Below are 56159 nucleotides of genomic sequence, written 5' to 3' on the forward strand. Positions count from 1 at the left end.
ACGGGGGCCATGCAAACCGCATTTGGCGGCTCGTTGGGGGTGGGCTGGCTGTGGGGTGTTACTCGGGGTCGGTGGCTCCGGCCTTGCGTAGCAAGTCGGCCACCTCGGGGACGTCTATACGGTGTTCGCAAACGGCGATGACCATGTCGTATGCGGCATCGTTTGTCATCTGCGGCACGTGACCTAGATTGATGGCGCAGAATGTCAGGCCGGCCGTGAGGGCCAGGCGCTTGTTGCCGTCGAGTAGAGCATGGTTGAGCGCGAGCGAGACCAACAGCGATGCCGCCTTCTCGGCGACCGTGGGGTAAGGCTCGAACCCGAACGCCAACGTCCGAGGACGAGCAGCGGACGCGGAGAGCAGACCCCAGTCGCGCACAGTTGGCGGGGCGCCCAGGACCTGCTCCGCGATGGCGTACAGATCAGCCTCATCGAGGTAGATCATTCGCCCAATCTCCGCAGAGCCTCGGCGTACTGCGTCTTGATCCGGTCCACGGCCTCGGTGACGGCCCGCTGCTTCGAGTACCGCTCCACATACTCACGCGTAGCCTTCACGATGAGGGCCTGCTGAGACACGCCCTCATACTCCGCCTGCTTCTTGAGGTCGGCGTCAAGGTCATCGGGTAGCCGCAGTGTCATCGCCATGAGCCAACCATAACACTCTGATACCAGAGTGATACCACCATCGGCCCGCGGCCGGCGCCTATGTTTGCAAGGCCAAGTCGCCGCCCTGCGGGCCCACCGTAAGTGATCTTTTATCAACTCTCCACGTAGTTTCGCCAGAATTGTGGTGGAGTGGGTGGTTTTTGGAACTCGTGGCGGATGTAGTCGTTCAAGTCCTGGCCGTAGATGACCATGTCGGTCAAGTGGTGGATCGACAGGATCGGAGCGGCCGGGGTCTCGCGGCCTGCTGGTACATAGCGGTGGGAGTACAGCGGGATCAGCGGTGGGACGGTGGCCAGCTTTCGGTGAGCCTTGGCCATTGACGACTCCTGGGTGTAAGGGTGCTTTCCCCAGCCTGATGGCCAGTTGCCGTTGGCCACGTACTCGAGGATGCAGGTCCTTGGCCAATTCACCTGGGCGTGTAGCGACTCGCTGTCGAGGTCTCGCCAATTTGGCCAGGACCAGGCGCCGTCGTCCGGATCGCTGTTGGTTGTCGTTCGGAGCGGGAGGCCGGCGGCCAGGAAGGCGCGGTGGCCGGCGGTGAACTCGAAACCGAAGCGGTGCTCGACTTGAGTCAACTCCACCTCGGTCAGGCCCGAGTGGATCTCGATCGTTCCCAGCTCGGCCAGGCGCTGCGCTGCCCTACGGCCGGTGTCGGCGTCGTCCGCTGTTGTCACGGCGTCACATGGTAAGTGCTTTGTGGACTCACCTGAAGATTGTCCACTATGGGCGGATTGTGCCGCTCGCCTTTGCTATTTGTCGTGCGTCCAGGGTTACAGGGGTGCTGTTTCGGATTGCCCTGGCCACTCCGTCTATTGCCTGTGCCACCAGGTCGGGGGCGTCCAAGGGGACGTAGTGGCCGGAATTCTCGGCCACTATCAGCGGTGCGTGCCAGTCCCTGGCCAGGATCTGCTGGCTTACGTGCCACAGGTCGTCCAAGGCGGGGTGTGGGATGGCCTCGAAGTTGGGGATCCACCAGTGGCGGCGGCGGGTCAGGACCACTGCGGGGACGTTCAGTGGGGTTGTTTGCAGTAGCTCCACGTGGCCGGTTATCACGTCTACCGTTGTTGCGCCGGGGCCGTCGCCGTCTACGAAGAAGTCCGTCTGGGGCCAGGTCAGGCTCTGGGACAGGGACGCGTCCACGAAGACCAGGCCGGCCACCCGGTGTGGGTGGCGGTCGGCGAAAGCTCGGGCTATCGAGCCGCCGATCGAATGGCCTACCAGCACGAACGGCTCCGCCACGCCGCGCTCGTCCAGCAGGGTGGCCAGTTCGTCGGCGAATGCGCTGAACGGCAACGGCGGGTTGGGGGCCGGTCTTGCGGGAGCGTCGCCGCAACCCGGGCGGTCGTACGTGAACACGGCGGCGCCGGGCAGCTGGCTGATCACGGGCTTCCACACGTCGCCGCCGTCGCCCAGCGCGGCGATGAACACGATCAAGGGCGGAGCGCCGGGCCGCATACTGATCGTCACGAATGCGATGCTAACCGTAACCCTGCGATCTAGGCCAGGGGCGATAAAGCTAGGCAACCGGGTCGCCGAGAGGGCACCCTGTCTGGTGTGACTGGGAGAGACGAGGCGCGGCTTCGGGACCTGAGGCTGTTGCGCCGGGTGCGGGACCGGATCGACCGGGAGTACGCGCAGCCGCTCGATGTCGAGGCGCTCGCCCGTGGCGTTCACATGTCGGCCGGTCATCTCAGCCGGGAGTTCCGGGCCGCTTACGGTGAGTCGCCGTACAGCTATCTCATGACCCGCCGGATCGAGCGGGCGATGGCCCTGCTCCGGCGGGGTGACCTTTCGGTCACCGACGTCTGCTTCACGGTCGGTTGTTCTTCGCTCGGCACGTTCAGTACGCGATTTTCCGAGCTCGTCGGCATGTCGCCCAGCGTCTACCGGCGGCGGGCCGCCGAGGACACCGCGGGCATCCCGGCCTGCATCGCCAAGCAGATCACCAGGCCGATCAGGATTCGAGAAGCGGCCCGTGACCGCGCCACCTAACGTGACCGGCATGAGCCTCTTCATCCACCAGACGTTCCTGCCCACCGATGACCCGGAGAAGTCCCTCGTCTTCTATCGGGACGCGCTCGGCTTCGAGGTCCGCAACGATGTCGGCTACGGCGACATGCGCTGGATCACGATCGGCCCGAAGGACCAGCCGCAGACCTCGATCGTGCTGAACCCGCCGGCCGCCGACCCGGGCATCACCGACGAGGAGCGCCGCACGATCGCCGAGATGATGGCCAAGGGCAGCTACGCCGGGATCGTGCTGGCGACCGAAGACCTGTCCGGCACGTTCGACCGGATCCAGGAGAGCGGCGCCGAGGTGGTGCAGGAGCCGATGGACCAGCCGTACGGCGTACGCGACTGCGCCTTCCGCGACCCCGCCGGCAACATGGTCCGGATCAGCCAGATCTGACGTGCCCGGAGGGCAGAGCCCTCCGGGCACAGGGGAGGCGCTTAAGGTCAGCGCAGCCAGCCCGGCCAGAAGACGCCGCCACCGAAGCCGGTGGACCACTGGTGGTCGGTGCAGGTGAGCCTGGTGGCGAAACGCTGGTCATCCATGATGGCGATGACGCCGGCGTTGTAGGTGCCGAGGCCCCAGCCTGATTGGGCGATCCGGATAAGCAGGTCCCGCAACGTGCTCGGGTACAGCACGCTGGCATCGCAACAGACTAAACCTACCCGTCGACGCCGCCGATGCTGATGAAGACGTTGTCGATCTCGCCGGCAAACTGGTCGTTTCCCCGCGCCGGGCCCTTTCCGCCGACCCGCAGGGGCTCCGCGTTCGCGATCGACAGCCTCGGCGGAACCCGCACCCACGCCCGCTCCGCGCCGTCCACGTGCAGCGTCAGGCGGTCGCCGACCCGCACGCATTTCAGGTCGTGCCAGCGGCCGTCGGCCACGCTCAGCCACGGCTCGGCCCGGTAGATGCCGCCCAGCCGGCCGACCAGCACGCAGCTCGGGTGGCCCAGCCGGTGGTCCACCTGCAGTTTGTACTGGCTGACCCCGCCGACCGAGTACCCCTTCTGCAGCACGTTCGCCCCGTCGGCCACGTCACCGCGGGTCATCAGCACCGAGGCGCCGTACTCCATTGGCCGCGTACCCGGATTGAGGCTGTCGTCCCGAAGTCCCTCGAGGATTGCCCTGGGGCAATCGCTTTCTCGTTCCAGGGTGCATCGGTCCGGGTAGGCGACCGCCAACCCCACCCCTTGGGGTACGAGTCGGAGCGCTCCCCCGTTCTGGCCGAGCGGGCGCAACTCGTGCTCACCGCTCACGTCGGTGATCGGCTGGTGGATGCCGCCGTCGAAGGTGTAGCGGAGGCTGACCGGCCCGTCGGCCACGCCGACCCGGCGCGAGGTGGCCTGATCCGCGAGATCCGAAGGATCGGCGAGGTCAGGGAGCTCGGTGACCGACGGGAGCACTCCGGCGGCCGGCGGCGGGACGCGGAGAGCGGCCGACCGGGCGGCCGTCGCGTCGCGATGGGCGAGAACCAGACCGACGACCATGAGCAGCACGCCCGGCAGAGCCAGCCACCACCTGATGCGAGACATGCGTTTATTGTCCGGATTGTCGACGCAGACGCCGAATCCGCACCCCCAGGGAGGCACAAAACACCCGGACGGGTGGTCCTCGGCGGATCTGGACCCGCCGGGGACCCGAGATCAGCTGCGTCGCCGTGGGTCGAAGATCAACCGATCCGGCGTGCACACCAGCTTCCCGTTCACGACCTTGCAGGTCGCCTGATAGCCGTGCGTGTAGAGCGGCGCCCCGACCCACCGGTAGCCGACCGGCGACGAGGTCCGCGGCGTGTACGGCCCGAAGTTCGCCGCGTCGTCCGTGCTCCCCGACCCGTCGTAGCGAGCCACCACCGGGTACGGATAGACCGGCCGGGTTCGGGTAACCACTCCGGCATCCACCTTGGACGCCACGATCTTGAACGGGGCGACACCGTGCTCGACCCAGTTCATCACCGGCGTGAGCACGTCGAACGTGCTGGGCCCGAGCCCGCCACCGCAGTGCGCCATGCCGGGGAAGAGATAGAGCCGGGCGAACGAGTCGACCGACCCCATGGTGTCCCGCATCGCCGCGTAGTAATTGAGCGTGGCCTGCGGCGAGATGTGCTGGTCGGACCACCCGTGCCAGAGGATCAACTTGCCGCCCGAGCGCCGGAACCGACTGAGATCCGGATCGGTGGCCGACAGGTAGGACGACGTCTGCACGGTCTTCCAGAACGACGAGACCGTGAACGTCAGGTCGGTCAATTGATACGACGGAGCCGCGACGTTGAAATACGCCAGGTAGCGCAGGAACGACAGCGCGATGTTCTCGCTGAACGTCACCTGCCCCTGCGCCGCCGGCACGAAGAGCGTCCAGTCCAACTCGGACCCCCACTCGTGCGAGATCGGCTGCTCGAGCCGGTTCCCGTCGACGTCGGTGGCCCCGTCGTGCAGCTTGCGCACCACCGCGGCCTGCGCCGTGGTCAAACACTTCGAAAGATCAGAACACACCAGGGTGTACGGGTCGAAGTGGCAATTACGCGGGTCGTCGAGGACGCCGTCGACCACCCCGTCCCACCGATCACAGGCGGCGAGCACGGCGTTGTGGATCAACGGCAGCCTGTCGGCGAGCAGGATGTAGTGGCCCTGCGCGTCCTTGTTGGCCAGCACGTTCCAGGCGTGGTGGAAGGTGTTCTGCACGACGATATTGCTGGCCGGCGCCCCGGCCGCGATCCCGTCGAAGTCGTCCGGGTAGCGCTGCGCCTCCATCACCGCCTCGCGCCCGCCGTCCGAGCAGCCGTCGAAGTAGCTGTACTTCGGCGACTTCCCGTAGAAGCGCTTGATGATCTCTTTCGCGGTGACCGCGGTGACGTGCACGCCGCGGTAGGCGAAGTCGATCTGGGCCTGCGGGTTCCCGGCGGCCCACGAGCCGTCGTTCAGCCCCTGGTGGCCCATGTCGGTGGTGGCGCTCGCGATGGTGCCGTCGACGATCGGCCGGCAGGTCGCGGCCTGGGTGTAGTTGATGGTGGAGCTGCCGCAGAGCCCACCGCAGCCGGTCTGCAGGTAGCGCTGGGTCCAGCCGTTGATCGGCAGCCGCATGACGATGGTGTCGTTGGGGGCGATGGTGCCGACCACCGCGCAGTACGGGGCCGGTGCGCCCGCGCTGCTGACGGTGGCCGACTTGAGGACGACACCGTCGAGGTGGATCGAGGTGACGTCGGCGCAGTCCATGACCGGGGTGATGACTCGCGAGGGCGACGCGGATGCGGGGACGGGTTGGAGCGTGAGGGCGGCGACCGCCGCCACGGCGAGAACTCTCAGCATGTGGCTACTCCCTGCCATCGGCCGAGGTGGATGGCGCCACCCTAGGTTGCGACACATCTTGGAAACAAGATGGCCGCCAAGATTGTCAACAATCAGCAAGTCAACGCCCCGGCCAAATGGAACGACTCCAGAATCCTGTCGCCTCGATTGTTGACAATCTGCTGCACCGCCATAGGCTGAGGACCGCGGGCTGAAGCCAAGGGGAGGCCGACATGAGGACCGTCGTAGTCACCGATCCACCGCGAGCGGACATCGAGGCCGCCGCCACCCTGGGCGAACACGGCGTGGCCACGGTGCACGAGGCCCTCGGCCGGGTCGGCTATCTCGGCCCCGAGTTCCGCCCGGCGTGGCCCGGCGCCAAGATGGGCGGCACCGCGGTGACCGTGGTCTGCTGGCCCGGCGACAACCTGATGATCCACGTGGCGGTCGAGCAGTGCCGGCCCGGCGACGTGCTGGTGGTGGCGACCAACTCGCCGTCCACCGACGGCCTCTTCGGCGAGCTCTTCGCCGGCGCGCTGCGGCAACGCGGCGTCCGGGGCGCGGTGCTGGCCAGTGGCGTACGCGATGTGGCTGATCTTCGGGAAATGCAGTTCCCGGTCTGGTCCCGGGCGATCAGCGCGCAGGGTTCGGTCAAGGCGACCGCCGGCGCGGTGAACGTGCCGATCGCGCTGGGCGGCCAGACCATTCACCCCGGCGACGTGATCCTCGGCGACGACGACGGCGTCACCCTCGTGCCCCGCGGTGACGTGCCGCGCGCGCTGACCACGGCGAAGGCCCGCCTCGACAAGGAGGCCGCCACCCGCGCCGCGTTCGCCGCCGGCGAGCTCGGTCTCGACCGCTACGGCCTGCGTAAGCGCCTGCCCGAGCTGGGCATCGAGTACGTCTCCTACGAGGAGTACGTCAAAGGTGACTGATTACGACAGCATCGGCGTTCGATGCATGATGCTGCGCGGCGGCACCTCCCGCGGTCTCTACTTCGAAGCCGCCGATCTGCCCGCCGACCCGGCCGAGCGCGACGACCTGCTGCTGCGTCTGATGGGCACACCCGACCCGCGGCAGATCGACGGTTTGGGCGGTTCGACGTCGCTGACCAGCAAAGTCGCGGTGATCTCCCGCTCGGCTGCGGAAAAAGCCGACATCGATTACCTCTTCCTGCAGCTCGGCGTGGACGAGGCAACGGTCAGCGACCGGCAGAACTGCGGAAACATCCTGGCCGGGGTCGGTCCGTTCGCGGTGGAGCGCGGCCTGGTGCCGCCCGGCGGGGAGGAGACGAGCGTACGCATCCGAATGGTCAATTCGGACAGTGTCGCCGTCGCCACCTTCGCCACCCCCGGCGGCCGCGTGGAGTACCGCGGCGATGTCGCCATCTCCGGCGTGCCCGGCACCGCATCCCCGGTCGTTCTCGGCTTCACCGAGACCGAAGGGTCGGCCACCGGCCGCCTGCTGCCGACCGGCCAGGTCCGCGACTCGATCGACGGCATCGACGTGACCTGCGTCGACAACGGCATGCCGGTGGTCCTCGCGACGGCCGAGTCGTTCGGCCTGACCGGCTACGAGTCGCACTCGGCATTGCAGAAGGATCAGGCGCTGCTGGATCGGGTCGACGCGTTCCGCCGCAAGGCCGGCCGGTTGATGGGGCTCGGCGACCCGGCCGGCACCTCGGTGCCCAAGACCGTCCTGCTCGCCCCGCCGCGCGACGGCGGTCAGCTGTCCACCCGGTCGTTCATCCCGGTGCAGCCACACACGTCGATCGGCGTGCTGGCCGCGATCAGCGTGGTCACCGGGATGCTGCTGCCCGGCGCGGTCGGGCACGAGCTCACCGCCGGCTGGCCGGCCTCCCGGATCGACGTCGAGCATCCGACCGGTCACCTGCTGGTGGATGTCATGGTCAGCGACGGCGCGGTGGTCCGCTCCGGCGTGGTGCGCACCGCTCGCAAGCTCTTCGACGGCACCGCGTTCCCCCGCGCCTGAATGGAGAAATCGTGCTGCATGAGATCGCGCACCTCGCGCACATCGAGATCCGCACGCCCGTCCTCGACGAGAGCGTCGCGTTCTTCACGAACTATCTCGGCCTGACCCCGAACGGCGAGGACGGCGACTCGGTCTTTCTGCGCGCGTGGGACGACTACGAGAACATCACGATCAAGCTGACCGCCCACGCGACCTCGGGCGTGGGCCGCACCTACCTGCGTGCGGCCGGCCCGGACGCGCTGGACAAGCGGGTCAAGGAGATCGAGGCGACCGGCCGGGGGATCGGCTGGCAGGACGGCGATCCCGGCTACGGCCCGACCTACGTCTTCACCGACCCGGACGGTCACGAGTTCGGCCTCTACTACGAGAGCGCGTGGTTCAAGCCGTCCGCCGAGTTGAAGCCGGCCCTGAAGAACCAGGCCCAGGCCTATCCGGCGCGGGGCGTCAGCGTGCGCCGGCTCGACCACATCAACTACCTGGGTGTCGACGTCGAGGCCAACCGCGACTACCTGCGCGACACCCTCGGCGCGCTGGTCACCGAGCAGATCGTGCTCGACGACGGCAGCATCGCGGGCAGCTGGACCACCTTCACCAACAAGGGTTACGACGCCGTCTACACCCGCGACCGCACCGGCACCAACGGCCGGCTCCATCACATCGCGTTCGCCACGGACACCCGCGAGGACATCCTCAAGGCCGCCGACATCGCCCTCGAACAGGGCGTCTTCATCGAGACCGGCCCGCACAAACACGCCATTCAACAAACCTTCTTCCTGTACGTCTACGAGCCCGGCGGCAACCGCATCGAGTTGTGCAACGCCGGTGCCCGCCTGGTGATCGCCCCCGACTGGCAGCCGGTCAACTGGACCGAGGCCGAGCGGGCTCGCGGTCAGGCGTGGGGCCTCAAAACCATCGACTCGTTCCACACCCATGGCACTCCACCCGTCGAAGGGGCGCACCTGTGATCATCGACTGCCACGGGCACTACACGACCGTGCCGCAGGCGCACACGGACTGGCGCAAGGCGCAGCTGTCCAGCGAGTCCACCCCGGCTTATCCGAATATTTCGGACGACGAGATCCGCGAGTCGATCGAGGGCAGCCAGCTTCGCCTGATGCGCGAGCGCGGCGTCGACCTGACGATCTTCTCGCCGCGCGCCTCGGCGATGGCCCACCACGAGGGCACCGAGGAGATCAGCCGGCAGTGGGCCGAGGCCTGCAACGACCTGATCCATCGGGTCACCCGGCTCTACCCGGACAACTTCGCCGGGGTGTGCCAGCTGCCGCAGTCGCCCGGGGTGCCGATCGCCAACTCGATCGGCGAGCTGCGCCGCTGCGTCGAGGAGCTCGGCTTCGTCGGCTGCAACCTCAACCCGGACCCGAGCGGCGGGCACTGGACGTCGGCGCCACTGACCGACCGCAGCTGGTACCCGTTCTACGAGGCGATGGTCGAGCTGGACGTGCCGGCCATGGTGCACGTGTCGGCGGTGACCAACCCGAACTTCCACGCCACCGGCTCGGCCTACCTGAACGCCGACACCACCGCGTTCATGCAGTTCATGCAGTCCGACCTGTTCAAGGACTTCCCCGACCTGCGGATGATCATCCCGCACGGCGGCGGCGCGGTGCCCTATCACTGGGGTCGCTTCCGCGGGCTGGCCGACATGCTGGACCGGCCACCCCTGGCCGAAAGCGTCATGCGCAACGTCTTCTTCGACACCTGCGTCTACCACCAGCCCGGGATCAACCTGCTGTTCGAGGTGATCGACCTGGACAACCTGATGTTCGGCTCGGAGATGGTCGGCGCGGTGCGCGGCATCGACCCGACCACCGGCCACTACTTCGACGACACCCGCCGCTATGTCGAGGCGTTGGGCCTGACGGATCCCGATCGCGCCCGGGTCTTCGAGGGAAACGCCCGCCGGGTCTACCCGCGCCTGGGAAATTAGGGGAGACATGTCTGCCGACGCCGCGCTCGACAAAGCCCGCGAGGGGTTGCGCACCGCGATCCTGCGCGGTGAATACCTGCCGGGCGAGCGCCTGGTCGAGGCCCAGCTGTGCGAGCGGCTCGGGGTGAGCCGCTTCAACGTGCGGGCGGCCATCCAGGAGCTCGCCGCCGACGGCCTGGTGAAGGTCGAGCGCAACAAGGGCGCCCACGTCCGGAAGGTGTCGATCGACGAGGCCGTCGAGATCACCGAGGTCCGCATGGTGCTCGAGGGCCTGGTCGCGGCGCGGGCCGCGGCCAAGGTGACCGACGCGCAGGCCAGCGAGCTCGACGAGATCGGGCTGCTGATGCGCCGCGCGGTCAGTGCCGGCGAGTTCCGCCGCTACAGCGACCTGAACCAGCGGCTGCACAGCCTGATCCGGGACGTCGCCGGGCACAGCACCGCCGACGGGATCATCGAGACGCTGCGCGGCCAGCTGGTCCGGCACCAGTTCATGCTGTCGCTGCACCCCGGGCGCCCGGCGATCTCGCTACCCCAGCACGAGCGGATCATCGAGGCCATCCGGGAGCGCGATCCGAAGGCGGCCGAGGACGCGATGCGCGCCCACATCGCCAGCGTGATCGAGGCGCTCCGGGACATGGACGCGGGAGAGGTGCGATGAGGATCGCGGTGCTCGGCCTCGGCGAGGCCGGCGGCCTGATCTCCGCCGATCTGGCGGCGGCCGGTGCGGACGTGCACGGCTACGACCCCCGGGTCGGCCCGCCGGCGGGAGTGCACGACACCGGGAGTGCGGCCGAGGCCTGCACCGGTGCCGACCTGGTGCTCAGCCTCAACAGTGCGGCCGATGCCCCGGATGCGCTGGCCGAGGGCCTGCCCGGCTGTGCGCCCGGGATCCTCTGGGCCGATCTGAACACCGCGTCGCCCGGCGAGAAGCAGGCGCTCGAGCAGGCCGCGGCGGGCCGGGTCCGGCTCGTCGACGTGGCGATGATGTCGCCGGTGCCGGGTCACGGCCTGCGTGTCCCGATGACCGCGAGCGGCCCGGCCGCCACGGCGTACGCCGAAGCGATCTCGCCGTTCGGTGCGACGGTGACCGTGCTGGACGGGCCGGTCGGCTCGGCCGCCACCCACAAGCTGCTGCGCAGTGTGTTCTACAAGGGACTCGCGGCCGCCGTGCTGGAGGCGACCGCCGCGGCCGAGGCCGCCGGCCTGGCCGACTGGCTCCGCGGAAACATCACCGAAGAGCTGGTCAAGGCGGATGCGGCGACGCTGGAACGTCTGCTCACCGGCTCGAAGACGCATGCCGTGCGGCGGATCCACGAGATGGCGGCGGCCGAGCGCCTCCTCGACGATCTCGGCGTCCCGCCCCGGGTCACGAGGGCCAGCCGAGACTGGCTCACCGACCTCGCGTAGACCTGCCTCGAAGCAGTGTTGTCATGATTGTTAACAATCATTTTATGGGTCGCTGCCGCCTGCCATCTGGCGCTTAGCATCAGCTCGGTCAACGCCAGGCAAAATCGTTGACAATCCTGTAACCGAGGCTCTAGCGTTCCTGCAAGTGGCTCGGGACACACTGCGCCTTCGGGACGGGACATTGGTCTACGTAACTGTAGATCCTTCGCCCTCGCGTGCAGTACCAGTCAATTCCGACCAACGGAAACATCCGGTCCGGTTCCAATGACGTAGAGGTTGCTGAGAACCATGCTGAGAACACGACTCATCGCGTTGTTTGCCGTCACTGCCCTGGTCGCGAGCGCGGCCGGCTGCGGCGGCTCCGACGATTCTTCCGACAACGGCACCGCGGCAAGCGGTCCGGACAAGGTCAAGGTCGGAGTCATCCCGATCGTTGACGTGGCACCGATCTACCTCGGTAAAGCCAAGGGCTTCTTCACGAAGCAGAACATCGACCTCTCCCTGGAGCAGGCTCAGGGTGGCGCCGCGATCGTGCCCGCCGTGGTCAGCGGGCAATACCAGTTCGGCTTCAGCAACGTGGTGTCGCTGATGCTCGGCCAGTCCAAGAACGTGCCGATCAAGGCCGTCGCCAACGGCAACAACGCCACCGCCGACCCGGCCAAGGACTTCAGCGGCCTGGTCGTAAAGGACCCGGCGATCACCCGCCCGAAGGACCTCGAGGGCAAGACGGTCGCCAGCAACACCCTGAAGAACATCGTGGACACCTCGGTGAAGGACCTCGTCCGCAAGGACGGCGGCGACCCGTCGAAGGTCAAGTTCGTGGAGATCCCCTTCCCTGACATGGCGGCGGCTCTCGACGCCAACCGGGTGCAGGCGATCTTCGTGGTCGAGCCGTTCCTGGCCGCGGCCAAGGCCAAGGGCTGGAAGACGATCGGCTCGTTCGCCGGCGTCAGCCCGAACCTGCAGGTCTCGGCGTACTTCACCTCGACCCAGCTGCTGGGCGAGAAGGCCGACCTGGCCAAGCGGTTCACCGCCGCGATGAAGGAGTCGCTGACCTACGCCGCCGCCCACCCCGACGAGGTGCGGCAGATCGTCACGACCTACACGACGATCAAGGCGGAGGCCGCCGCGGCGATGACCCTCCCGGGGTACGCCAGCGAGATCGACAAGGCGTCGCTCGACACGCTGAGCACCATCCTGGTCCAGGAAGGCCTGCTCACGGCCCCGGCCGATACGGCAAAGCTGGTCCAGTGACGACGTCACCAAACACTCTGCGCAGGGCCGGAGACAATCCGGCCCTGCTCGGGCTCGCCGGGATCCTCGCCTTCGGCGCACTGCTGGAGGTCCTCCCGCGGGTGGGCGTTCTCCCATCGGAGTACTTTCCGCCCACCAGCAAGATCATTGCCGCGCTGATCGACGAGTTCGGCCGCGGCGACTTCTGGCAGGCAGTGGTCGGTACGGTCTCGACCTGGCTGATCGGTCTCGCGATCGCGGTCCTGGCCGGCATCGTGCTCGGCATCCTCATCGGATCGGTGCCGGTGCTGCGGCTCGCCACCGCGTCCACCATCGAGTTCCTCCGCCCGATCCCGTCGGTGGCACTGCTCCCGCTCGCGGTCGTGCTGTTCAGTGCCCCGATCCGATCGATCCTGCTGCTGGTCGTCTACGCGTCCTTCTGGCAGGTGCTGATCCAGGTTCTGCACGGCGTCACCGACGTCGACCCGGTGGCCCGGGAGACCGCGGCCTCCTACCGGCTCAACCGCTGGCGCCAGGCGCGCTACCTGGTCTGGCCGACCACCCTGCCCTATGCGATGACCGGCATCCGCCTCGCCGCCTCGGTCGCCCTGGTCCTCACCATCACCGGTGAGCTCCTGATCGGCGGCACCAAGGGGATCGGCGAGCAGATCGCGGTGGCGCAGAGCAGCATCGCGGTGCCGTCGATGTATGCCCTGATCGTCGTCTCCGGTCTGATCGGCCTGGTCGCCAACCTGGCCACCCGCCGAGCCGAGCGCATGGTGCTCGCGTGGCACCCCTCGGTGCGAAGGGAGCTACCACTATGACCCGCGTTCTCGGCCGTGCCGGCCTGCTGCTCGGCCTGCCCGTCGTCCTGCTGGTCACCTGGTGGTTCGCGAGCGCCGGCAGCAAGAGCTTCTACCAGCCGCCGCTGGAGACCATCGTCAAGGTCTTCCCGGACACCTGGACCGGCGCGCGCTTCAAGAGCGACGTGTTCCCCAGCCTGATCCGGCTCTTCATCGGGTACGGCCTGGCCGTTGCCCTGGGCATCGCCCTCGGCGTGCTGATCGGCGCGAACCGCCGGCTGCGCGCCCTGGTCGAGCCGCTCCTCGAGTTCCTCCGGGCGATCCCGCCACCGGTCCTGGTGCCGATCCTGATTCTCATCGCCGGCATCGGCAACCCGACCAAGGTGCTGGTCATCGTGATCGGCGGCATCTGGCCGGTCCTGCTGAACACGGTGGAGGGGGTGCGCGGCGTCGACGAGGTCCTCGCCGACACCTGCCGCAGCTACCGCATCGGCGGCTGGCTCCGGCTGCGCACGTTCATCCTGCGGGCGGCAAGTCCGCAGATCGTGGTCGGCGCTCGCCAGGCGCTCTCGATCAGCATCATCATGATGGTGATCGGCGAGTTGCTCGGGGCCACCAACGGCCTCGGCTACACCGTCGTCGAGTTCCAGCGCGGCTTCCAGATCCCCGAGATGTGGAGCGGCGTGTTCGTCCTGGGCCTGCTCGGCGTCCTGCTGTCCCTGGCCTTCACCCTCGTCGAGCGACGAGTCCTGAGTTGGTACCACGGCGCACGCGCCGCCGAGCGCAGCGGTCACTAAGGGGTTTGCGATGCTGGAGATCAATGCACTCCGCAAGGTCTACGGCGGTCACGGCCGCCAGGTCGAGGCGCTCGGCGACATCACGCTGACGGTCGAGGACGGCCAGTTCGTCTGCGTCGTCGGACCGTCCGGCTGCGGCAAGACCACGCTGCTGCGCTGCCTCGGCGGCCTGCTCGCGCCGACCTCGGGCGAGGTCAAGGTCGCCGGGCAGACGGTCACCGGGCCGCCGGACGGCCTGGCGATCGTCTTCCAGGAGTACGGGCGGAGCCTGTTCCCCTGGCTGCGGGTCGCCGAGAACATCGAGCTCCCGCTGAAGTCGAAGGGGGTCGGCAGGGCCGAACGCCGGAAGCTCGTCAGCGAGTCGCTGAGCGCGGTCGGTCTCGGCGACGCCGGCAAGGCCTACCCGTGGCAGCTCTCCGGCGGCATGCAGCAGCGCGTCGCGATCGCCCGGGCGATCGCCTTCCAGCCCAAGGTCATGCTCATGGACGAGCCGTTCGCGGCCGTCGACGCGCAGACCCGGGCCGACCTGGAAGACCTGGTCCGTACGGTGTGGCAGCGGTTCGGGATGACCATGCTGTTCGTCACGCACGACATCGACGAGGCGGTCTACCTGGGCGAACGGGTGGTGATGCTCTCCTCGTCACCGACCCACGTGCTGGAAAGCCTGGACATCGACCTGTCCGCCGAGCGCGACCAGCTCAAGACCCGGTCCGAGGCCCGCTTCGTCGAGCTGCGCTCGCACGTCTACGCCCGCATCCAGGAGGCCAAAGGCGCCGCCGCCCGCTAGGACGCGGCGGCCGGCAGCGGGTGGGCCGGCTCGCCGACCACGGCGTGGATCACATCGTCCAATGTGATCACGCCGAGCGGCCGCCGGCCGTCGCTCACCAGCACGATGTGCAGGCGGTCGCGGCGCATGGTGAGCAGCAGGTCGGCGAGCGTGCGGTCCGGCGGGACGGTGGCCAACGGCCGGATGATCTCGGCCGGGATGGGCAGGCTGCGCTGCCCCGCCGCGTACCCAAGAATGTCCTTGACGTGCACGAAGCCCAGCACCCGCCGGGTTTCCCGCTGCAGCACCGGGAAGCGGGACCGGCCGGTGCGGGTGGCCACCGCCTCGATCGTCGCCGGCGATACGTCGTCGGCCACCGTCGTCACCCCCGACCAGGGGCGCAGCGTGTCGGCGGCGGAGCGTTCGCTGAGGCCGAGGGCCGCGTGGATCCGGGCGTACTGCTCGGAGCCGAGCAGGCCCTCGCTGCGCGCCTGGGTGACCATGCCGGCCAGCTCCTCGGCGGTGAAGACCGTCTTCACCGCGTCGGTCGCCTCGATCTTCCACAGCTTCAGCACCGTGCGGGACGCCCAGCGCATCGCATTGAGGACCGGCTTGGTGGCGATGCAGAAGGCCAGCATGAACGGGCCGAGGATCAGCGCCGAGCGTTCCGGGCCGGCCAGCGTGATGTTTTTCGGCACCATCTCGCCGACGACCGTGTGCAGGAAGACCACCACGACCAGGGCCAGCACGAAGGCGACCGGGTGGATCATGTTTTCCGGCAGGCCGACCGACTCGAACGGACCCTCCAGCAGGTGCGCGAGGGCCGGCTCGGCGAGGGCGCCGAGGCCGAGCGAGCAGATGGTGATGCCGAGCTGAGCGCCGGCGATCATCAGCGGGATCTGGTTCATCGCCGAGAGCGCCCACTGGGCCCGCCGGGAGGTGGCGGCGAGCGGCTCCAACGCCGTCCGCCGCGAGGCGATCAGCGAGAACTCGCCACCCACGAAAAGGCCGTTGCCGAGCAGCAGCAGGATCGTGACCAGGATCTTAATCATCGGCGGGCTCCGGCGGCGAGACGACCCGGACCTGCTCGACCCGGTGCCGGTCGACCTCCATCACGGTGAACTCCCAGCCGTTGTCCAGCAGCGATTCGCCGACCACCGGGATGTGGCCGAGCCGGGCGAGCAGAAAACCGGCAAGCGTCTCGTACGGCCCCTCGGGCAGCGCGAACCCGGTCTGCTCCATCAGCTCGTCCTCGCGCAGCAGCCCGTCGACCAGGAAGGTCCGGCCCCCGCCCGGCGCCGTCAGGTCCTGCATGGCGGCCTCGGCGACCTCGGTGTCGTACTCGTCGGTGATCTCGCCGACCAGTTCCTCGATCAGGTCCTCGACGGTCACCACGCCGTCGGTGCCGCCGTACTCGTCGACCACGATCGCGAGGTCGGCGTCGGCGGCGCGCAGGGCGGACAGCACCTTGTCGAGGCTCAGGCTCTCCGGCACGTACACCGGCTCCTTGGAAATCGTCGCGACCGGGGTCGCGGCACGCCGCTCGAGTGGCACCCCGAGTGCGTCCGGCACCCCGGCCACCCCGGTGACCACGTCGATGGTGTTCTCGTAGACCGGGAAGCGGGTGTGCCCGGACTCCCGCGCCACCGCGATGAGGTCGGCCACGCTCGCGGTGGTCTTGAGCCCGACCACGTCGACCCGGGGGGTCATCGCCTTGGCGGCGCGTTTCTCGCCGAAGCGGATCGTGCGGCGCATCAGGGTGGCCGTCTCGGTCGGCAGCGCCCCGGCCCGGGCACTGATCGCGGCGAGCAGCCCCAGTTCCTCGGGCGAGCGGGCGCTGGCCAGCTCCTCCTGCGGCTCGATGCCGATCCGGCGGACGAGCCAGTTGGCCGAGCCGTTCAGGCCGGCGATCAGCCAGCGGAAGACCTTGGAGAACGTGCGCAGCGGTGCGGCGGTGGCCAGCGCGACCCGCATCGGCCGGGCCAGCGCCGCGTTCTTCGGCACCAGCTCGCCGAAGAGCATCGAGAGCAGGGTCGCCACGATCAGGGCGAGCGCGTGCGTGATCCCCTCGGTGGCGTCGCCGGCGATCGGCTCGACCAGCGGGTCGAAGAGCTTGGAGAGGGCCGGCTCGGCCAGATAGCCGGTGAGAATCGTGGCCAAGGTGATGCCGAGCTGGGTGCCGGACAGCTGGAACGAGAGCCCGTGCAGCACCTTCTGGACCGTCCGGGCCCGCCGGTCACCCTCGCGGGCACGCTTGTCGATCTCGGCCCGGTCGACCGTGACAAGCCCGAACTCGGCTGCCACGAAGAACGCGTTAGCCGCCGTGAGCAGCGCGAACGCCGCCAACGGGAGCACCGCGGTCAGGAGCACGCCGTCCATGATCGGTTTCACCTCGGTCCTTATTGTGCCGGACCGCTCATGCACATGCGTTAACACGGTCCCGCTCGACTCCCCGAATCGCCTGCGGTGGGCCCTCGGCGGCCCCGGGCGGCTACCGTCGTGGCATGAGCCTTGCGGAAGAGTTCCTGCTTCTGGCGTACGACGAGAGCGGCGCACCGCTGACCGACGGCACGCACCTGGACAACGGGCTCGGTGGTGCTCTCCTGCTCGAGCTGGCGCTCGCCGGGCGGGTCGACGTCGAGGACAAGCGGGTCGTGGTGCTTTCCACCGCGCCGACCGGCGATCCGCTGACCGACCAGGCGCTGGCCGCGATCGAGGCGGAGAAACCCCGCAAAGCCGGGCACTGGATCTCGAAGCTCGCCAAGCAGGCCCGCCCCCGGGTGCTCGAGAAGCTGGTCACCGAGGGTGTGCTCACCGTGGAGAAGGACAAGGTGCTGTGGGTGTTCCCGCGCACCCTCTACCCGCCGGCCACCGGCGAGCTGCCGGCCGTCGAGGCCGCGGCCCGCGAGCGGATCCGCGCCGCCGTCCTCGGCACCGGCCCGGTCGAGCCGCGCACGGCCGCGCTCTGTGCCCTGGTCGCCGCGACCGAGCTCGACCGCAAGGTGCTCCGCGACCTGGACCGTAAGCGGGTGACCGCCCGGCTCAAGGAGATCGGCGAGGGCTCCTGGGCGGCCGAGGCGGTCCGCAAGACGATCGAGGAGATCCAGGCCGCCGTGATGGTCGCGATCATCGCCTCGACCACCGCGGCAACCGCCGGCTCGAGCGCCTAGACCTCCTGCTTCAGCGAGCGGAGCAGCACGGTGGCCACGTCGACGACCTCGACGTTCTCCTGCTCGCCCTTGGCGGTCACGCCATCGCCGACCATCGTGTAGCAGAACGGGCAGCCGACCGCGATCGTCTTGGCACCGGTGGAGAGGGCCTCCTCGGTGCGCTCGATGTTGATCCGCTTGCCGATCCGCTCCTCCATCCACATGCGGGCACCGCCGGCGCCGCAGCAGAAGGAGCGTTCCTGGTTGCGCGGCATCTCTTTGATGTCGCCCGCGATCGCTGTCGTCAGGACCTCGCGGGGTGCGTCGAACACCCGGTTGTGCCGGCCCAGGTAGCAGGGGTCGTGGTAGGTGACGCCCCCCTCGATCGGTTGCACCGGCGTCAGCTTGCCGGTGGCGACCAGGTGGGCGAGCAGCTGGGTGTGGTGCACCACCTCGACCTTGAGGCCGAGCTGCTCGTACTCGTTGCCGAGCGTGTTGAAGCAGTGCGGGCAGGTCGCCACGATCTTCTTGACGTTCGCTTCCTGCAGCGTCTCGACGTTCTGCTGGGCGAGCATCTGGAAGACGAACTCGTTGCCGATCCGCCGGGCCGGGTCACCGGTGCAGGTCTCGCCCTCGCCGAGGATCGCGTAGTCGACGCCGGCTTCGTGCAGCAGCTTCGCCACCGCGCGGGTGGTCTTCTTGGCCCGGTCCTCGAACGCACCGGCGCAGCCGACCCAGAACAGGTACTCGAAGTCTTCCTTCTCGCCGACCCGCGGCACCTCGAAGTCCAGACCCTTGGTCCAGTCCTCCCGGGTGTTCTGCGGCGCGCCCCACGGGTTGCCCTTGTTCTCCAGGTTGCGGAGCATGACGCCGGCCTCGGACGGGAAGCTCGACTCGATCAGCACCTGATAGCGCCGCATGTCGACGATGTGGTCGATGTGCTCGATGTCGACCGGGCACTGCTCGACGCAGGCGCCGCAGGTGGTGCACGACCACAGCACGTCCGGGTCGATGACGCCCTGCTCCTCTTCGGTACCGATGAGCGGCCGGTTGCCCTCGGCGAGGGCGAGGACGTCCATGTGCGCGAGCTGCGCCTCGGTCGCCTTCTCCTCGCCGGTCAGGTCTTTACCGCCACCACCGAGAAGATAAGGAGCTTTTGCGTACGCGTGGTCGCGCAACGACAGCACCAGAAGCTTCGGCGACAGCGGCTTGGCCGTGTTCCACGCCGGGCACTGCGACTGGCAGCGGCCGCACTCGGTGCAGGTGGAGAAGTCGAGCAGGCCCTTCCAGGCGAACTGCTCGACCTGGGCGACCCCGAACTGGTCCTTCTCCGGGTCGGCCTCCTCGAAGTCGAGCGGCTTGCCCCCACTCATCATCGGCTTGAGCGCGCCCAGGCCGGAACCGGCCGGCTTCTCCGGGCTGCGCTTGAAGAAGATGTTGAAGAACGCCAGGAAGCGGTGCCAGGCCACGCCCATCGTCGGGTTGAGGCCGATCGTGATCAGCCAGCCCATCGAGATGAACAGCTTGGTCAGCGCCACCCAGGTCGGCCCGTCGTGCGCGGCCGGGAGCAGCGCGCCGACGCCGTGGCTGAGCGGGGTGGCCCAACTCGGGTACTCGAACGTGTCATTCGCGACCTTGAAGCCGCGGATCAGGAAGCCGCAGACCAGCACGCCGAGGATGACCGCCTCGACGACGTACGCCTGCCACATCGTCGAACCGGTGAACCGGCTGCGCTTGGCCCGGATCGCCTTCTGCCGCACGAAGATCAGGTAGAGGATGCCGGCCAGGCCGAGGATGCCGATCCACTCGGTGACGAACCCGTAGACCAGCCAGTGCCCGACGATCGGCAGCCCGCCCTCGGGGTCGACGACCTCGAAGTACGCCTCCACGACCAGCAGGAACAGGATCATGAAGGAGACCATCACCAGCCAGTGGGCGGCGCCGATCGCGCTCCACTTCAGCATCCGGGTGTGACCGAGCGTCTCGGTCAGCATCCGCTTGGTCCGGGTGCCCTTGTCGGTGAAGCGCTCCGGAGCCGGTTGGCCCTGCCGGATGACCGCGGTGATGGTCAAGACTGCTCGCGCCGCGAGCACCAAGGCCGTGATCGTGACGGCGCCCGCCAGGACGGTAGCGATGATCTGCGCTATCCCCACGTCGTGCCCTCCTCGAACGGCCATGCCCCTGCGCGGGTTCGCCGCACCGCCCGGAGGACGTCGCGTCGGCAGTCAGCATTGTCGGCCAATGTTACCCACGAGTAATAGACGGCCGCACGCGGCTGGTCAAGTGGCGCCGGGTAACGCCACAGGGCGCACACCGGTAGCCGAAAAGCGCACCCCGCACTTTGCGCGGGATGCGCTCAATTCGGACGAAGATCACACTACCCGCGCGAAGCGGGCACCGAGGGCTAACGCCAGCGGGACAGGATGCCCAGCGACGCGACCATGCATCCGAAGCCGACCGCGAGGTTCCAGTACGACCACGACTCCACCGGCCACTTCTGCGAGGACAGGTAGTAGACGACCAGCCACGCGATGCCGATCACGATCAACGCGACCGCCGTCATCGGCAGCCAGACCGGGCTCGGCTTCTTGGAAGCCGCTGCAGCCGCCGCTGGACGAATGTCCGTCGGCGGGGTGTAGACCTTCTTCTTGCGAACCTGAGACTTCGGCACGGTGCTCTCCTGAAGGGCAACAAGTGGTGAACAACCCACCGCTGAGCGGCTCGGGATGTGCCCGAATGCTGCCCGTGGCGAATACTGTTCGACAGCTAGCGTAGTCAAGGCGGCGCGCAGACAGGCAACCGCCAGGCAAGGAAAATGCCGGGCGAGGCATTTCGGGAGGCTGTTGCCTTAAATTCCGAAGGGATGAGGACGTGGAATACACGACCGGCGCGCCGTCGTGGCGACTCGTGCTGCGGCGGGCTGTGGGCGGCCTGCGACCTCGCCGGCGCACCCAGCGCACCCGCGGGTGGTCGGTCGTCGTCCCGCTGATCGCCCTCGCGGCCGGCCTGCTCTTCACCACCTCGGCGCGCACCGCCGACGGTACCCAGCTCCGCGACGACCGGCGTCCGCAGCTCGCCCAGGTGATCGCCGACAAGCGGGAACGCCTGCAAGACCGGGAGAAGGTCGCCGCCACCCTCCGCGCCGGGGTCGAGGCCGACTCGGCCCGGCTCGCCGAGACCGACCTGCCGGTCAAGGAGGCCCGGGAGCGGGCCGACGCACTGCGCGCCCAGGCCGGCTTCACCGCTCTCGCCGGGCCCGGCCTCACCGTCACCCTCAACGACTCACCCCGACGCGGTACGGATCTCGGCACGAACGCCCCCGACAATGACGACCTTGTCGTCCACCAGGGTGATGTTCAAGCGGTCGTGAACGCCATGTGGGCAGGTGGGGCCGAGGCAATGTCGATCATGGATGTCCGCGTCATCTCCACCAGCGCGGTACGCTGTGTCGGCAACACGCTGCTACTACACGGCCAGGTCTTCTCTCCACCATTCAAGATCACAGCGATCGGCGAACCCACAGCAATGCGTCGAGCGTTGGAATCCGCGGAGGGAGTCCAACAATTCCGGGACGCGGTGGCCGATTTCGGCCTCGGCTACACGGAAACCGTCGAGAGGAACGTGACTGTGCGGGCGTACGACGGGTCGAGTGACCTCCGATCCGCGCGGGTGGCCGAGTAATGGCTTCGGAGAACCACCCATCCCCTAACTCGGGACGCCACCGTGCCCCGGATGCCGACGCCCACACGGCGTACATCCCGAGAATCACCGACGCATCCGCCGACGGCGTCCCGGGCGGTCCATTGACGCCCCCGGTCGGCCTCGGCAGCGCGCCCGTCCCACCCGCGCCCACCGCGCCGCCATCCGGCCCGCCGCCATCCGGCCCGCCGGCACCGCCGAACGTCGCACCGAAGCCCGCGCCACCGGCGATTGCTCAGCCGACGGCCGCGCCGGCCCAGCCGCCGGTTCCGCCGGCCCGGCCCGGTGTTCCCTCGGCGGCGGAGACCGCCGTGATCGGCACCGACTCGGCCGCCGAGCGTCGCATCGCGGCCGCCCGCGCCGATTTCACCCGGCCCGCCTCCCCAGCCTTCGAGGGCCCGACCGTCCCCGCCGGACAGTCCCGCCCGACCGCTCCGCCGATTTCCGCGGCCCAGCACCCGCTGGCGGCCCACCCGGCGTCCGAGACGGTCGTCGCGACCCCTGGCTCCCCCGCCCCGAGCCCGACCGGCGCAAAAGCGGGAGCAGCCGATGACGTGCACGCCGCCGCGCTGGCGGCACGCCGCCGCACCCCGGAGCCGCCCCAGGCCGCGCCGGCCGGCGACAACGCGTTCGACTTCTTCGCCGCCGCGAGCGGCCCCGCGAGCGGCCCCGCAAACGCCGCCGCAAACGCCCCCGCGAGCCCGCCCGCCGAGCGATCCCAGCAGGCCGCCGCCTCCACGCCGGAGGTTGCCCGCCGCGAGGCCCCTCGCGCCCAGGCCAATACCGCCGCCGCACAGGCTCACGCCGCCGCCATGCAGGCCCATGCCACCGCGCAGGGTCACGGCGCCGCCGCCCAAGCCGGCCGGCCCAGCGCTTTCCCGGCCTCTTCCGCCGGAGCGGGCGCCTTCCCCGCCTCTCCCGCACCTGCTTCCGCCGGGAGCGGATTCCCCCGAAGCCCGGTGCCCGCCCGCCCTCAACCCGGCTTCGGCGGCCTTTCGCTGGATCCCAGCGAGACCACCGTCATCGGCGGGGACATGCCGACCGGCGTACTCCCCGCAGTGAAACCCAGGGAAGCCCACCCGCTGTCGGCAGTGCGCGAACCCACCGCTCTCATGTCCGCGGTGCCCGGGCTCGCGGCGAAGGCCGCGAAGGCCGGCGCCGACCCCGCCGCCGCGGTCGGCGCGGCCCAGGCCCCACCGGTACGACCGGGCGGCCCGGCGCGAAACCCGGAACCGTTCGACGAGAGCGAGGACGTGAAGCCGAAACGCGGTGAGCGGGTGGTCAAGCTGCGGCCCGAGCAGACCGGCGAGGGATACAAGAGCGTGTATTCCGAGCTGACCCGGCCGACGGTGGGCTCCCGGATCCGGGCCGGCGTCCGGTTCTCCGGCGAGCTGATGATCACCTTCGGTCTGATCATCCTGCTGTTCGCGGGCTACGAGGTGTTCGGCAATTCGGCCAAGGTGCAGGACGAGCAGGACACCCTGGCCAGCGAGCTCGACCAGCAGTGGAGCGACCCGACCGTGGCGCCGACCACCACGTCGGCCGCGAAGGCGCCGGCCGCGCCCGGGAACGGCCTGGTCGGCCGCCTCTACATCCCGAAGCTCGACAAGGAGTGGGTGGTCGTCAACGGTGTCCGCCCGCAGGACATCAAGTACGCGCCCGGCCACTACCCGGACACCGCGCTCCCCGGCCAGGTCGGCAACTTCTCGGTGGCCGGCCACCGGATCCGGAAGATCTTCTGGCGGCTCGACGAGCTGAAGCCGGGTGACGTGATCGGCGTCGAGACCAAGGACTACTGGTACGTCTACAAGGTCTACGGCCACGAGGTCGTCAAGCCGAGCGCCGTCGAGGTCGTCGCCGCGGTCCCCGACAAGCCGGGCCTGAAGCCGACCAAGTCGCTGCTCACGCTGACCACGTGCAACCCGAAGTTCAACAACTACCAGCGGCTCATCGTGCACGCCGAGCTGGCTTCGAAGGTGCCGCGCAACCAGTCCCTGGCCGACGCCGGCATGCCGGCCGAGATGAAGGCGTAGGGCGATGTACGCCTGGATCTGGCGCAAACTTCCGTTCGGCACCCCGGGCAAGCTGCTCGGGTCGCTCGGCCTGATCGCCGCGACCGGCGCCCTGCTCTGGTACGTCGTCTTCCCCTGGGCGACCCCGCTGTTGCCGTTCGACGACGTGCAGGTGGGCTCGGGCACCGAGCAGCAGGGCCCGGCCCAGGAAGACCCGAACGTCATCTCGTCGACAAGTGTCGACGGCCCCGACGAGATCCCCTACAGCACCGAATCCAACGCCCCGCACCCGTCGGGCAGTGCCTCCCCGTCCAAGTCGAAGACCGCTCTCCCAGGTGATTGACGTGCGCATCCTCGTTATCGACAACTACGACTCATTCGTCTTCAACCTGGTGCAATACCTCGGCCAGCTCGGTGCCGAGTGCGAGGTGCGGCGCAACGACGAGATCTCGGTCGCCGACGTCGGCACCTTCGGCGCCGCCGGCATTCTGCTTTCACCGGGCCCGGGCACGCCGGAACGCGCCGGCATCATGATGGACACCATTCGGGCGTACGCCGGGAAGGTCCCGATGTTCGGGGTTTGTCTCGGCCATCAGGCGTTCGGCGCGGCCTTCGGTGCCACCGTGACCCGCGCCCCGGAGCTGCTGCACGGCAAGACGTCCGAAGTGCACCACACCGGTGCGGGCGTGCTGGCCGGCCTGCCCGAGCCCTTCACCGCGACCCGCTACCACTCGCTGGCGGTCGTGCCGGAGACGCTGCCGGACGAGATCGAGGTGACCGGCCGCACCGAGTCCGGCATCGTGATGGCCATGCGCCACCGCACCCTGCCGATCGAGGGCGTGCAGTTCCACCCGGAGTCGGTGCTCACCGAGGGCGGCCACACCATGCTGGCGAACTGGCTGGCCTCCTGCGGCCTGCCGTCGGCGCTGGAGAAGGCCCCGCCGCTGGCCGCCGAGGTCGAGACCCGGCGGCGAGCGGCTTTCGCCTCAGCCTGACCCGTTGGGTCCGGCTGTCAGTCGTCCTGCCGGACCACGGCCAGGGTCTGCCCGACCACCTCGCCGGCACCGTTACCTCCGGTGCCGGGCGTCGAGGTGTCGCCGGGCGACGGGTCGCCGCTCGGGTCGGTGGTGACTTCACCGATCACCGTGAGCGTGACGTTGTCACCCTTCGCGATCTTGGCATCCGGCTTCGGGTCCTGCGCGACGACCGTGCCGACCACCGCGTTCGGGTCGTTCGAGGTGACCTCTTTGGTGCCGACGTTCAGCGACCCGCCGCCGACCTGGGCGAGGACGGCCTTGGCCTCCCCCTCCGACAGATCGGTCACCTTCGGCATCTTGAGCTGGTTGGCCTTGGAGATGCTGACCGTGATCTCGGTGCCCGGGTCGACCTTCTCGCCCTGCTTCTCCACCGCGACCACCTGGTCGAGCGGGGCGGAACTGCTGACCGGCTTGAACTCCACCTTGAGGCCGAGGCCGGTCAGGGTGGACTCGGCGTTCTGCTTGGTGCCGCCGACCAGGTTGGTCGGCACCGGGACCTCGTCGGGCTTGTTGCAGATCACGTAGCTGATCGTCTGGTCCGTGGTGACGTTCGCGTTCGGCTGGGGATCCTGGCTCTGGATCTTGCCGTCGCAGTCCGCGCCGGTGGTCGGCGTCCCCGGCGAGACGTTGTTGAGGCCCTTCGCCGTGAGCAGAGCCCGAGCCTGCTGGTCGGTCTTGCCGATCAGGCTGGGCACCGGAACGGTGGCCGCCTGCTGATTGCCCTTGTCGCCGTTCTTGTCGTCATTGCGCGACATCGCCAGCGCGACGCCGAGCACGACCACCACCAGCACGCCGAGGGCGGCCAGCGCGGCCATCACCCAGGACGAGTTGCGGCGCTCCGGCTCGCGCGGCGGCATGCCGCCGACCGGGCGCTGCATGGTGGTGGCGGCCTGCGGCTGCCACTGCCGGGTCTGCTGACCCTGCATGGCCATCGTTTCGGCCTCGCTCATCACCGGCGTGGCCAGCACCGGGCGACCGGAGACGGCGCGCAACGCGTCGGCGCGCATCTCCTGTGCACTCTGGTACCGGTTCATCGGGTTTTTCGCGAGGGCCTTCAGGACGATCGCGTCGACGTCCCGCGGAACCTCGGGGACGACGTCGCTGGGCGCCCGCGGGTCTTCCCGGACGTGCTGGTAGGCCACGCTCACCGGGCTGTCGCCGACGAACGGCGGGTGCCCGACGAGCAGCTCGAAGAGGACACAGCCCGCCGCGTACACATCGGAGCGGGCGTCGACCGACTCGCCGCGAGCCTGCTCGGGCGAAAGATATTGAGCCGTGCCGATCACCGCACTGGTCTGCGTCATGGTGGTCGCACCGCTGGCCAGGGCCCGGGCGATGCCGAAGTCCATCACCTTGACCTGGCCGTTCTGCGTGATCATCACGTTGCCGGGCTTAATGTCCCGGTGGATGATCCCGTGCCGGTGGCTGAACTCGAGGGCCGCGCAGATGTCCGCGATGATCTCGAGCGCCCGGCGCGTCTGCAGCCGCTGCTCCTGGGCGAGAACTTCCTTGAGGGTCCGTCCGTTGACGAACTCCATCACGATGAACGGCAGCTTCTCGCCGGTCGAGGAGAGCTCCTCGCCGGTGTCGTAGACGGCGACGATCGCCGGGTGGTTCAGCGCCGCGGAATTCTGCGCCTCACGCCGGAAGCGTTCCTGGAAGGTCGGGTCGCGTGCCAGGTCGGAGCGCAGGCTCTTGATGGCCACGTCGCGGCCAAGCCGGAGATCGCGTCCCCGGTGCACCTCGGCCATACCGCCGTAGCCCAGCAGCTCGCCGACCTGGTACCTGCCACCGAGCAGGCGGGCCTGCGCCGTCATAGCGTCTGTCGTCCTTCGTTAGCTCGGTTCCAGCCGGGTTTGGCTCCCGCCTGTCTGGTTAGACGGTACGGCGCCGCCCACGGTTCACTGTCGGCGGTGCCCATCTGAGCGACGACCACCGCGGCGGGCCGATCAGTCAGTGCGCTACTGGTGCCATTCTGCTTGCTCTGCTTGTAGAGGAACGAGATGACACCCGCACAGAGCAGCACCAACAGCGCGAGAACGACGGCCAGGACGATCAGCACCTGACGGCCGGCCGAACTCTCCGGCTTTCCCACCGACATCGGCTGCGACTGAGCCGGTTGCGCCGGGGCGGGCCGAGCCGGGGCATACGGCGGGCGGTACGCCTGCGGCTGCGCTTGCGGCTGCTGGATCGGCGGACCGGACGGCACGGAAGCGGCGCCGCGGGCGCCCGACGTGGGTCGCGGCACCGGAGGGTACGGCGGGCGGGCGCTGCCGGAGATCGGGGAACTCGAGATCGGCGGGCCCGCGGGGCTGGCCGGTGCGGCCGCGCGAGCGGGCTGGCCGGCCGACTGGTGCGAGTTGGTGGCCAGCGCCGAGGCGGCCTGCCGGGCCACCGCGGCCATCGCCGAGGCGGACGGCCAGCGGGTCGACGGGTCCTTGGCCAGCGCACGGTCCACGATGGCGCGCACCGACGGCGGGATGTCGGCGGGCAGCGGCCGGGGCGTCTCCCGGACGTGCTTCATCGCGATCTCGATCGGCGTGGCGCCGTCGAACGGACGGTGCCCGGAGAGGCACTGATAGGCGACCACGCCCAGCGCGTAGACATCGGACGCCGGCGTGGCGCCCTCGCCGGAGGCCTGCTCCGGCGAGATGTACGACGCGGTGCCGAGCACCGAGCCGGCCACGGTCAACTGGCCGACCAGGGCCGACCGGGCGATGCCGAAGTCGGTGAGCACCAGCGTGCCGTTCGGGCGGACCAGCAGGTTGCCCGGCTTCACGTCGCGGTGCACGATGCCGTTCGCGTGCGCGGCCTGCAGAGCGTCGGCGGCCTGGGCGACCAGGGCCATCGTGCGGGCCGGGGTGAGCCGGCCGACCCGGCTCAGCGTGCGGGACAGAGCGTCGCCCTCGACGTACTCCATGACCAGGAACGCGAGCTGCTGGTCACTGCCGTAGTCGTAGACGTCGACGACCCCGGGGTGGTTGATCGTGGCCATGGTGCGGGCCTCGCCGCGGAACCGCTCGGCGAAGCCGGGCTCGTCCAGCAGGGCCGGGAGCAGGATCTTGACCGCAACCGTCCGGCCCAGCACCTCGTCGGTGCCGCGCCACACGTCGCCCATCCCACCGCCGGCGATGCGCTCGTCGAGGCGGTAGCGGCCGCCGAGGGTCACCCCAGGGCTGATCATTCAGTCCCCTCCCCCGCCGGCAACAGCCTTCATGATGAGACCGGAGATTCGGGCAGCCTCGGCACTGGCATGGCCACCGGACACGTTCTCCAGCATGACGCAGACCGCCGAGATCGGCTCACCCTTGTCGTTGTAGGCGAAGCCGATGAACCAGCCGTGCGGGTCGGCACCGACCGCGTTCTGCGCCGTGCCGGTCTTGCCGCCGACCGTGTAGCCGCTGATCTTGGCCTTCTTGCCGGTGCCGTTCTCCACGACGCTGACCATCATGTCCTTGAGGTCGCCGGCGACGGTGTCGCTGATCGGCGTGCGCGCGACCTTCGGGCTGGCCGTGTAGATGGTCCGGCGGTCCGGGCTGAGTTCCTTCTCCACCAGGTAGGGCCGCATCTGCTTGCCGCCGTTCGCCACCGTGGCGGCGATCATCGCGCCCTGGATGGCGGTCATCCGCACATCCCGCTGGCCGATCGACGACTGGGCCAGCGCGCCCTTGTCGACGCTGCCGTCCGGGTTGGCGATGTCACCGGTGTGGCTGGCCGCCACCGGCAGGCCGCTGCCGGTCAGGTTGCCGACGGTCAGCTTGTCGTCCTCGAAGCCGAACGCCTTCGCCATCTCGACGACCTTGTCCCGGCCGAGCTTGACGCCCAGCTTCGCGAAACCGGTGTTGCAGCTCTCGGTCAGCGCTTCCTTCAGCGAGATCTGGCTGCCCGGGCAGACCTCGTCCTCGGCGTTGCGGATGACCGCGCCGCTCTCCGAGTAGCTGCTGCCGGCCGGGATCTCGGTCTGCTGGGTGTACTGCCCGCTGCTGAGCGCCGCCGCCGAGATGATCACCTTCATCGTCGAGCCGGGCGGCAGCGTCTCCTGGGTAGCCCGGTTGAGCAGCGGCTGGTCGTCGTCCTTGAGCAGCTTGTTGTATGCCGCCGCGGCCGACTTCTCGTTGTGGCTGACCAGCGGGTTCGGGTCGTAGCTGGGGATCGACACCATCGCCTGGACCGCGCCGGTCCGCGGATCGATCGCGACCGCGGCACCCTTCTTCACGTTCCGCTCGTTGTTGAGCAGTTCCTTGTACGCAGTCTCCTGCGCCTTGGTGTTCAGCGAGAGGACGATGTTGCCGCCGCCGGTGTTGTTGCCGGTGAACATGTCCTTCACCCGGTCGGCGAAGAGCTTGTCGCTCTCCCCGGAGAGGAAGTCGTTCTCGCTGGCCTCGATCCCGGTCGCGGCCAGGCTGACCGGCCGGTAGCCGAGGACCGGAGCGTAGATCTCCTTCTTCGGGTAGACCCGCAGGTATTTCAGGGCGTCCTCGGTCACCTGGTTCTGCGCCAGGCCCTTGCCACCCGCCTCGATCACGCCACGCGGCCGTTCGTACTGCGCGACGACGACCCGGCGGTTGAAGTCATTGGTACGGTATTCGTCGGCTTTGTAGGCCTGAACCCAGTTCAGGTTCGCGAACAGCAGGCCGAACAGGACGAGGATGACCACGCCCGCTCGTCGCAGGGGAGCGTTCACGGCTGGATCACCTCCGTCATGGCGCCGTGCAGTTGAGTGGGTGCTTTCTTGGGTCCGGGACCCGGGCGGTCGGAGCCGCCGCCGCTGTTCGCCGGGCCGCGGGCCGCGTTCGAGATCCGCAGCAGCATCGCGATGAGCAGCCAGTTCGCCATCAGCGACGAACCACCCGCGGACAGGAACGGGGTGGTCTGGCCGGTGAGCGGAATGAGTCCGGTGATACCACCCAGGATGACGAAGACCTGCAAGCCCAGGGTGAACGCGAGGCCACCGGCGACCAGCTTGCCGAACGAGTCCCGCACCCCCAGGCCGGCCCGCAGCCCCCGCTCGACGATCAGCAGGTAGACCACGAGCAGCGCGGCCAGGCCGAACAGGCCGATCTCCTCGCCCATGCCGGCGAAGATGAAGTCGGTCTGCACCTCGGGCACGAACCGCGGTGAGCCGGCCCCCGGCCCGGAACCGAACAGCCCGCCGGTGCCCAGCGACAGCAAGCTCTGCACCAGCTGATAACTGCCGCCGTTGCGCTCGTAGTTGGAGAGGGCGAACGGGTCGAGCCAGACCTGGGCGCGGTCGTAGAAGTTGGCGAACGGGCCGCCCACCGATGCGCCCAGGAGGTAGGCCAGGTAGACGCCGCCGAAGAAGAGCAGCAGACCGATGATCAGCCAGCTGGCCCGCTCGGTGGCGACGTAGAGCGTCACCACGAACAGCCCGAAGTAGAGCAGCGCGGTGCCCAGGTCCTTCTCGAAGACGAGGACCAGGAGACTGAGCAGCCAGACCGTGACGACCGGACCGAGGTCGCGGCCGCGCGGGAAGTCGATGCCGACGAACCGCTTGCTGGCCAGCGAGAGCACCTCGCGCTTGCGGACCAGGTAGTAGGCGAAGAACGACACCAGCGCGAGCTTCGCGAACTCACCGGGCTGGATCGAGAACCCGCCCAGCTTGATCCACAGCTTGGCGCCGTTGACCTCGGACAGGCTGCTCGGCAGCACCGCCGGGATCATCACCAGCACGATGCCCACGAGCCCGAGGGTGTACGCGTATCGCGAGACCACCTTGTGGTCGCGAACCACCAGCAGCAGGACCGCGGCGAGCACGAGCGAGCCGAGCGTCCAGGCCAGCTGACGTCCGCCGATACCCGCGAAGATCCCCGGGACCGGCAGTTTCTCGGAGAGCGCGTCACCGATGTCGAGTCGGCGCAGGAACCCCACGCCCAGCCCGTTGATCAGGGCGACGGCCGGGATGAGCACCGGATCCGCATACGGCGCGGTGAACCGGACGACGACGTGCAGGCCCAGGAAGAGCACGCTGAGCAGAGCCGCCGGCACCCAGAACGTCGGGGTGATCTCGCCGATCCGGTTGGCCTCGACGGTGGCGCCGTACGCCGCCACCAGGACCATCACGAAGGCGAGCAGACCGAGTTCCGCGTTGCGGTGGGTCTTCATCCCCGGGATACGCGACATCTCACCCGTGGAAGCGGGCGAAGGAGCCGGTACGGCGGGCGCGGTCAAGACTTCCCCAGACGTGTCGAGCGGATGGTCAGTCAGTTAACGGTCCGGCACCCGACCGGATCGTCGACCGGCGGGACGCTCTCGGTGACCTGGACAGACGGCGTGGTGGCCGCGACGGTGGGCGCCGCCGTGGTCGCGACGGGCGCCGAGGACTGCCCCGTACCCGCCGGAGGTGCCGCCGGCGCCGTGGTGGCCGCGGTGGTCGGCGCCGTGCCGGTGGTGGAGCAGAGCGGCTTCAGATTGGGGTTGGTCGGGTTGTCGTCGGTCAGCTCGGCGAGCGTCTCGACGGCATCCGTCCGGTTCTGCGCGTGAATGCCCTGCTTGACCCGCTCCTGCGCGACCGAGGTGAGGTCGTCGAGGCGGGCCGGGCTGGTCTCGTTCACGCTGGACAGGTCGAGCCCGGCGATCTGGCCCGGCACACCCTGGAAGATCGCGAGCTGACCGGCCTCGGTCGCGCCCACGTAATACTGATCCTGGGTGTAGCGGTAGCCCAGCCACAGGCCGCCGCCCAGCACCGCGAGCAGCACCACCACGAGCAGACCGGTGCGAACCGGGTGCCGCTTCGGCTCGAGGTCGCGGTCGAAGTTCTCGGTCTCGGCCGGCTGCGGCTGCGCCGGGCGCGGAGGCTTGAGCGCCGCCGCCCGGGCCGCCGACGTCGACGCGTCCGCCACCGTGGTGTTGCCCCGGTCGACGGAGGCCGCGCCGCCCACGATCGGAGTCTGCTCGACGATGTCCTTGTCGGTGGCGTCGGCGATCACCACGGTGATGTTGTCCGGGCCGCCGCCGCGCAGGGCCAGCTGCACCAGCCGCTCGACACAGGCCTGCGGGTCGACGATCTCCCGCATGGTCTGACCGATCGTCTCCGCACTGACCACGCCGGACAGGCCGTCGCTGCAGATCATGTAGCGGTCACCGGCGAGCACCTGACGAACCGAATACTCCGGGTCGATGTCGCGGCCGTCCAGAGCGCGGGTGAGCAGCGACCGCTGTGGGTGGCTGCTCGCCTCCTCCGGACTGACCCGGCCCTCGTCCACCAGCATCTGGACGTAGGTGTCGTCCTTGGTGATCTGGGCGAACTCGCCCTTCCGCAACAGGTAGGCCCGGCTGTCACCGATGTGAACCATGCCGAACTTACTGCCGGAGAAGAGCACCGCGGTCAGCGTCGTGCCCATGCCCTCGAGCTGAGGGTTGGCGTCGACGGTGTCCCGCAGGTGCTGGTTGGCGATGCCGACCGAATGACGCAGGGCGTCGACCAGGGCATCGCCCGGCACGTCCTCGTCGAGCGGCGCCATCGCGGCGATGACAATGTTGGAGGCCACGTCGCCGGCGGCCATGCCGCCCATCCCGTCGGCGACAGCAAGAAGCCGCGGCCCGGCGTAGACGGAGTCCTGGTTCAGGTCTCGGATCAGACCGCGGTCGCTCTGAGCGGCATAGCGCAGGGTCAGGGTCATGGCCGTAACTCAAGAGATGTGCGACCGATGCGAATCGGTACGCCAAGGGGGACGGGAGTAGGTCCGGAGACCTTACCGCGGTCTAGGTAGGTGCCGTTCGTCGAGCCAAGATCCTCAACGAACCACTGCCCATCCCGCGGGACGATCCGAGCATGCCGGGCCGAGGCGAAATCGTCGGTGATGACGAGCGTCGAGTCCTCCGCCCGGCCAATGGTGATCGGCAGATCACCCAGCGTGATACGGGTTCCGGCCAGTTGCCCGGCCGTCACCACGAGTTGCCGAGCGGCCTTACCGCGCTTCACCTTTGCCGGCCGGCCCGCCGGCATCGCGCCACCCACCCCCCGAGGGCTGGCGACAATGCTCTTGGACCGGACCCCAGCGAAGAGATCCCGCCGGATCACCCCCACCACGGTGAATACGAAGATCCACAGAAGGATGAGGAAACCGAACCGGGCGACGGTAAGGACGAATTCGGGCAAGGTGCCTAGCCGTCCACTCGGAAGGTCAGCGTGGTGGTGCCCAGCTGAATCATGTCGCCCGGGTTGAGCGCCACGGCGGAAACCCGCTGGCCGTTCACCATCGTGCCGTTGGTCGACCCCAGGTCGGTCAACACGACCTGGTTGCCGTCGTAGTCGAGACGGGCGTGCCGACGCGAGATGCCGACGTCCGGAAGACGCAGGTTGGCCTGGTCACCCCGGCCGATCACGGTCGAACCCATCTGCAACGGGTAGGTGCGCCCGTCACCGGACACCAGACCCACACTGCGGCCGTTCGGGCCGCCGTGCTGCTGATAACCACCCTGATGCTGGTCGTACGGCGGGTACTGCGGGCCGGCGTCATACGCAGGCTGCTGCACCGGGGCGACCTCGCCACCGGTGTAGACCTCCGCGGTCACCCGGAACATGCCCGTGTCCAGACCCTCGCCGCGCTCGATCTCGACGATCACGTCGCCGTAAACCGTCCACGCCTGCTCGCCGATGAACTCTGCCTGCGACTGCGCCAACTCCTGGGCGAGTGCGGCAGCGTACGGCGCGAGCCGGCTGTGGTCATAAGGTGAGAGGTCGATCACGTAGCGGTTCGGCACGAGGGTACGGCCACCAGCGAGGATCGCCTTGTGTGCCTCGGCCTCCCGCTGCATCGCATTCAGAATCTCCACCGGGTGCACGACACCCTTGAACACCTTCGCGAAGGCCCCCTCGACCAGGCCTTCCAATCGCTTCTCAAAGCGCTGCAGCACGCTCACCGGCTCCTCCTCGGCTTCCGAGGACATGATGGTATCCGGCCGCCGCTTCCGCAGCTGTAGCGAAAGAGCACCCGGCACTTCTGACCCTCGTATGACCCCCGTCGACGCCGTGCTAGTCTTCCCTGGCGCCGCGGGCGATATCAACTCGCTTGGTACTAGGCCTGCTTTAGTAACCTGCGACAGCGTAGTCGGTCGCAGGCAGTAACAAGAAGTTGGCCCGACAAGCCAACTTGCCACGGGGATGTGGCGGAATGGCAGACGCGCACGGTTCAGGTCCGTGTGTCCGAAAGGACGTGGGGGTTCAACTCCCCCCATCCCCACGAGCGGCGGGGCCCTGTGTTCGCAAAAAGCGCGAACCGGGGCCCCTCGTCATATCTTCTCCGGGGGCCGAGCCCCCGGAAACCCCGCGTTGCGATGGTTGCGCCGGGCGCGTCGGTCGCGGTCAAACCCTCCGCGCTTCGCGCGTCGCACGTCGCGCTTGGTCGCGGTCTACCTCACACTGGGCAGTTACCTTGCGTGATGTTGTTCACCGTGGTTGCAGATCCTGGTTTGGTTGCGCTTTGATCTCGACTCGGTCTGGTTCATGGGGGATTCGGCCTTGATCACGATTTGGTTTCGTGTTCTTGGGGTATGGCCGGACGTCGTCTAACGGGTGAAATTCCGGTCGCGAGGTAAGCTCGCAGCTGGCTTCCTGCTGTCGGATCCTGGAGAGTCGTGTCGTGACCGTTGCTCGGACCGGTGTTGGCCAGGGGAAACGGAACGTTCTCGGTGTCCTGGTCGATGTGACCGACTATGCCGATGCCGTCTCTCGGATCATGCAGGCCGCTCGCGATCGTCAAGGGTTCGCGGTTACCGCTCTTGCTGTTCACGGCGTCATGACCGGGGTTCAGGACCGGGCGCACAACGGGCGGCTGAACTCCTTTGATCTTGTTACGCCTGATGGGCAGCCGGTTCGGATGGCTCTCAACCTTCTGCACTCTGCTGGGCTGACCGATCGGGTCTATGGGCCCACGCTCACGCTCAAGGTCGTTGAGCAGGCCGCGGCTGAGGGGCTTCCGATCTATCTGTACGGGTCAACCGAGCCGACTCTTGCCAAGTTGGTGCCGGCGCTCGAAGAGATGTTTCCCGCGCTGAAGATCGCGGGGGTCGAAGCTTCCAAGTTCCGTAAGTCGGGGCCGGGGGAAGCCGTCGAGATCGCTGAACGGATCAAGGCCTCGGGGGCCCGGATCGTTCTTGTCGGTCTTGGGTGCCCCCGGCAGGAAGTGTTCACCTATGCGATGCGGCCGCTGCTGGACATGCCGCTGCTCGCGGTGGGTGCCGCCTTCGACTATCACGCAGGGCTGTTGAAGAACCCGCCCGCGTGGATGCAGAAGTACGCGCTGGAGTGGCTGTGGCGGCTCGGGCTGGAGCCCAAGCGGCTCTGGAAGCGCTACATCCTGCTCAACCCGGCCTACGTGTCCCGCCTCCTGGCCCAGAAGCTGGGTCTCTGGAAGGCGACGCCGCCCGCGCCGGCCACCGAGCCGGTGGAGACGTTCGCGGTTTGATCCCCCTCCGGCAATCCACCTAAAAGGGACAGTCACCTAGGGGTCGGGTGCGCGCTTGCCACCATCCCCTACGGGATCGGTGGGGTGTTAACCCGGTTTCGGACGGTCGGCCACCGGTGAAGGCTGTCGATGTGGACATCGTCACTGATCTCGTGCTTGTGGGGGCGCTCGCCGTGACCTGGGTCGCGGCCGGGCTGGTCGCGGATGGGCTGCAAAATGCCCGTTCGGCGGCGGAGCTGCGCCGGCGTGCTGGATGGCTCAGCGCGCTGGTGATGATCGGGGCGGCGGTGTTCGTGGCGGTCCCGGCGGTCACGTGGCTGTTGCCAGGTGAGTCGGTCGCGCCGGCCGCGGCGCTGCTGGCAACCATTCCGGGGCTGGTCGTGCTGACCGTGGGGGTACGGCGGCTCGGGCAGGTGCGGCGCGGTGCGGGGGCTTTTGCCACCGCGCCGCAGACGCCCTTGCCGCCGGGGCTGCGAGCCGCCGCGGCGCACCCGCTGATTCTGGTGCCGATGCAGGTGACCGGGCTGGCGGCGCTGGTGGGGGTGCCGATCGCGGCGCGCCTCGTCGAGGTGCCGGCGTCCGATGTGGCCGGTTACGCGATCACCGTGGTGGGGGCCGCGGTGGTGGCGATCGGGGTGCGCGCGGCGGTGCGGCACAGCCGCCTCAGCCTGCTGGCGCTGGCGCCGATCGGCCGCAGCCGTCCGCGGGTTCCGGTCAACTCGCGCTGACCGTCAGTTCTTCCTGGCTTCCTGGACGTAGAGGAGTTCCAGGATCGAGCGGGCTGCCTCGAACCAGCGGTCCAGCCAGTCGGACGGCGGCAGCGTCCCGCGGGCGGGCAGCTCCAGGAGCAGGCCACGCAGCAGCGGGTGGTCGGCCATCGACTGGGAACCACCGGAGCTCGAGTCCGGCCAGCCCGACGACGGGAACACCGGCTCGGTCAGGCCCTGAAGATCCAGCGACGGCAGCTTCGCCGCCCGGTCCAGGGCGCTCGTCGGCTCGATGCTGTGCGACCGGCCGGGCGACCGGGTGGGCAGGCCGGAGTTGCCGGCCCGGGACATCAGTTCGGTGTCGCCGCTCTCGGAGGTCAGCGGGGACTCACGCCGATTCTGCCGGTACGCGCTCACCCCTCCGCTGAAGCGATCCTGGGCTGTACCGTTGCCGTTGCTGAGATTTTCCGAACCTATCGTCATTTGTCTGCCTTGCCTCGCTCGGTGATGACCCGGCCGTCGGCGCGGACCGGTCCGCGCTTGTGCCGTTCAACGAGGCGAGCCGGAAAATGACTACGGCCGGTCGACCCGCCGACAGCGGGCAAACCGGCCGGAGTTGGACATACGGCGAGGTCAGAGGTCGAACTCGCCGTCCTTCGCACCACCGACGAAGGCGTCCCACTCGGCAGCTGTGAAGATCAGCGCCGCTCCCTGTGGGTTCTTCGAGTCCCGGACCGCGATGGCCTCGTCGACGAAGGCCACCTCGACGCAGTTGTCAGAGTTAGGTCCGCTTCGCGTGCTCTTGAACCACTGTGCCCGGCTCAGATCTAGCCGGTAACCCTTCGCTTCGATTTCCACAATGGCTCCTCTACCAACATTTCAATCCACTCGATGGACGCGTCCGCGGTGAGAGCGGCCGCCCGGACGATGTCGAAGATCGAGATGTACTTGCGAAGCTCCTCGGACTTCTCGAGGAAGAGCCCGCCGGTCGCGTTGTCGATGAACACCACATCGGCGTCTCCTTCCTCCTCGAACTCCAGGATCACGAACGTGCCGTCCATCGCGGCGTGGGCGCCGACCGCGAACGGCAAGATCTGCAGAGTGACGTTCGGCAGGCGCGCTACCTCGATCAATTTGGTCAGCTGACCACGCATGACCGCATCACCGCCGACCGGCCTACTCAGTACCGCTTCATCCAGCACCACCCGAAGATCAATCGGATCGTCCTGAATCAATAACGCTTGACGTTGCATCCGGACACGGACTCGCTGCTCTATTTCCTGTTCGGTGTTATCCAGTCGAGCCCCCCGAATAAGGGCAATTGCGTACTCTTCACTCTGCAGCAGACCGGGTACCACCTGTTGCTCGTACGCCCAAATAGATCTTGCGGCAGTCTCCAGGCCGACATATGCGCCGGTCAGGACGGTGGAATAGGGGTGCCACCACCCTTTCTGCCGAGCCTCCCTGGCTATTTGGACTAATTCCGTCTTGACGGAGTCGCCTACGCCGTAAATGTCCAGAATGAGCTGAACATCGCTGGGCGATGCACTGGTGTGTCCCGTCTCAATTCTGGACACTTTGGACGTCGAGCAGCCGAGTCGCTCGGCCACGACGTCGATCGTCACGCCCGCCTCCTCGCGATGGCGGCGTAGTTCGACCCCGAGGCGCCGGCGGCGAATTGTGGGACTCCGGTGCTGATTCACAGACCCAGTCTCTCTGTCGATCATTTAATCGTTCAAGACGACCGTGACGAAGACCAACAATCACGGAAGGCTGACATGCAACTTGCATCGACCCCACTCGTGGTGCAATCTTCTGGGTATGGCCCGCATCACGCTGCACCTTCGAGTGATGCGGTCCGGTCCGGCCCGGAGCACCGAAATGGCGCCGTTTACGGGGGGCCCGAGTAACTCTCCATCCTACGTGGACAGATCCACTTCAGGGCGGGGGTTGACAACGGCGGCGGTGACTTTCTGCAACGCTTTGGCGATTGGCATTGTCGGATGCTTGCAATGGTGTTTAGGGCGGGCACACTAAGTGCTTCCGTGTCAAGGTTCACCCCGCGACCAAAGTTTCAGGGCAGGAGATGACGGTGCTTCCTCGGTCCGGTGATGTCATACACGTGACGAAGGCAGCGAGCGTCCAATTTGCGGCGCCGATGCTCTTCCGGGTCATCCGGGTCCACGACTGGCCGACATATGAGGGCTGGATCTGGCTGGACGGCTACGAACTCAACGCCACCGGCGACGCGGTGGAACGCCGCTCAATCTTTGTGCAGGCCAGCGGTCTGCGTGCGGTCGGCAAGGCGCCCGACCCGCGGATGCGCAACGGCCGGCAGCCCGGCGTGGTGTCCGGCACGATCCAGGCTCGGAGCGTCCGCACCAACCGCTGAGCGCCGGCAACCCCTGAACGCTGGTCAGTTCGAGCCGGCGCTCGCCGACACGGCACTGCTGGGCGCGGTCGACGCGCCCGTTCCGGCGACCACGATCGTGACCCTGGTGTCCGGTGGGACCTCCTGCCCCTCCGCCGGATCACTGTCGATCACGGTCCCCGCCGGTGCGGTGCTGTCCCGATAGAGCACGCGGTAGCGCAGGCCGGTCTGGTTGAGCGCGTCCCGCGCATCGTCCAGGGCCAGCCCCAGCAGCGCCGGCACGAGCACTTCGGACTGCGTCGGCTCGGTGGTGGTCGGGGACGCGCTCGGCGTCGTCGGCTGGCTCGACGGCGTGGTCGCCGAGGCACTCGGCGCTGCGCTGGTCGCGGCCGTGGTCGTGGGGGTGGTGGCCGGCTTGGTGTCGTTGCCGGAGTTCTGCACGATCAGGTAGATGCCCCAGCCCAGCAGGGCCAGCAGGATCAGCACCACGATGCCCACCACGATCGGCATCCACCAGCGATCCTTCTGGACCGCACCCGGCGGCGGCCCGGCCTGCCAGTCGGTGTCGTAGGACGAGCGACCCGGCTGCGGCGCCCGCACCTCGGCCCGCCCCGACCACACCGGCTTGGCTCGGCTCGCCGCCCAGTCGTCCTCGGCCGGCGGCATCACCGAGGTGGCATCCGCCCGCGGCGTGACCCTGGTCGCCTCGTCCCGGATCGCGCCCTGATCGAGCCGAGTCGCGTCAGCATCGGACGGGAGAATGTCACCGTCCGCGACGGTCGCATCCGGCTCCGGTGATTTTGGCTTGCCACCCGAGGCGCCGGCCTCGGTCTCGTCGAAGGGCGAGAAGCTCCGCGTCTCGTCGCTCTCGTCGGACATGTCGCTCCTCCGCGTCCGTCACCCGCACGGGTCAAGGTACTCAATCTTGGTGCACATGTGTTACTCAGGCGGGCCGAAGCCCCGCACTGACCACCACTGATGGATTCGCAGGCATAGGAAGTGACCGCTACAGTGCCCCGCATGGCCGACAAGGGCTGGACAGGACGTTTCGCCACGGCGGCCGGAGTCGCCGCCGGCACCGGTGCCGCACAACTGGGTCTGGGCTACGGCTTGGGCGTGGTCGTCTGGCCGGTGGCCACGACCACCGACCCGAGCGTCTGGCTCGGCAGTCTCGGCTGGGCCACCTGGATCACCGCGAGCGCCACGGTCTTCGGCGCGATCATCGCAAGCCGGCCCGCCGAGGCGCAGGCTGAGCGGTCACGCGGGCCTCTGGCGGCCGCCATCGCACTCTGCGCGGGGGTCGGGGCCCTGGTGGCCGTCGCGCTGATCGCGCTTCCAGCCCGAGATTCGGTACGCCTGGAGGCGCGCTCCCCGCAGTCGATAGCAGCCGCGTACGCGTTGATCGGCATCGCGCTCGGCGTCCTGGTGGCGTATTGGGCGGTGCGTTCCCGCCCGGTGGGCGCCAACCTGATCGCCACCGCGGCCTGGCTGTGGGCGCTGGCCATCACGTCGATCGTGATGGAGCTGTCCCTGCATCGCGCCTCCGCGACCTATCTGACCAGCTGGCAGTTCGCCGAGGCCACGTCCGGCGGCCGCTACGGCACTATTTACTGGCCGAGCGCCCTGCTCACGCTGGGCGCGGCCTTCTTGATCGGCATCATCGCCGCCGCTCCCGCCGCCGGGCGCGGCAACCTGGGCCTGGGCACCGCCACCTCCGGCGCCGTCGGCCCCCTGCTGGTGGCCGCATCGTTCCTGGTCCTGGCCCCGCGCCTGACCGGCGACCTGGGCCCGCTCGAGTCCGCCTACCTGATCGCCCCGTACGCGGTGCTGGCCGGCCTGGCCGGCTCGGCCCTGACCGTCTCGGCCGCCAAGGCCCTGGCCAACCGCCGCGGCTCGGCATCGCCGGTCGCCGTCGGTGAAGAGGAGCCGGCCGACGATCCCGCATTCGCGGCTGGATCGCCTCGCCGCCCGTCGCCGATCGCCGCCACGTCGTCCCCGGCCGTACCCCAGCCGGCCCTGGCCGCTGCTGCTGCCGCCGCGGCCGCCGCATCCACGCCGACCGGGCGCGCCAAGCTGCCCGCCCAGGCCAAGCCGGCCGACCCCGCGCCGAAGCCGGCAACACCGTCACCGAAGGCGGACGACTCGGCCAAGCGCGATTCCCGGCCCAACCCGACGCCGGTCGCCGCGGCCAAGACGCCGACCCCGCTCAACGAGCCGCCGAAGGCGCCGACCGCCGTCAACGACCCGGAGATCGCCGCCGCGGCCCGGCCCGGCCGGCTCCGAGGCCGGAAGGCCACCCAGCCGGCCAAGGCCCCGGCCCCCAAGGAGGTGCGGTCGACGGTCACGCCGCCGCCCGACGCACCGACGGTCGCCCGGATCAACCCGAAGCCGACGGCCGACGACTGACCTGCCGGCAAAGCGGCCGGCTCAGGCGACCGGCCAGGTGTGCACCGGTTCGTCGGTGTCCTGGTGGAGGCGGTAGAGCCGGAGCATCTCGTGCAGAGCCGCCTGCCGGCTGAGACCGCGGCGTTCGGCGTTCCGAACCGTGGCCGTCTGCCAGGTCGCGCCGTTCTGGCCGGTGCGGCACCGCTCGTCGATGATGCCGAGCAGCGCATCGCGGTCGGCCGGGTCGACGCCGAAACGATCGAGGCCCTGGTGGGCCTTGGGTAACAGCACCGAGCGGACCAGGTCGGTCACCGCGATCTCGCCGATCCGCGGCCAGCGCATCACCGCGTCGAAGCCGTCGCGCGCACCACGGTGAAAGTTGTCCGCGGCGTCCGCGAACGGCAGCTGTGACCAGATCGGTCGTTCCTCGTCGGCGAGCTGGCGGGTCAGGCCCAGATAGAAGGCGGCGTTGGCCATCAGGTCGGCGACGGTCGGACCGGAGGGCAGCACCCGGTTTTCCACCCGCAGGTGCGGCCGGCCCTCCATGACGTCGTAGACCGGGCGGTTCCACCGGTAGACCGTGCCGTTGTGCAGCCGCAGCTCACCGAGGTGCGGGATGCCGCCGGCGTTGAGCACCTTGAGCGGGTCCTCGTCGTCCATGATCGGGAGCAGCGGCGGAAAATAGCGGACGTTCTCCTCGAAAAGGTCGAACACCGAGGTGATCCAGCTTTCGCCGAACCAGACCCGCGGGCGGACCCCCTGGGCCTTCAGCTCGTCGGGTCGCACATCGGTGGCCTGGTCGAAGACGGCGATCCGGGTCTCGGCCCAGAGCCGGCGACCATGGAACCAGGGAGAGTTGGCCCCGACCGCGACCTGCGGGCCGGCGATGGCCTGGGCCGCATTCCAGTAGGGGGCGAAGCGGCCGGGCGCCACCTGCAGGTGGAACTGCACGCTGGTGCAGGCCGCCTCGGGCACGATCGAGTCGCTGGAGCTGCGCAGTCGCTCCTCACCGCGGATGTCGAGGTGGAACTGCTCGCCGCGGGCCCCGGCCATCTCGTCGTTGAGCAGCCGATAGCGCTCGTTGGCGGACAGGTTGGCCAGCACCAGGTCGTCGGCGGTGAGGGTGGGCAGCATCCCGATCATCACGAGGCCGGTGTCGGCTTTCGCGGCCCGTTCGGACGCCTTGCGAAGTCTGTCCAGAATGTCGCGCCGGTAGGCGCCGAGCTCGCCGACCGGCCGTGGCGGCTCGTTCAGCTCGAGGTTGAACAGCCCCAACTCGGTCTGGAAAGCCGGATCGGCCAGGTGGCCGAGCACCTCGGCGTTACGCATCGCCGGCCGGCCGTCGTCCTCGACCAGGTTGAGCTCGATCTCGAGCCCGGTCATCCCCTCCCGCTCATCGAACGCGTCGGCGTCGAGCATCTGCGCGAGCGCATCCATGCAGCTCCGCACCTTGTGCCGGTAGTTGACCCGGTCCTCGGGCGCAAAGGCGATGGTTGCGAGTTCTTTGCCCACTTACCCTCCAGGCACCGGCAGGCACCAAACGGACTCGATCACCACCCTGTGAGCGAACGTGTGCGCTCGGTCCACCTTGCCATCCCGGACGGGCGTCCGCCAGACAACAACGAGCCGCCGTCCAGAATCCGGACGGCGGCTCGCATGTGGACAAATGGTCCGGGGGGTCAGTCCTGGCGGACGGCCTCGCCCTCGATCTCGATCTTGATCTTCTTGCCGACCATGACGCCACCGGACTCGAGGGCCATGTTCCAGGTCAGGCCCCAGTCCTCGCGGTCGATCTCGGTGTGCGCGCTGAAGCCGAAGACACCCTTGCCGTACGGGCTGGTGGTGGCACCCTCGAACTCGACGACCAGCTCGACCGGCTTGGTCACGCCCTTGATGGTGAGCTCACCGTCGAGGACGAACTCGGCGCCGGCGTGCGACTTGATGCCGGTGCTGCGGAACTCGATCGTCGGGTACTTCTCCGACTCGAAGAAGTCGCCACTGCGCAGGTGATTGTCCCGGTCGACCTGGCCGGTCTCGATGCTGGCCGTGTTGATCGAGGCGGTCACGCCGGACTGCAGCGGGTCCTCGCCGATCGTGATGGTCGCGGTGGCCTCGGCGAACTGACCGCGCACCTTGCTGACCATGAGGTGTCGCGCCACGAAGCCGACCCGCTTGTGCGCCTGGTCCAGGTCGTAGGTGCCGGCCACCGGGATCTGCAGACCCTCGAACGGGCGGGTGCTGACGACGTCGGTCATGACTGGTTTCCTTCTTTCGAAGCACTGCGGGGATGATTGCGTGACACAGCAACTATAGCGGCGGCAATATTCCGCTTGTCAAGTGACGGAGGTAGGATGGCGTCTGTGAGTACCGACCTGGATGACCCCCGCTTCACCGCGGCCGGCCTGTTCGCTGAGGCGTACACAGGGCTGACCGCTCGTTACGCTGCACAGTTCGAGGAGCACCGCCTCTCCGCCGTCGAGTTCGAGGTGCTGATGCGCCTCGCCCGTTCGCCCGGCAATCGCCTGCGGATGACCGATCTCGCCGGCCAGACCTCGCTGTCCACCAGCGGCGTGACCCGCGTGGTCGACCGGATGGATCGGGACGGCCTGGTGTGCCGCGAGGCCTGCCCCAGCGATCGCCGCAGCTCCTACGCGGTGATCACCGACGCCGGTCGCGTCCGGCTCGACGAGGTTCTCCCCGGCCATCTGGCCCTCGTCCAGCAGTGGTTCATCGGACAGCTGTCGCCGGCGCAGCTGGCCGGCATGCTCGACTCGCTGCGAACGATCCGGGATGCCGTGAACCCGTGCGCCACGGCCGGTAGCGACGACGCTACTCCCGCCGAAGCTGCTTAGGGGCTGTCCTGCCGATTACGTGGGAGCGAGGCGAGGTCCTCTCTGTGTCGTCTGGGTGCGCGGCGCGGGCGCCCGGATACCGGTGTTGTATCTGGGTGTTGGCGCCGTGCGGCCAGACGGCGGCTGGGCCACGCCGCAGCCCCGCGTAATCGGCAGGACAGCCCCTCAACTCGCAACCGGCAGAAATACCGGCAGAACCGCGCCGCGCGTTGGTCTAAACGGACATATCTTCCGGGTCGGTCAGACTCCCGTGGCTACTGTGATCAGCGCAAGGGGGATGCGGCGCGACCGAGGCGACGTACGGGGCTGACGGGGGAGCTTCGTTCTCGCCGCGTTACTGGTGGGGCGTGGCGACGGCCGGCGCGTGGGGGGCACGATCGCCGGCCGTCAGCGCGCCGAAGGACCGGTCGGCGGGTCACCCCACCACCTGGGCGGTGATCGCCGGGCCGAGCCGGTCCCGCTCCCGCGGCAACAATGTGATGCCACCCGACCGGCAGAGGTCGGCCATCCTCAGCACCGCCGCCGCCCGGTCTTCCTGATTCGGTGTGCTCACGATGAAGCCGGCCAGGGCCTCGACCACATCCCGCAGGTCATGCGCTCCCTCGTAGGCCTCCGCGGCCCGCGCGAAGCACTCGGCCGCGCGCTTCTGCTCACCCAACTGCAGGGCCACCGCCGCCTCGACCACCGCCGCCGGCCCGTCCGGCGCCTGGTCCTCCGGCAGCCGCAGCCGCTCCAGGATCTCCTGCGCCTCGACGATCCGGCCCGACTCGGCCAGCGCCAGGCCGATCGTGACGAGCAGTCGCCGCCGGTGGTTGGGGTCGCCGACCCGATCGAGCTCGGGCATCGCGCTGCGGCCCAGCCGCTCGGCCTCCTCCGGCCGGCCGTCGAGCCGCGCCACCTCGGCCAGGTTGGTCAGCGCCACCGCCCGCAGCCGCTCCTCGCCGCACCGGCCGGCCAACTCGTCGACCGCGGCGAGGCGCCGTCGCGCGGCCGGCAGGTCCCCCTCGCGGATCTCGTGCCAGGTCAGGTTGTTCTCGGCGACGGCCATGTCGCGGATCCTGCCGCTCTCGCGGGCCAGGGCCAGGGCCGCCGCACCGTGCCGGCGGGCCTGGTCGTGGCCGCCGATGGTCATCCACAGCGAGGCGAGCTGGGTGTGCGCGGCGAGCTGCCCGGCCCCCGAGCCGAGCCGCTCGAACTCGGCGACCGCGGCGGTCGCCGAACCGATCTCCTCGGCGCCGGCCCCGTGCTCGAGCGCCAGCTGGGCCAGACCGACCTTGGCCCAGGCCCGGGTGGCCGGGTCGGCGTCGGCCGTGCGCGGGTCGTCGAGCAGGCGGCGCAGCCACTGCCGGCCGCTGACATCCCGCCCGCGGAACCGCCACCAGCGCGGCAACGCCGCCGCGATACGCAGGGCGGTCTGCGGATCCTCGGCGGCGGCGAACGCGAGAGCGGTGCCGAGGTCGCCGACCACGTCGTCGAGGCGGGTCGCGGCGTCGGTCAGGCCGGTGCCGATCAGGTCGGGGGCGATCTGCTGGGCCAGGTCGGCGAAGACCAGGGCGTGCCGGCGCCGGGCGTCGGTCAGCTCATCGGCCGCGGCGGCCCGCTCGGCCGAGTAGTCGCGCACCACGTCGAGCAGCCGGAACCGGAAGGTGCGCCGGCCGCGCACGTTGAGCAGGCCGAGCTCGAGCAGGCGGTCGAGCAGGTGCACGACGTCGGCGCCGTCGGTCTGGGTGCCCTCGGTGATCTGCTCGGCCAGCGCCAGCGACCAGCGGTAACGGAACATCGCGAGGCGGCGCAGTGCGTGCTGCTCACCGGCGTTGAGCAGCCGGTAGCTGGCCGCCACCGCATCCCGCAGCGAGACCACGCCGTCGGGTGCGCCGGCCGGGCGGTCCAGGTCGAGGACGCGGTCACCGTACCGCTCGAGGATCTCGGGGATGGTGAGCACGCGGCCGCGGGCCGCGGCCAGCTCGATCGCGAGCGGGATGCCGCCGAGCCGGCGGACCAGGGTGGCGAGCGGCTCGATCTCGTCCGGCTCGAGCTCGGTGTGGCGCACCCGGCCGAGCCGGTCGAGAAAGAGACCGACGGCGGGGTACGCCGAGATCGCCGCGATCGTGTTCGCCGTCTCCGGGGGCGGCGCGACCAGCGGGGCGAGCGGCCAGACCCGCTCGGCGGGCAGGCCGACCGGGTGCCGGCCGGTGGCCAGGAACCGCATCGCCGGGAGCTGGTCGAGCAACCGGCTCAGCGCCTCGGCGCCGGTCTCGGGCGCGCGCTCCACCCCGTCCACGAAGAGCAGCGCGGCCCGGCCGGCGAAATGGCCGGTCAGATCGTCGGCGCGGCCGACCCCGAACACGGCCGCGATGCCGCTGAGCATCTCGCCGACCGACAGGCCCTCGGTGATCACTATCCCGGCCACCCCGCCCGGGTACGCCGTGGCCGCCCGGTGCGAGACGACCAGGCCCAGGCTGGTCTTGCCGACGCCGGCGATGCCGACCAGGGTGACGCCGCGCGGACCGTCCGAATCGGAGAGCCGGGCAACCAGCTCGGCGGCGTCGTCGTCCCGACCGATCAGCTCGATCGTGGGAGGCATCTGCAGGAAAGGGGTCGGCGGCAGCGCTTCCTCGGCGTGGCCGCGGGCGGCGGCGAGGAAGGTGTCCCGCTCGGGGCCGGCCAGTCCGAGGGCGGCGGCCAGCAGCTCGACGGTGGTGCGCTGCGGGCGGGAGGCCCGGCCGCGCTCCAGGTCACGAACCGTGCGGACACCGATCGCGGCCCGCGCGGCCAGCTCTTCCTGGGTCAGCTTGGACCGCAGACGGTGCCGGCGCAGCACGACGGCAAAGCTGCCGCCGCCCTGGCCCGCACCCCCATCTGCCGCCATGGTCTGAACTTATGCACGTATGCGCGTACGAGCGAGCAGACATCCAACCCTGTCGGAAAGGAGACGGAACTCTGGTCCTCATTTGCCCGGTCTATCCACAGTGCTGGGGAAACGGCCCTACAACCCCAGGCCGCGAGCGATCAGCATGCGCTGCACCTCGGAGGTGCCCTCGCCGACCTCGAGGATCTTGGCGTCCCGGTAGAAGCGGCCGACCGGCGACTCGTTCATGAAGCCGTAGCCGCCGTGCACCTGGGTCGCCCACCGACTGTTTTCCATCGCCGCGTTGCTGGCGTTGAGCTTGGCGATCGCGGCGTACCGCTTGAAGTCCTCGCCGGCCAGCATCCGGGCCGCGGCGTCGTAATAGCCGAGCCGGGCCGTGTGCGCGCGCAGCTCCATGTCCGCGATCATGAACTGGATCGCCTGGTAGTTGCCGATCGGCCGGCCGAACGCGACGCGCTCACCGGCGTACTTCACCGATTCGTCGACGCACCCCTGGGCCAGGCCGACCGAGAGCGCCGCGATCGCGATCCGACCCTCGTCGAGGATCCGCAGGAACTGGGCGAAGCCGCGACCTCGCGCGCCGAGAAGGTTGGCCGCCGGGACGCGTACGTCATCGAAGGAAAGCTCGTGCGTGTCGGATGCACACCAGCCGACCTTGGAATAACCGGGCGCGACCGAGAAGCCCGGCGTGCCGGCCGGGACGATGATGGTGGACAGCTCCTTGGAACCGTCGGGGTTGGTGCCGGTCGCCGCCATCACGGTGACCAGGCGGGTGATGTCGGTGCCGGAGTTGGTGATGAAGGCCTTGGCACCGTTGATCACCCACTCGCCGGTCGACTCGTCGAGCACGGCGCGGGTGGTGATCGCGGCGGCGTCGGAGCCCGAGCCCGGCTCGGTCAGGCCGAACGCGGCCAGCCCTTCACCGCTGGTGAGCTGCGGGAGCCACCGGTCCTTCTGCTCCGGCGAGCCGAACCGGTAGATCGGCATGATGCCCAGCGACACCCCGGCCTCGAGCGTGACGGCGATCGAGCTGTCCACTCTGGCCAGTTCCTCGAGGGCGATGCAGAGCGCGAAGTAGTCACCGCCCATGCCGCCGACCTCTTCCGGGAACGGCAGGCCGAAAAGACCCATCTTGCCCATCTGGCGAACCAGGTCATAAGGGAAAGTCTTGTGTTCGTAGTGCTCGCCGATCACCGGCGCGACCTGCTCCTGAGCGAAGTCACGCACGCTGGTGCGCAGCGCCTCCTGCTCTTCGCCGAGCCGGAAGTCGACCATGTCCTACTCCTGTCAGACGGGCGTGACGCCGTGCCGGCGCCGGGAAAAACTGCGGTCCTTGTTGCGGGCGGCGGCGATGCGCCGGCCTATTTCGGTACGGAGTTGAGCGGGCTCGACAACCGCATCCACGACCAACTCGCTGGCCAGGCGCATGATGTCGATGTCCTGCTCGTACTCGGCGCGGCGGTCGCGCACGAACGCGGCCCGCTCCTCGTCGGTCGGCAGCGCGGCGATCTTGTTGGCGTAGACCGCGTTGACCGCGGCCTCCGCGCCCATCACCGCGATCTTGGCGGTGGGCAGGGCGATCGTGGCGTCCGGATCGAAGCCGGGGCCGGCCATCGCGTAGAGCCCGGCGCCGTACGCCTTGCGGACCACCACGCAGATCTTCGGCACGGTGGCCTCGGAGATCGCGGTGATCATCTTGGCGCCGTGCCGGATGATGCCCTGCTTCTCCACCGCCGAGCCGACCATGAAGCCGGGCACGTCGGAGAGGAAGATCAGCGGCACGTTGAAGGCGTCGCAGAGCTGGACGAAGCGGGCCGCCTTGTCGGCCGAGTCGACGAAGAGCACGCCGCCCTTGAACATCGAGTTGTTGCCGAGAAGCCCGACGACCTCGCCGTTCAGCCGGGCGAACCCGACCGTGAGCTCTCTGGCCCACAGGGCATGGATCTCGAAGAACGAGTCGGCGTCGACCAGGCCCTTGACGTACCGCCGCATGTCGAAAGCCTGGCGCTCGCTCGCCGGAACCAAAGCGCCCAGGTCCGCTCCCGACGATTCCGCCGCCGGCGCCGCCGGCGGTTTCTGCTGCCAGTTGGCCGGCAGGTAGGAGAGGTAGCGCTTGACCGTGTCGAGAGCCTCGGGCTCGGTCTTGCAGAGGAAGTGGCCGACGCCGGACTCGGCGCAGTGCACCCGGGCACCGCCCATCGCCTCCAGCGTCGTCTTCTCACCGGTGACCATCTCGACCATGCGGTCGGAGCCCAGATACATACTGGCGTTGCCCTCGACCATGATCACGACGTCGCAGAACGCCGGGATGTAGGCGCCACCGGCCGCGGACGGGCCGAACAGCGCGCAGACCTGCGGGATCGCTCCGGAGGCCCGGACCTGCGTGTGGAAGATCTTGCCGGCGCCGCGGCGGCCGGGGAACAGGTCGACCTGATCGGTGATCCGCGCGCCGGCCGAGTCGACCAGGTAGACCATCGGCACCGAGTATTCGTAGGCACGCTCGATGATGCGGATGATCTTTTCGACCGTGCGCGCACCCCACGAACCGGCCTTCACCGTGGAGTCGTTGGCCATCAGGCAGATGTCGCGGCCGGCGATCCGGGCGGTTCCGGTGATCACGCCATCGGCGGGCAGTCCCTCGGCGAGACTGTTGGCATAGAGACCGTCCTCGACGAAGGAGCCCTCGTCGACCAGCAGGGCGATGCGTTCGCGCGCGAAGAGCTTGCCCTTGCCCGCATTGGCCGCGTGGTAGCGCTCGGCGCCGCCGGCCATGACGCGCTTGCGGACCTGCGCGAGCGACTCCTCGTCGATGGTCAAGTCGTTCCCCCTGGGATTGTTCGCGTCCTTAACGATCGTTCGAACCTGAACGATCGTTAGGTTAGCGCATCCGGGGAAGGAACGGCAACGACGGAAGGGAGCCTCCGCGGGCTGCGGAGACTCCCTTTCGCTTCACTGCTACCGGTGCCGTGGAGGGGCACCGGGTATTGCTCGACGCCACTCGGCGTCGCCAGGTCGCGCCCGGGACGGCGCTACCCGGTATATACCGCTGCGCTTAACGATCAGCGCAGCGTGTTGAGCAGGCCCAGGCCCGCGAGCCCGGAGCTGTCGGAGACACCGCTGACCGCCTCGGTCAGACCGGCGACCGGGGAAGCCTCGGTCTTCTTGCCGCGGCCACCCTTGCTGCCGCTGTTCGAGCCGGCCGCTGCCGGCTTCTCGCCGCCGTAGGTGTCGTCGGCGTTGTCGTCGGCCACGGCCGGCTTCTCGTCGCCGTACCCGTTGCCGGCCGGCTTCTCGCCGCCGTAGCCGTTGTCGGCCGGGTCCTCGGCGCCGTTGTCGCCGAGGTAGCTGCCGTCGTCGTCGGGGTCGTCGCCGTTGTCACCAAGGTTGTCGCCGTGGTCGTGGCCGTGCACGTGGCCGTGGTTGCCGTCCCAGCCCCAGTCGTCGCCCAGGTCGCCGCCGAAGCCGTCGCCACCGAACCCGCCACCGAAGCCGCCGCCGAACCCGCCGCCGTTGACGCAGCCCGCGGTCGAGCTGGCCGCACCGAGGATGCCGAGCGAGTTGCCGCAGACGTTGATCGGCACGTTGATCGGAACGCCGATCTGGGTGCCGTTACCGATCCCGTTGTTGACCCCGGTGAACTGGCCGAACGGGCCGTCCTGCGCCGACTCGTTGACCGAGACCGCGCGGGAGTTCGCCGAGCCGAGAACGCCGAGCGCGTTGCCGGACAGGTTCACCGGCAGGCTGATCGGGGCCAGCAGCTGGGTGCCGTTGAGGATGCCGTTGTTGGCACCGGTGGCCTGCCACGCGCCCTCGGTGACCTTGCCGGACTCCCTCTTGAAGGAACCCTTGCGCGCCGAGACGTTGTTCGCGCACAGCGCCTGGGAGTAGGCGCCGCCCAGGATCGCGAGCGAGTTGCCGCAGACGTTGATCGGCACGTCGACCGGGGCGTAGATCTGCGTGCCGTTCAGGATGCCGTTGTTGGAACCGGTGAACTGGCCGCCACCCGGGAAGAGGCCCTCGGTGGTCCGCGCGCTCTCGGCCTTGCGACCGTTGACCGCGACGGCGTTCGAGTTGGCCGCACCGAGCACCGCGGCCGAGTTGCCCGCGATGTTCACCGGCACGCTGACCGGCAGGTACGCCTGGGTGCCGTTGAGGATCCCGTTGTTGACCCCGGTGACCTGGCCGCCGTGGCCGGTCCGGGCGCTCTCGGTCTGGTTGACGCCGACCGCACGCGAGTCGGCGACACCGAGGATGCCCAGCGAGTTTCCGACGATGTTGACCGGGACCCGGACCGGCACCGCGATCTGGGTGCCGTTGAGGATGCCGTTGTTGGCACCGGTGACCTGGCGCGTGTCGGCGTTGGCAGCGCCCGGGGCGAACAGCAGGGCGCCGGCGGCCAGGACACCGACGCTCAGAGTCTTGCGAACCCAAGTCTTCATGCGAAGAAATGCCTTTCGGAAAATGTTTTCGGCAGTTTGGGGGACTTATTCAATTAGGGACGTTCCGGAACTGCATTTCGGGCGCAGCGGTGCCTTGGCTCCATTTGTGGATCTGCCCTGACTCCGCTTGTCGACGCGCACCCATCTAGGCGCTTCGGTGCGGTTGCGTGTTTTCAGGCGTCAGCGATTCGCCGCTTGTTCGCAAGCGGTTGGGGAATCTGGCCGGAACGCGGACACCGAAGCGGTGCCGGCCGGTCTTGCCGGCGATCGGGCAGATCGCCGGACGCCATCACTCAGTCAGGCGAGACGGTCGGGGCCTCGGCGTCGTGCCGCCGGACCTCGACATCGGATGCGATCGGCAGCAACTGGTAAGCCGTCGTGCTGTTCGCGATCGCCGCCGGGAGGAAGGCCGCGGAGCCGCCTTCCGTCGGTGTACCCGACCCGCTGGTCGAGGTGCCGCTGACGTCCCCGAGGTGCAGCTGCGGTGGTGCTGCTGGTCCGTCACCCCCGGGTGTGCCCTCGCGCACCGTCTCCGGTCCGCCGGCCACCGCGTGCGCGGCGGCTTGGTGGTGCCGGTGGGCGATCGGTGCGGAGGTGACCTTGATGTGCCGAACCGCGGCGCCGGACCGGAGGGCGACGGCCGGGGTTCGCAAGGTCTTGGTGGTACGTGCGCGGTGCGGTTGTGCGACCGGGACCGGAACAGCATGCGCTGTCACCGGTGCGAGCAGCGGCCCGTCTTCCTCGGTATCGACCGAGTCGGGCACCGCGGCGATGAGCCGCTGCTGGTCGGGCGCCGATCCGCCGGTGAGACGGAGTGGTTCGGTGACCGCCCGGAGGACCGTGCCGACCCCGCCGAGGGCGGAATCCACAGTGGTCCCGGTGCCGCCGTGGGCGACCTCGTCAACGGCTTCCGCCGGGAGCGTGAGCACCCGCTGCGGAACCTCGAGAACGTCGGCCACGACGTGGTGCTTGTGGGCCGGAACCGTCTCCAGCGGCTGGGCGGCCGCTGTCAGGAGACCGGAAACCGGCGCGGTGACGTCGCCGCCGACGATCGCGCCGAGCAACGAGCCGGATGGCTCGTCGGCCCGGTCCGCGGCGTGCGCGGCGGCGCCACTGAGCAGCCAGGCTGCTCCGGCCAGACCGCCGACCACGAGCAGGCGCAGACCCCACCGGCTCCGGCGCCGCTCCGCCCCCTGGATGTGAGGCGGCAAGGGCGTGGAGGCTGCGGTGAGCGACACGGACGGCGACAGGTCCGCCGTGCGCGATAGGCGCTCGACTCCCAGTCCCGTCATCGGTTCCGCCCCTCGTCGTCAGACTTTCGACCGGGTGGCGGATCCGCCGTTTCGGCGATATCCGGCCACTCGATATTGGTAACGAAGCGGCCGAGCGAGGGTCACGCGGACAAATAGGAAAAATGATCGCAGCGAGGATGCGGAAGAAATCACACCAATCGCGTACGCGGCCCCGCGCGCAGGACACCCGACGGAAGTGTGCGACCAAGCAGTTTCTCCGCCATCTCCGCGGTTTCGATCAGTCGGTCCAGGTCGATTCCGGTGTCGATCCCCATGTCATGGAGCATGTGGACGACCTCCTCGGTGGCCACGTTTCCGGAGGCACCCGGGGCGTACGGGCAGCCGCCGATCCCGCCGACGCTCGCGTCGAACTCGGTGATCCCGAGGTCGAGAGCGGTCAGGATGTTGGCCAGACCCGTACCCCTGGTGTTGTGGAAGTGCAGCAGATCGGGGCGTACGGCCGAAAGAAGATCACGCACCCGCCGGGGAGTCGCCATGCCGGTCGTGTCGCCGAAGGCGATGCGGTCCGCGCCGTCGGCACGGACCCGGGCCACGATGCCGGCCACCCGGTCCGGGTCGACGTCGCCCTCGAACGGACAGCCGAAACTCGTCGCGACGATCACCTCGAGGGTCGCGCCCGCGTCGTGGACCAGCGGGATCAGCCCGGCGATGTCGTCCAGCGACTCCTCTGTGGACCGATTGAGGTTGCGCCGGTTGTGCGTGTCGCTCGCCGAGACCACCACCTCTATCTCCCGGAAGCCGGCGGCGATCGCGCGCTGCGCGCCTTTCGTGTTGGGAATGAGCGCGGAGTAGCGGACGTCCGGATTCTTCCGGACCTGCCGCCAGACCTCGTCGGCGTCGGCCATCTGCGGGATGGCTTTCGGGTGTACGAACGAGACCGCCTCGATGCGACCCACTCCGGTCCGGCTCAACGCGTCGATCAGCCGGACCTTGGACTCGGTCGGAATCGGCTCCTCGTTCTGCAGGCCGTCCCGCGGAGCCACCTCGCGAATGCTCACCCCTTTTTTACTGCTGCTCACCTCGGTCATGGTGCTCACCGCATCCGGCCGACGATGCCGGTGTCGTAGTCGCCGGAGAGGAACTCGTCGTTCTCCAGCAGCTCGGCGAAGAACGGCAGGTTGTTCTTGGGGCCGGCGATCTGGAACCCGGCCACGGCGGTGCGCAGCTTGGCGAGCGCGTCATCCCGGTCGGTGCCGAAGACGATCAGCTTGGCCATCAGCGAGTCGTAGAACGGGGTGACCGTGTTGCCGTCGGCGTAGCCGGAGTCGACCCGGGTGCCGTCGCCGGACGGCTCCACCCAGGTGGTGATCTTGCCGGGGCCGGGCAGGAAGCGCTTCGGGTCCTCGGCGTTGATCCGCAGCTCGATCGCGTGGCCGCTGGTCGCTCGCGCCACCTCGGTCACTTCGCCGGAGGCGATCCGGAGCTGCTCCTCGACCAGGTCGATGCCGTGGATCAGCTCGGTGATCGGGTGCTCGACCTGCAAGCGGGTGTTCATCTCCAGGAAGAAGAACTCGCCGGTGGCCGGGTCGAGCAGGCACTCCACCGTGCCGGCGTTGCGATAGCCGACCGCCTCACCGGCCAGCACCGCCGCGGCCAGCAGGCGTTCGCGCAGCTCGGGGGTGACCGCCGGGGACGGCGCCTCCTCCACCAGCTTCTGGTTGCGGCGCTGGACCGAGCACTCGCGCTCGCTCAGGGCGATCACCCGGCCGTCGGCCAGGCCGAGGATCTGCACCTCCACGTGCCGGACCCGGGGGAAGTAGCGCTCGATCAGCACCGAGCCGTCGCCGAACATCCGCTCGGCGAACGCGCGGACCTTGTCGTACTCCTTGGTGAGGCCCTCTTCGTCGGCGGCGACCGCCATGCCCATCCCGCCGCCGCCCGCGGCTGCCTTCACCATCACCGGATAGCCGATCGTGGTGGCCGCCTCGATCGCGGCCTCGACGGTCGCGGCCGGCTCGTGAGTGCCCGGCGCGACCGGCACACCCGCCGCGGCCATCAGGTTCCGTGCATTGATCTTGTCGCCCATCGCGGTGATCGCGTCGGCCGGCGGGCCGACCCAGATCAGGCCGTTCGCCTCGACCGCGCGCGCGAAGTCGGCGTTCTCGCTGAGGAATCCGTAGCCGGGGTGGATCGCCTGGGCGCCGGTCGACTTCGCGGCGGCCAGGATGGCCTCGGTGTTCCGGTAACTCTGCGCCGGGTTGGCCGGGCCGACGCAGACCGCCTCGTCAGCTTCAAGCACGAACGGCAGGTCGGCGTCCGCCTCGGAGTGGACCGCGATCGTGCGGATCCCCAGGCGGTTGGCGGTGCGAATGATCCGGCGGGCGATCTCGCCCCGGTTCGCGACGAGCAGCGACTCGATCATGGAGACCTCTCTGTCAGCCATGGGCGGTGGCCCGGGCAATGGCGTAGCCAGGCTTGTGGCCGGCGTCCGCCTTTTATTCTTTTACTTGCCGGTGAGGGCGTGGATGGTCGCCTCGCGCAGCAGGGCGGCCCGGCGCCGGCGATCCACCTCGCCGCCGAGGAACGGCGTCGAGTTCATCAGGCCGAACGCCGAGTGGGCGAGCACCCGGGCCTCCGCCGCCTCCAGCTCGGGCCGCAGCGTGGCCAGCACGCCGACCCACTCCTCCACGTAGAGGCGCTGGAGCCGGCGGATCTGGCGGCGCGGCTCGTCCGGCAAGCGGTCGAGCTCGTGCAGGTGCAGGGCAATGACGGCCGGGTTGGCCAGGGCGAACTCGACATGGAAGTCGATCAGGTCGCCGAGGGCGGCACTGGCGTCGTCGGGATGCTGGGCGACCCGGGCCTTGCCGCCGTGCAGCAGGCCTTCGCTGACCGGGATCAGCGCAGCCACCAGCATCGCCTCCTTGCCGGCGAAGTGGTGATAGAGCGCCGGGCCGGTGACACCGGCGGCCGAACCGATGTCATCCATCGACACGCCGTGATATCCGCGGGCCGCGAAGAGCCCCACCGCGATCTCGAGGATCTCGTCGCGGCGCGACCGCCGCCGCGGGGCCGGCGGCCCGGACCGCTGTTGCTGATCAACCGTCGTCACGAGGCAACTTTAACCCGCTGTCAAGCCAATGCCTTAACGGCCGTTCAGGATTTTTCAGGCCGAGCCGCCTCCTGGGCTTCCTGGTAGATCTTTTCGGCCAATTCCCAGCCCCGGGCGTCGGATGCCATGCCGGCCAGCAGGTCACGCAGGTGGGCCTCGGCCGCGGCCGGATCACCCGAGCGCAGCAGGGCCTCGCCGAGCATGCCGTCCAGGTGATCGGCGTCGTCGGTGGCGCCGATCGCGCGCAGCCGGGCCGGCGCATCCCGCACGATCGGCAGCGCCTCGGCATACCGCCCGCGGGACATCAGGACCCGGGACTGCTCGAACCTGGTCAGGTTGTGCTGCCAGATCGCGTTCGGTTCGGCGGCGAGCTCGGCCGGCAACGCGGCGAACCGCTCCACCGCCAGCCCGAACGCCTCGGTCGCGGCCTCCGGCTCGTCCGCGTAATGCAGCGCCGAGACCCGGCGGCGCAGCGTGCGCAGCTCACCGATCAGGTCACCGGCCTCGTGCAGCGCCGCACCGGCGGCCGCGAAGGCCTCGGCCGCCTCGGCGTCCCGATCGAGGTCGAAGAGCAGGTCACCCGCCTCCTCGCCGATCTGACCGCGACCGGCCGGGTTGCCGGCCAGGCGCTCGATCAGCTCGCGGTAACGGTTCACCGCGCCGGCCGTGTCACCGATCTCGCGGTACTGCTTGGCGAGCATGAAGCGGGCGTTGTCCGCCATCTCGCCGTCGCCCAGCTCGTCGAAGACGATCAGGGCTTCCTCGGCCACCTCGGCCGCCTCGATCGGGCGGCCGGCCATCGCGTACGCCCCGGCCAGCTCCCATCGCGCGTAGGCGCCGCCCTGGGTCAGATCCTGCTCGGCGCAGAGCGCGACCGCCTCGACCAGGTCGTCGATCGCATCGCCGGCCCGGTCCAGCCGCTTGAACACGTTGCCCCGGCCGATCCG

55 protein-coding genes and 1 tRNA gene (1 of these 56 running past the window's edge) are annotated in these 56159 nt (G+C 69.1%); 23 read left to right on the plus strand and 33 right to left on the minus strand.

Translation table 11 applies throughout. The features are described from left to right. Positions 1-58: 58 nt before the first annotated feature. From Adu01nite_RS32725 to Adu01nite_RS32740, 4 genes are all read right to left on the minus strand, one after another. Positions 59-442: a type II toxin-antitoxin system death-on-curing family toxin gene (locus Adu01nite_RS32725; RefSeq protein WP_203732738.1), complete on the minus strand. Its 384-nt coding sequence runs from the start codon at positions 440-442 to the stop codon at positions 59-61. After that, complete coding sequence (locus tag Adu01nite_RS32730; protein WP_203732740.1) at positions 439-642, minus strand: ribbon-helix-helix domain-containing protein; 204 nt, start codon at positions 640-642, stop codon at positions 439-441. The genes Adu01nite_RS32725 and Adu01nite_RS32730 overlap by 4 nt, the downstream gene beginning before the upstream one ends. Before the next feature lie 113 nt (positions 643-755). After that, positions 756-1337: a hypothetical protein gene (locus Adu01nite_RS32735; protein ID WP_203732742.1), complete on the minus strand. Its 582-nt coding sequence runs from the start codon at positions 1335-1337 to the stop codon at positions 756-758. Between the two features lie 46 nt (positions 1338-1383). Beyond that, positions 1384-2130 (minus strand): alpha/beta fold hydrolase, encoded by a 747-nt coding sequence (locus tag Adu01nite_RS32740; protein ID WP_239132863.1) that lies wholly within the window; start codon positions 2128-2130, stop codon positions 1384-1386. Between the two features lie 87 nt (positions 2131-2217). On the opposite strand from Adu01nite_RS32740, the gene Adu01nite_RS32745 reads away from it, so the two are divergent. Together Adu01nite_RS32745 and Adu01nite_RS32750 are read left to right on the plus strand one after the other, a co-directional pair. Next, on the plus strand, positions 2218-2655 hold the full coding sequence (locus Adu01nite_RS32745; RefSeq protein WP_203732743.1) for a helix-turn-helix transcriptional regulator: 438 nt from the start codon (positions 2218-2220) through the stop codon (positions 2653-2655). Between the two features lie 10 nt (positions 2656-2665). Further along, entirely contained in the window at positions 2666-3073 is a 408-nt protein-coding gene (locus Adu01nite_RS32750; protein ID WP_203732745.1) for a VOC family protein, read from the plus strand. A gap of 47 nt (positions 3074-3120) precedes the next feature. Here the strand turns inward: Adu01nite_RS32750 and Adu01nite_RS32755 are convergent, their stop codons facing one another. The 3 genes from Adu01nite_RS32755 to Adu01nite_RS32765 form a co-directional block, all read right to left on the minus strand. Continuing rightward, a complete protein-coding gene (locus tag Adu01nite_RS32755; RefSeq protein WP_203732747.1) occupies positions 3121-3312 on the minus strand; it encodes a hypothetical protein in 192 nt (63 codons plus the stop codon). A 23-nt stretch (positions 3313-3335) separates the two neighbouring features. Beyond that, complete coding sequence (locus Adu01nite_RS32760) at positions 3336-4208, minus strand: LamG domain-containing protein (RefSeq protein WP_239132864.1); 873 nt, start codon at positions 4206-4208, stop codon at positions 3336-3338. 111 nt (positions 4209-4319) lie between these two features. Next, positions 4320-5978, minus strand: coding sequence for a tannase/feruloyl esterase family alpha/beta hydrolase (locus tag Adu01nite_RS32765; protein WP_203732749.1), 1659 nt, complete (start codon positions 5976-5978; stop codon positions 4320-4322). Positions 5979-6190: 212 nt separating this feature from the next. On the opposite strand from Adu01nite_RS32765, the gene Adu01nite_RS32770 reads away from it, so the two are divergent. From Adu01nite_RS32770 to Adu01nite_RS32815, 10 genes are all read left to right on the plus strand, one after another. Next, positions 6191-6892 carry a 4-carboxy-4-hydroxy-2-oxoadipate aldolase/oxaloacetate decarboxylase gene (locus Adu01nite_RS32770; RefSeq protein WP_203732751.1) on the plus strand — a complete coding sequence of 234 codons (702 nt, stop codon included), beginning with the start codon at positions 6191-6193 and terminating at the stop codon, positions 6890-6892. Next, positions 6885-7949, plus strand: coding sequence for a 4-oxalomesaconate tautomerase (locus tag Adu01nite_RS32775; RefSeq protein WP_239132865.1), 1065 nt, complete (start codon positions 6885-6887; stop codon positions 7947-7949). Before Adu01nite_RS32770 ends, Adu01nite_RS32775 begins: the two co-directional genes overlap by 8 nt. A gap of 11 nt (positions 7950-7960) precedes the next feature. After that, positions 7961-8914 carry a VOC family protein gene (locus tag Adu01nite_RS32780; RefSeq protein ID WP_239132866.1) on the plus strand — a complete coding sequence of 318 codons (954 nt, stop codon included), beginning with the start codon at positions 7961-7963 and terminating at the stop codon, positions 8912-8914. Then, positions 8911-9897, plus strand: coding sequence for an amidohydrolase family protein (locus tag Adu01nite_RS32785; protein WP_203732753.1), 987 nt, complete (start codon positions 8911-8913; stop codon positions 9895-9897). The genes Adu01nite_RS32780 and Adu01nite_RS32785 overlap by 4 nt, the downstream gene beginning before the upstream one ends. A 7-nt stretch (positions 9898-9904) precedes the next feature. Then, positions 9905-10555, plus strand: coding sequence for a GntR family transcriptional regulator (locus tag Adu01nite_RS32790; protein WP_203732755.1), 651 nt, complete (start codon positions 9905-9907; stop codon positions 10553-10555). Further along, positions 10552-11304 (plus strand): NAD(P)-dependent oxidoreductase, encoded by a 753-nt coding sequence (locus Adu01nite_RS32795; RefSeq protein WP_203732757.1) that lies wholly within the window; start codon positions 10552-10554, stop codon positions 11302-11304. Before Adu01nite_RS32790 ends, Adu01nite_RS32795 begins: the two co-directional genes overlap by 4 nt. Positions 11305-11592: 288 nt before the next feature. Beyond that, positions 11593-12558 carry an ABC transporter substrate-binding protein gene (locus Adu01nite_RS32800; RefSeq protein ID WP_239132867.1) on the plus strand — a complete coding sequence of 322 codons (966 nt, stop codon included), beginning with the start codon at positions 11593-11595 and terminating at the stop codon, positions 12556-12558. Beyond that, positions 12555-13361 (plus strand): ABC transporter permease, encoded by an 807-nt coding sequence (locus Adu01nite_RS32805; protein ID WP_203732759.1) that lies wholly within the window; start codon positions 12555-12557, stop codon positions 13359-13361. The genes Adu01nite_RS32800 and Adu01nite_RS32805 overlap by 4 nt, the downstream gene beginning before the upstream one ends. After that, positions 13358-14137, plus strand: coding sequence for an ABC transporter permease (locus tag Adu01nite_RS32810; protein ID WP_203732761.1), 780 nt, complete (start codon positions 13358-13360; stop codon positions 14135-14137). Before Adu01nite_RS32805 ends, Adu01nite_RS32810 begins: the two co-directional genes overlap by 4 nt. A 10-nt stretch (positions 14138-14147) precedes the next feature. Further along, entirely contained in the window at positions 14148-14924 is a 777-nt protein-coding gene (locus Adu01nite_RS32815) for an ABC transporter ATP-binding protein (RefSeq protein WP_203732763.1), read from the plus strand. On the opposite strand, the gene Adu01nite_RS32820 is transcribed toward Adu01nite_RS32815, so the two are convergent. After that, positions 14921-15955: a hemolysin family protein gene (locus Adu01nite_RS32820; protein ID WP_203732765.1), complete on the minus strand. Its 1035-nt coding sequence runs from the start codon at positions 15953-15955 to the stop codon at positions 14921-14923. The two genes, Adu01nite_RS32815 and Adu01nite_RS32820, sit on opposite strands and share 4 nt — an antisense overlap. Further along, complete coding sequence (locus Adu01nite_RS32825; protein ID WP_203732767.1) at positions 15948-17282, minus strand: hemolysin family protein; 1335 nt, start codon at positions 17280-17282, stop codon at positions 15948-15950. The genes Adu01nite_RS32820 and Adu01nite_RS32825 overlap by 8 nt, the downstream gene beginning before the upstream one ends. Positions 17283-17407: 125 nt before the next feature. On the opposite strand from Adu01nite_RS32825, the gene Adu01nite_RS32830 reads away from it, so the two are divergent. Continuing rightward, positions 17408-18073 carry a GOLPH3/VPS74 family protein gene (locus Adu01nite_RS32830; RefSeq protein WP_203732769.1) on the plus strand — a complete coding sequence of 222 codons (666 nt, stop codon included), beginning with the start codon at positions 17408-17410 and terminating at the stop codon, positions 18071-18073. On the opposite strand, the gene Adu01nite_RS32835 is transcribed toward Adu01nite_RS32830, so the two are convergent. Both Adu01nite_RS32835 and Adu01nite_RS32840 read right to left on the minus strand, forming a co-directional pair. Then, complete coding sequence (locus tag Adu01nite_RS32835) at positions 18070-20205, minus strand: (Fe-S)-binding protein (RefSeq protein ID WP_203732771.1); 2136 nt, start codon at positions 20203-20205, stop codon at positions 18070-18072. The genes Adu01nite_RS32830 and Adu01nite_RS32835 overlap by 4 nt on opposite strands. A 251-nt stretch (positions 20206-20456) precedes the next feature. Next, a complete protein-coding gene (locus tag Adu01nite_RS32840; protein ID WP_203732772.1) occupies positions 20457-20723 on the minus strand; it encodes a cell division protein CrgA in 267 nt (88 codons plus the stop codon). 200 nt (positions 20724-20923) lie between these two features. On the opposite strand from Adu01nite_RS32840, the gene Adu01nite_RS32845 reads away from it, so the two are divergent. From Adu01nite_RS32845 to Adu01nite_RS32860, 4 genes are all read left to right on the plus strand, one after another. After that, positions 20924-21733 carry a DUF881 domain-containing protein gene (locus Adu01nite_RS32845; protein WP_203732774.1) on the plus strand — a complete coding sequence of 270 codons (810 nt, stop codon included), beginning with the start codon at positions 20924-20926 and terminating at the stop codon, positions 21731-21733. A gap of 329 nt (positions 21734-22062) precedes the next feature. Next, positions 22063-23784 carry a class E sortase gene (locus Adu01nite_RS48080; protein WP_239132868.1) on the plus strand — a complete coding sequence of 574 codons (1722 nt, stop codon included), beginning with the start codon at positions 22063-22065 and terminating at the stop codon, positions 23782-23784. Between the two features lie 4 nt (positions 23785-23788). Beyond that, positions 23789-24106: a hypothetical protein gene (locus tag Adu01nite_RS32855; protein ID WP_203732776.1), complete on the plus strand. Its 318-nt coding sequence runs from the start codon at positions 23789-23791 to the stop codon at positions 24104-24106. Between the two features lies 1 nt (position 24107). Further along, complete coding sequence (locus Adu01nite_RS32860; protein ID WP_203732778.1) at positions 24108-24758, plus strand: aminodeoxychorismate/anthranilate synthase component II; 651 nt, start codon at positions 24108-24110, stop codon at positions 24756-24758. Positions 24759-24775: 17 nt separating this feature from the next. Here Adu01nite_RS32860 and pknB read toward each other — a convergent pair whose 3' ends face one another. The 7 genes from pknB to Adu01nite_RS32895 form a co-directional block, all read right to left on the minus strand. Then, positions 24776-26617 (minus strand): Stk1 family PASTA domain-containing Ser/Thr kinase, encoded by a 1842-nt coding sequence (pknB, locus tag Adu01nite_RS32865; RefSeq protein ID WP_203732780.1) that lies wholly within the window; start codon positions 26615-26617, stop codon positions 24776-24778. Next, entirely contained in the window at positions 26614-27984 is a 1371-nt protein-coding gene (locus tag Adu01nite_RS32870; RefSeq protein ID WP_203732782.1) for a serine/threonine-protein kinase, read from the minus strand. The genes pknB and Adu01nite_RS32870 overlap by 4 nt, the downstream gene beginning before the upstream one ends. After that, positions 27985-29484 (minus strand): peptidoglycan D,D-transpeptidase FtsI family protein, encoded by a 1500-nt coding sequence (locus Adu01nite_RS32875; protein ID WP_203732784.1) that lies wholly within the window; start codon positions 29482-29484, stop codon positions 27985-27987. Continuing rightward, entirely contained in the window at positions 29481-30941 is a 1461-nt protein-coding gene (locus tag Adu01nite_RS32880) for an FtsW/RodA/SpoVE family cell cycle protein (protein ID WP_203732786.1), read from the minus strand. The genes Adu01nite_RS32875 and Adu01nite_RS32880 overlap by 4 nt, the downstream gene beginning before the upstream one ends. Positions 30942-31021: 80 nt before the next feature. Further along, positions 31022-32440, minus strand: a complete 1419-nt coding sequence (locus tag Adu01nite_RS32885) for a PP2C family protein-serine/threonine phosphatase (RefSeq protein WP_203732788.1) — start codon at positions 32438-32440, stop codon at positions 31022-31024. Beyond that, the gene (locus Adu01nite_RS32890) at positions 32437-32919 is read right to left on the minus strand and encodes an FHA domain-containing protein FhaB/FipA (RefSeq protein WP_203732790.1); all 483 of its coding nucleotides are present in this window, start codon (positions 32917-32919) and stop codon (positions 32437-32439) included. The genes Adu01nite_RS32885 and Adu01nite_RS32890 overlap by 4 nt, the downstream gene beginning before the upstream one ends. 5 nt (positions 32920-32924) lie before the next feature. After that, positions 32925-33710, minus strand: a complete 786-nt coding sequence (locus Adu01nite_RS32895; protein WP_203732792.1) for an FHA domain-containing protein — start codon at positions 33708-33710, stop codon at positions 32925-32927. 210 nt (positions 33711-33920) lie between these two features. Between Adu01nite_RS32895 and Adu01nite_RS32900 the strand changes: the two genes are divergently transcribed. From Adu01nite_RS32900 to Adu01nite_RS32910, 3 genes are all read left to right on the plus strand, one after another. Continuing rightward, positions 33921-34003: transfer RNA gene (locus tag Adu01nite_RS32900), tRNA-Leu, on the plus strand. Between the two features lie 399 nt (positions 34004-34402). After that, positions 34403-35227 (plus strand): WecB/TagA/CpsF family glycosyltransferase, encoded by an 825-nt coding sequence (locus Adu01nite_RS32905; RefSeq protein ID WP_203732793.1) that lies wholly within the window; start codon positions 34403-34405, stop codon positions 35225-35227. Positions 35228-35343: 116 nt separating this feature from the next. Beyond that, on the plus strand, positions 35344-35955 hold the full coding sequence (locus Adu01nite_RS32910) for a hypothetical protein (RefSeq protein WP_239132869.1): 612 nt from the start codon (positions 35344-35346) through the stop codon (positions 35953-35955). Between the two features lie 3 nt (positions 35956-35958). Here Adu01nite_RS32910 and Adu01nite_RS32915 read toward each other — a convergent pair whose 3' ends face one another. The 3 genes from Adu01nite_RS32915 to Adu01nite_RS32925 form a co-directional block, all read right to left on the minus strand. Beyond that, the gene (locus Adu01nite_RS32915; RefSeq protein ID WP_203732795.1) at positions 35959-36417 is read right to left on the minus strand and encodes a hypothetical protein; all 459 of its coding nucleotides are present in this window, start codon (positions 36415-36417) and stop codon (positions 35959-35961) included. Positions 36418-36567: 150 nt separating this feature from the next. After that, entirely contained in the window at positions 36568-36786 is a 219-nt protein-coding gene (locus Adu01nite_RS32920; protein WP_203732896.1) for a DUF397 domain-containing protein, read from the minus strand. Next, positions 36762-37637: a helix-turn-helix domain-containing protein gene (locus Adu01nite_RS32925; protein ID WP_203732797.1), complete on the minus strand. Its 876-nt coding sequence runs from the start codon at positions 37635-37637 to the stop codon at positions 36762-36764. The genes Adu01nite_RS32920 and Adu01nite_RS32925 overlap by 25 nt, the downstream gene beginning before the upstream one ends. A gap of 389 nt (positions 37638-38026) precedes the next feature. On the opposite strand from Adu01nite_RS32925, the gene Adu01nite_RS32930 reads away from it, so the two are divergent. Further along, positions 38027-38326, plus strand: a complete 300-nt coding sequence (locus Adu01nite_RS32930) for a hypothetical protein (protein ID WP_203732799.1) — start codon at positions 38027-38029, stop codon at positions 38324-38326. A gap of 24 nt (positions 38327-38350) precedes the next feature. On the opposite strand, the gene Adu01nite_RS32935 is transcribed toward Adu01nite_RS32930, so the two are convergent. Further along, a complete protein-coding gene (locus tag Adu01nite_RS32935) occupies positions 38351-39184 on the minus strand; it encodes a PASTA domain-containing protein (RefSeq protein ID WP_203732801.1) in 834 nt (277 codons plus the stop codon). A 141-nt stretch (positions 39185-39325) separates the two neighbouring features. Here Adu01nite_RS32935 and Adu01nite_RS32940 point away from each other — a divergent pair, with 141 nt between their 5' ends. Continuing rightward, entirely contained in the window at positions 39326-40711 is a 1386-nt protein-coding gene (locus tag Adu01nite_RS32940; RefSeq protein ID WP_203732803.1) for a Hansenula MRAKII killer toxin-resistant protein 1, read from the plus strand. Between the two features lie 21 nt (positions 40712-40732). Here the strand turns inward: Adu01nite_RS32940 and Adu01nite_RS32945 are convergent, their stop codons facing one another. Beyond that, complete coding sequence (locus tag Adu01nite_RS32945) at positions 40733-42202, minus strand: glutamate-cysteine ligase family protein (RefSeq protein ID WP_203732804.1); 1470 nt, start codon at positions 42200-42202, stop codon at positions 40733-40735. Positions 42203-42369: 167 nt separating this feature from the next. Beyond that, positions 42370-42945: a YceI family protein gene (locus Adu01nite_RS32950; protein WP_203732806.1), complete on the minus strand. Its 576-nt coding sequence runs from the start codon at positions 42943-42945 to the stop codon at positions 42370-42372. 96 nt (positions 42946-43041) lie between these two features. Here Adu01nite_RS32950 and Adu01nite_RS32955 point away from each other — a divergent pair, with 96 nt between their 5' ends. Further along, positions 43042-43542 carry a MarR family winged helix-turn-helix transcriptional regulator gene (locus Adu01nite_RS32955; RefSeq protein ID WP_379130138.1) on the plus strand — a complete coding sequence of 167 codons (501 nt, stop codon included), beginning with the start codon at positions 43042-43044 and terminating at the stop codon, positions 43540-43542. Positions 43543-43957: 415 nt separating this feature from the next. On the opposite strand, the gene Adu01nite_RS32960 is transcribed toward Adu01nite_RS32955, so the two are convergent. From Adu01nite_RS32960 to Adu01nite_RS33000, 9 genes are all read right to left on the minus strand, one after another. After that, positions 43958-46411: an ATP-binding protein gene (locus tag Adu01nite_RS32960; protein WP_203732810.1), complete on the minus strand. Its 2454-nt coding sequence runs from the start codon at positions 46409-46411 to the stop codon at positions 43958-43960. Between the two features lie 117 nt (positions 46412-46528). After that, entirely contained in the window at positions 46529-47686 is a 1158-nt protein-coding gene (locus tag Adu01nite_RS32965; RefSeq protein ID WP_203732812.1) for an acyl-CoA dehydrogenase family protein, read from the minus strand. 12 nt (positions 47687-47698) lie between these two features. Further along, on the minus strand, positions 47699-49228 hold the full coding sequence (locus Adu01nite_RS32970) for an acyl-CoA carboxylase subunit beta (protein WP_203732814.1): 1530 nt from the start codon (positions 49226-49228) through the stop codon (positions 47699-47701). Positions 49229-49470: 242 nt separating this feature from the next. Beyond that, positions 49471-50850 carry a chaplin family protein gene (locus Adu01nite_RS32975; RefSeq protein ID WP_203732816.1) on the minus strand — a complete coding sequence of 460 codons (1380 nt, stop codon included), beginning with the start codon at positions 50848-50850 and terminating at the stop codon, positions 49471-49473. A 293-nt stretch (positions 50851-51143) separates the two neighbouring features. Beyond that, positions 51144-52061 (minus strand): hypothetical protein, encoded by a 918-nt coding sequence (locus tag Adu01nite_RS32980; RefSeq protein ID WP_203732818.1) that lies wholly within the window; start codon positions 52059-52061, stop codon positions 51144-51146. Positions 52062-52291: 230 nt separating this feature from the next. After that, positions 52292-53191 carry a hydroxymethylglutaryl-CoA lyase gene (locus Adu01nite_RS32985; protein WP_203732820.1) on the minus strand — a complete coding sequence of 300 codons (900 nt, stop codon included), beginning with the start codon at positions 53189-53191 and terminating at the stop codon, positions 52292-52294. A gap of 5 nt (positions 53192-53196) precedes the next feature. Further along, positions 53197-54525, minus strand: coding sequence for an acetyl-CoA carboxylase biotin carboxylase subunit (locus Adu01nite_RS32990; protein WP_203732822.1), 1329 nt, complete (start codon positions 54523-54525; stop codon positions 53197-53199). Between the two features lie 81 nt (positions 54526-54606). Continuing rightward, entirely contained in the window at positions 54607-55212 is a 606-nt protein-coding gene (locus Adu01nite_RS32995; protein WP_203732824.1) for a TetR/AcrR family transcriptional regulator, read from the minus strand. Between the two features lie 44 nt (positions 55213-55256). After that, on the minus strand, positions 55257-56159 hold the final stretch of the coding sequence (locus Adu01nite_RS33000; RefSeq protein WP_203732826.1) for a tetratricopeptide repeat protein. It continues 1863 nt past the right edge of the window; only the last 903 of its 2766 coding nucleotides appear in the window; the start codon falls outside the window, past its right edge — the gene reads right to left on this strand; its stop codon occupies positions 55257-55259.

The sequence above is a fragment of the Paractinoplanes durhamensis genome (genome assembly GCF_016862175.1).
Taxonomy (GTDB): domain Bacteria; phylum Actinomycetota; class Actinomycetes; order Mycobacteriales; family Micromonosporaceae; genus Actinoplanes; species Actinoplanes durhamensis.

Bases quoted from the DNA above. Each gene is read 5' to 3' on its own strand.
- Adu01nite_RS32725 (WP_203732738.1), bottom strand. From the start codon at position 442: ATGATCTACCTCGATGAGGCTGATCTGTACGCCATCGCGGAGCAGGTC.
- Adu01nite_RS32730 (WP_203732740.1), bottom strand. From the start codon at position 642: ATGGCGATGACACTGCGGCTACCCGATGACCTTGACGCCGACCTCAAG.
- Adu01nite_RS32750 (WP_203732745.1), top strand. From the start codon at position 2,666: ATGAGCCTCTTCATCCACCAGACGTTCCTGCCCACCGATGACCCGGAG.
- Adu01nite_RS32760 (WP_239132864.1), bottom strand. From the start codon at position 4,208: ATGTCTCGCATCAGGTGGTGGCTGGCTCTGCCGGGCGTGCTGCTCATG.
- Adu01nite_RS32765 (WP_203732749.1), bottom strand. From the start codon at position 5,978: ATGCTGAGAGTTCTCGCCGTGGCGGCGGTCGCCGCCCTCACGCTCCAA.
- Adu01nite_RS32770 (WP_203732751.1), top strand. From the start codon at position 6,191: ATGAGGACCGTCGTAGTCACCGATCCACCGCGAGCGGACATCGAGGCC.
- Adu01nite_RS32790 (WP_203732755.1), top strand. From the start codon at position 9,905: ATGTCTGCCGACGCCGCGCTCGACAAAGCCCGCGAGGGGTTGCGCACC.
- Adu01nite_RS32795 (WP_203732757.1), top strand. From the start codon at position 10,552: ATGAGGATCGCGGTGCTCGGCCTCGGCGAGGCCGGCGGCCTGATCTCC.
- Adu01nite_RS32800 (WP_239132867.1), top strand. From the start codon at position 11,593: ATGCTGAGAACACGACTCATCGCGTTGTTTGCCGTCACTGCCCTGGTC.
- Adu01nite_RS32810 (WP_203732761.1), top strand. From the start codon at position 13,358: ATGACCCGCGTTCTCGGCCGTGCCGGCCTGCTGCTCGGCCTGCCCGTC.
- Adu01nite_RS32815 (WP_203732763.1), top strand. From the start codon at position 14,148: ATGCTGGAGATCAATGCACTCCGCAAGGTCTACGGCGGTCACGGCCGC.
- Adu01nite_RS32820 (WP_203732765.1), bottom strand. From the start codon at position 15,955: ATGATTAAGATCCTGGTCACGATCCTGCTGCTGCTCGGCAACGGCCTT.
- Adu01nite_RS32825 (WP_203732767.1), bottom strand. From the start codon at position 17,282: ATGGACGGCGTGCTCCTGACCGCGGTGCTCCCGTTGGCGGCGTTCGCG.
- Adu01nite_RS32830 (WP_203732769.1), top strand. From the start codon at position 17,408: ATGAGCCTTGCGGAAGAGTTCCTGCTTCTGGCGTACGACGAGAGCGGC.
- Adu01nite_RS32855 (WP_203732776.1), top strand. From the start codon at position 23,789: ATGTACGCCTGGATCTGGCGCAAACTTCCGTTCGGCACCCCGGGCAAG.
- pknB (WP_203732780.1), bottom strand. From the start codon at position 26,617: ATGACGGCGCAGGCCCGCCTGCTCGGTGGCAGGTACCAGGTCGGCGAG.
- Adu01nite_RS32870 (WP_203732782.1), bottom strand. From the start codon at position 27,984: ATGATCAGCCCTGGGGTGACCCTCGGCGGCCGCTACCGCCTCGACGAG.
- Adu01nite_RS32880 (WP_203732786.1), bottom strand. From the start codon at position 30,941: ATGTCGCGTATCCCGGGGATGAAGACCCACCGCAACGCGGAACTCGGT.
- Adu01nite_RS32885 (WP_203732788.1), bottom strand. From the start codon at position 32,440: ATGACCCTGACCCTGCGCTATGCCGCTCAGAGCGACCGCGGTCTGATC.
- Adu01nite_RS32895 (WP_203732792.1), bottom strand. From the start codon at position 33,710: ATGTCCTCGGAAGCCGAGGAGGAGCCGGTGAGCGTGCTGCAGCGCTTT.
- Adu01nite_RS32915 (WP_203732795.1), bottom strand. From the start codon at position 36,417: ATGACGATAGGTTCGGAAAATCTCAGCAACGGCAACGGTACAGCCCAG.
- Adu01nite_RS32935 (WP_203732801.1), bottom strand. From the start codon at position 39,184: ATGTCCGACGAGAGCGACGAGACGCGGAGCTTCTCGCCCTTCGACGAG.
- Adu01nite_RS32940 (WP_203732803.1), top strand. From the start codon at position 39,326: ATGGCCGACAAGGGCTGGACAGGACGTTTCGCCACGGCGGCCGGAGTC.
- Adu01nite_RS32950 (WP_203732806.1), bottom strand. From the start codon at position 42,945: ATGACCGACGTCGTCAGCACCCGCCCGTTCGAGGGTCTGCAGATCCCG.
- Adu01nite_RS32955 (WP_379130138.1), top strand. From the start codon at position 43,042: ATGGCGTCTGTGAGTACCGACCTGGATGACCCCCGCTTCACCGCGGCC.
- Adu01nite_RS32960 (WP_203732810.1), bottom strand. From the start codon at position 46,411: ATGGCGGCAGATGGGGGTGCGGGCCAGGGCGGCGGCAGCTTTGCCGTC.
- Adu01nite_RS32965 (WP_203732812.1), bottom strand. From the start codon at position 47,686: ATGGTCGACTTCCGGCTCGGCGAAGAGCAGGAGGCGCTGCGCACCAGC.
- Adu01nite_RS32975 (WP_203732816.1), bottom strand. From the start codon at position 50,850: ATGAAGACTTGGGTTCGCAAGACTCTGAGCGTCGGTGTCCTGGCCGCC.
- Adu01nite_RS32985 (WP_203732820.1), bottom strand. From the start codon at position 53,191: ATGACCGAGGTGAGCAGCAGTAAAAAAGGGGTGAGCATTCGCGAGGTG.
- Adu01nite_RS32990 (WP_203732822.1), bottom strand. From the start codon at position 54,525: ATGATCGAGTCGCTGCTCGTCGCGAACCGGGGCGAGATCGCCCGCCGG.